This window comes from Pseudomonas quercus (assembly GCF_012033695.1).
In the GTDB taxonomy this organism is placed as follows: domain Bacteria; phylum Pseudomonadota; class Gammaproteobacteria; order Pseudomonadales; family Pseudomonadaceae; genus Aquipseudomonas; species Aquipseudomonas quercus.
In genome coordinates, this window is record NZ_JAAVJI010000012.1 from 55,827 (window position 1) to 110,722 (window position 54,896).

The 54,896-nt window shown below is 57.2% G+C and carries 55 protein-coding genes, 1 tRNA gene and 3 pseudogenes (1 of these 59 only partly in view); 25 read left to right on the top strand and 34 right to left on the bottom strand.

Annotated features, from left to right (window positions below; all coding sequences use genetic code 11):
- Positions 1-53: 53 nt before the first annotated feature.
- From HBH25_RS17725 to HBH25_RS17745, 5 genes are read right to left on the bottom strand one after another with little or no spacing between them, the layout of a single operon-like run.
- Positions 54-269, bottom strand: a complete 216-nt coding sequence (locus HBH25_RS17725; protein ID WP_168085268.1) for a TOBE domain-containing protein — start codon at positions 267-269, stop codon at positions 54-56.
- 18 nt (positions 270-287) lie between these two features.
- Complete coding sequence (gene ssuB, locus HBH25_RS17730) at positions 288-1,097, bottom strand: aliphatic sulfonates ABC transporter ATP-binding protein (protein ID WP_168085269.1); 810 nt, start codon at positions 1,095-1,097, stop codon at positions 288-290.
- The gene (gene ssuC, locus HBH25_RS17735; RefSeq protein ID WP_168085270.1) at positions 1,094-1,882 is read right to left on the bottom strand and encodes an aliphatic sulfonate ABC transporter permease SsuC; all 789 of its coding nucleotides are present in this window, start codon (positions 1,880-1,882) and stop codon (positions 1,094-1,096) included. The genes ssuB and ssuC overlap by 4 nt, the downstream gene beginning before the upstream one ends.
- Positions 1,883-1,891: 9 nt before the next feature.
- The gene (gene ssuD / locus HBH25_RS17740; RefSeq protein ID WP_168085271.1) at positions 1,892-3,040 is read right to left on the bottom strand and encodes an FMNH2-dependent alkanesulfonate monooxygenase; all 1,149 of its coding nucleotides are present in this window, start codon (positions 3,038-3,040) and stop codon (positions 1,892-1,894) included.
- A gap of 43 nt (positions 3,041-3,083) precedes the next feature.
- A complete protein-coding gene (locus HBH25_RS17745) occupies positions 3,084-4,046 on the bottom strand; it encodes a sulfonate ABC transporter substrate-binding protein (protein WP_168085272.1) in 963 nt (320 codons plus the stop codon).
- A gap of 289 nt (positions 4,047-4,335) precedes the next feature.
- On the opposite strand from HBH25_RS17745, the gene HBH25_RS17750 reads away from it, so the two are divergent.
- Positions 4,336-5,940, top strand: coding sequence for an inorganic phosphate transporter (locus HBH25_RS17750; protein WP_168085273.1), 1,605 nt, complete (start codon positions 4,336-4,338; stop codon positions 5,938-5,940).
- A 116-nt stretch (positions 5,941-6,056) separates the two neighbouring features.
- Here the strand turns inward: HBH25_RS17750 and HBH25_RS17755 are convergent, their stop codons facing one another.
- From HBH25_RS17755 to HBH25_RS17765, 3 genes and pseudogenes are all read right to left on the bottom strand, one after another.
- Positions 6,057-6,695 (bottom strand): peroxiredoxin, encoded by a 639-nt coding sequence (locus HBH25_RS17755; protein WP_168085274.1) that lies wholly within the window; start codon positions 6,693-6,695, stop codon positions 6,057-6,059.
- Between the two features lie 128 nt (positions 6,696-6,823).
- Positions 6,824-7,228: a helix-turn-helix domain-containing protein gene (locus HBH25_RS17760; RefSeq protein WP_168085275.1), complete on the bottom strand. Its 405-nt coding sequence runs from the start codon at positions 7,226-7,228 to the stop codon at positions 6,824-6,826.
- Positions 7,225-7,517, bottom strand: a pseudogene (locus HBH25_RS17765) (type II toxin-antitoxin system HigB family toxin). The gene HBH25_RS17760 and the pseudogene HBH25_RS17765 overlap by 4 nt, the downstream one beginning before the upstream one ends.
- Positions 7,518-7,685: 168 nt before the next feature.
- Here HBH25_RS17765 and tauA point away from each other — a divergent pair.
- The 6 genes from tauA to HBH25_RS17795 all read left to right on the top strand — a co-directional run bounded on the left by tauA (position 7,686) and on the right by HBH25_RS17795 (position 13,183).
- A complete protein-coding gene (tauA, locus tag HBH25_RS17770) occupies positions 7,686-8,669 on the top strand; it encodes a taurine ABC transporter substrate-binding protein (protein ID WP_168085276.1) in 984 nt (327 codons plus the stop codon).
- A gap of 27 nt (positions 8,670-8,696) precedes the next feature.
- Positions 8,697-9,485, top strand: a complete 789-nt coding sequence (tauB, locus tag HBH25_RS17775) for a taurine ABC transporter ATP-binding subunit (protein ID WP_168085277.1) — start codon at positions 8,697-8,699, stop codon at positions 9,483-9,485.
- Positions 9,482-10,312 (top strand): taurine ABC transporter permease TauC, encoded by an 831-nt coding sequence (gene tauC, locus HBH25_RS17780; RefSeq protein ID WP_168085278.1) that lies wholly within the window; start codon positions 9,482-9,484, stop codon positions 10,310-10,312. The genes tauB and tauC overlap by 4 nt, the downstream gene beginning before the upstream one ends.
- A 36-nt stretch (positions 10,313-10,348) precedes the next feature.
- Positions 10,349-11,182, top strand: a complete 834-nt coding sequence (gene tauD / locus HBH25_RS17785; protein WP_168085279.1) for a taurine dioxygenase — start codon at positions 10,349-10,351, stop codon at positions 11,180-11,182.
- A 53-nt stretch (positions 11,183-11,235) separates the two neighbouring features.
- Positions 11,236-12,225 carry an alpha/beta fold hydrolase gene (locus HBH25_RS17790; RefSeq protein WP_168085280.1) on the top strand — a complete coding sequence of 330 codons (990 nt, stop codon included), beginning with the start codon at positions 11,236-11,238 and terminating at the stop codon, positions 12,223-12,225.
- 217 nt (positions 12,226-12,442) lie between these two features.
- On the top strand, positions 12,443-13,183 hold the full coding sequence (locus HBH25_RS17795) for an SDR family oxidoreductase (RefSeq protein WP_168085281.1): 741 nt from the start codon (positions 12,443-12,445) through the stop codon (positions 13,181-13,183).
- Here the strand turns inward: HBH25_RS17795 and betT are convergent.
- Entirely contained in the window at positions 13,180-15,144 is a 1,965-nt protein-coding gene (gene betT, locus HBH25_RS17800; protein WP_168085345.1) for a choline transporter BetT, read from the bottom strand. The genes HBH25_RS17795 and betT overlap by 4 nt on opposite strands.
- Before the next feature lie 161 nt (positions 15,145-15,305).
- A complete protein-coding gene (gene epsC, locus HBH25_RS17805) occupies positions 15,306-16,235 on the bottom strand; it encodes a serine O-acetyltransferase EpsC (protein ID WP_168085282.1) in 930 nt (309 codons plus the stop codon).
- Positions 16,236-16,445: 210 nt separating this feature from the next.
- Between epsC and HBH25_RS17810 the strand changes: the two genes are divergently transcribed.
- The 7 genes and pseudogenes from HBH25_RS17810 (at position 16,446) to HBH25_RS17840 (ending at position 22,378) form a co-directional block, all read left to right on the top strand.
- A complete protein-coding gene (locus HBH25_RS17810; protein WP_168085283.1) occupies positions 16,446-17,444 on the top strand; it encodes a D-cysteine desulfhydrase in 999 nt (332 codons plus the stop codon).
- A 27-nt stretch (positions 17,445-17,471) separates the two neighbouring features.
- Positions 17,472-18,263 (top strand): cystine ABC transporter substrate-binding protein, encoded by a 792-nt coding sequence (gene tcyJ, locus HBH25_RS17815; protein WP_168085284.1) that lies wholly within the window; start codon positions 17,472-17,474, stop codon positions 18,261-18,263.
- A complete protein-coding gene (gene tcyL / locus HBH25_RS17820; RefSeq protein WP_168085285.1) occupies positions 18,260-18,934 on the top strand; it encodes a cystine ABC transporter permease in 675 nt (224 codons plus the stop codon). Before tcyJ ends, tcyL begins: the two co-directional genes overlap by 4 nt.
- Complete coding sequence (tcyN, locus tag HBH25_RS17825; protein WP_168085286.1) at positions 18,931-19,680, top strand: L-cystine ABC transporter ATP-binding protein TcyN; 750 nt, start codon at positions 18,931-18,933, stop codon at positions 19,678-19,680. The genes tcyL and tcyN overlap by 4 nt, the downstream gene beginning before the upstream one ends.
- Before the next feature lie 132 nt (positions 19,681-19,812).
- The gene (locus tag HBH25_RS17830) at positions 19,813-20,622 is read left to right on the top strand and encodes a MetQ/NlpA family ABC transporter substrate-binding protein (RefSeq protein WP_168085287.1); all 810 of its coding nucleotides are present in this window, start codon (positions 19,813-19,815) and stop codon (positions 20,620-20,622) included.
- Between the two features lie 93 nt (positions 20,623-20,715).
- Positions 20,716-21,744 (top strand): annotated as a pseudogene (locus HBH25_RS17835) (methionine ABC transporter ATP-binding protein); the annotation flags it as partial.
- Entirely contained in the window at positions 21,734-22,378 is a 645-nt protein-coding gene (locus tag HBH25_RS17840) for a methionine ABC transporter permease (protein WP_168085289.1), read from the top strand. The pseudogene HBH25_RS17835 and the gene HBH25_RS17840, both read left to right, overlap by 11 nt.
- Positions 22,379-22,452: 74 nt before the next feature.
- Here HBH25_RS17840 and HBH25_RS17845 read toward each other — a convergent pair whose 3' ends face one another.
- The 6 genes from HBH25_RS17845 to HBH25_RS17870 form a co-directional block, all read right to left on the bottom strand.
- Positions 22,453-25,494: an efflux RND transporter permease subunit gene (locus HBH25_RS17845; protein WP_168085290.1), complete on the bottom strand. Its 3,042-nt coding sequence runs from the start codon at positions 25,492-25,494 to the stop codon at positions 22,453-22,455.
- Entirely contained in the window at positions 25,491-26,555 is a 1,065-nt protein-coding gene (locus HBH25_RS17850) for an efflux RND transporter periplasmic adaptor subunit (RefSeq protein ID WP_168085291.1), read from the bottom strand. Before HBH25_RS17850 ends, HBH25_RS17845 begins: the two co-directional genes overlap by 4 nt.
- Positions 26,552-27,625 carry an efflux RND transporter periplasmic adaptor subunit gene (locus HBH25_RS17855; protein WP_168085292.1) on the bottom strand — a complete coding sequence of 358 codons (1,074 nt, stop codon included), beginning with the start codon at positions 27,623-27,625 and terminating at the stop codon, positions 26,552-26,554. The genes HBH25_RS17850 and HBH25_RS17855 overlap by 4 nt, the downstream gene beginning before the upstream one ends.
- Positions 27,626-27,775: 150 nt before the next feature.
- The gene (locus HBH25_RS17860) at positions 27,776-28,561 is read right to left on the bottom strand and encodes a MetQ/NlpA family ABC transporter substrate-binding protein (protein WP_168085293.1); all 786 of its coding nucleotides are present in this window, start codon (positions 28,559-28,561) and stop codon (positions 27,776-27,778) included.
- Between the two features lie 94 nt (positions 28,562-28,655).
- Positions 28,656-29,603 carry a sigma 54-interacting transcriptional regulator gene (locus tag HBH25_RS17865; RefSeq protein WP_168085294.1) on the bottom strand — a complete coding sequence of 316 codons (948 nt, stop codon included), beginning with the start codon at positions 29,601-29,603 and terminating at the stop codon, positions 28,656-28,658.
- A gap of 39 nt (positions 29,604-29,642) precedes the next feature.
- Positions 29,643-30,224 (bottom strand): alpha/beta hydrolase, encoded by a 582-nt coding sequence (locus HBH25_RS17870; RefSeq protein WP_168085295.1) that lies wholly within the window; start codon positions 30,222-30,224, stop codon positions 29,643-29,645.
- Between the two features lie 106 nt (positions 30,225-30,330).
- Between HBH25_RS17870 and HBH25_RS17875 the strand changes: the two genes are divergently transcribed.
- Positions 30,331-30,807: an Mpo1 family 2-hydroxy fatty acid dioxygenase gene (locus HBH25_RS17875; RefSeq protein ID WP_168085296.1), complete on the top strand. Its 477-nt coding sequence runs from the start codon at positions 30,331-30,333 to the stop codon at positions 30,805-30,807.
- A 7-nt stretch (positions 30,808-30,814) separates the two neighbouring features.
- On the opposite strand, the gene HBH25_RS17880 is transcribed toward HBH25_RS17875, so the two are convergent.
- From HBH25_RS17880 to oscA, 5 genes are all read right to left on the bottom strand, one after another.
- Positions 30,815-31,786, bottom strand: coding sequence for a sulfate/molybdate ABC transporter ATP-binding protein (locus tag HBH25_RS17880; RefSeq protein ID WP_168085297.1), 972 nt, complete (start codon positions 31,784-31,786; stop codon positions 30,815-30,817).
- A gap of 3 nt (positions 31,787-31,789) precedes the next feature.
- Positions 31,790-32,662, bottom strand: coding sequence for a sulfate ABC transporter permease subunit CysW (cysW, locus tag HBH25_RS17885; protein ID WP_168085298.1), 873 nt, complete (start codon positions 32,660-32,662; stop codon positions 31,790-31,792).
- A 10-nt stretch (positions 32,663-32,672) separates the two neighbouring features.
- Complete coding sequence (gene cysT / locus HBH25_RS17890) at positions 32,673-33,491, bottom strand: sulfate ABC transporter permease subunit CysT (protein ID WP_168085299.1); 819 nt, start codon at positions 33,489-33,491, stop codon at positions 32,673-32,675.
- A 68-nt stretch (positions 33,492-33,559) separates the two neighbouring features.
- On the bottom strand, positions 33,560-34,570 hold the full coding sequence (locus HBH25_RS17895; protein ID WP_168085300.1) for a sulfate ABC transporter substrate-binding protein: 1,011 nt from the start codon (positions 34,568-34,570) through the stop codon (positions 33,560-33,562).
- Positions 34,571-34,668: 98 nt separating this feature from the next.
- Positions 34,669-34,851, bottom strand: a complete 183-nt coding sequence (oscA, locus tag HBH25_RS17900; RefSeq protein WP_168085301.1) for a sulfur starvation response protein OscA — start codon at positions 34,849-34,851, stop codon at positions 34,669-34,671.
- Positions 34,852-35,124: 273 nt separating this feature from the next.
- On the opposite strand from oscA, the gene desA reads away from it, so the two are divergent.
- Together desA and HBH25_RS17910 are read left to right on the top strand one after the other, a co-directional pair.
- The gene (gene desA, locus HBH25_RS17905) at positions 35,125-36,309 is read left to right on the top strand and encodes a delta-9 fatty acid desaturase DesA (RefSeq protein WP_168085302.1); all 1,185 of its coding nucleotides are present in this window, start codon (positions 35,125-35,127) and stop codon (positions 36,307-36,309) included.
- Positions 36,310-36,467: 158 nt separating this feature from the next.
- The gene (locus HBH25_RS17910; RefSeq protein WP_324616909.1) at positions 36,468-37,457 is read left to right on the top strand and encodes a GGDEF domain-containing protein; all 990 of its coding nucleotides are present in this window, start codon (positions 36,468-36,470) and stop codon (positions 37,455-37,457) included.
- Positions 37,458-37,474: 17 nt separating this feature from the next.
- Here the strand turns inward: HBH25_RS17910 and HBH25_RS17915 are convergent, their stop codons facing one another.
- The 3 genes from HBH25_RS17915 to gabD all read right to left on the bottom strand — a co-directional run bounded on the left by HBH25_RS17915 (position 37,475) and on the right by gabD (position 41,668).
- Positions 37,475-38,701, bottom strand: a complete 1,227-nt coding sequence (locus tag HBH25_RS17915) for an HDOD domain-containing protein (protein ID WP_168085304.1) — start codon at positions 38,699-38,701, stop codon at positions 37,475-37,477.
- A 124-nt stretch (positions 38,702-38,825) separates the two neighbouring features.
- On the bottom strand, positions 38,826-40,103 hold the full coding sequence (gene gabT / locus HBH25_RS17920; RefSeq protein WP_168085305.1) for a 4-aminobutyrate--2-oxoglutarate transaminase: 1,278 nt from the start codon (positions 40,101-40,103) through the stop codon (positions 38,826-38,828).
- A gap of 122 nt (positions 40,104-40,225) precedes the next feature.
- The gene (gene gabD / locus HBH25_RS17925; protein WP_168085306.1) at positions 40,226-41,668 is read right to left on the bottom strand and encodes an NADP-dependent succinate-semialdehyde dehydrogenase; all 1,443 of its coding nucleotides are present in this window, start codon (positions 41,666-41,668) and stop codon (positions 40,226-40,228) included.
- 258 nt (positions 41,669-41,926) lie between these two features.
- On the opposite strand from gabD, the gene HBH25_RS17930 reads away from it, so the two are divergent.
- Together HBH25_RS17930 and HBH25_RS17935 are read left to right on the top strand one after the other, a co-directional pair.
- Positions 41,927-42,003, top strand: a tRNA-Arg gene (locus HBH25_RS17930).
- 140 nt (positions 42,004-42,143) lie between these two features.
- Positions 42,144-43,001, top strand: a complete 858-nt coding sequence (locus HBH25_RS17935) for a hypothetical protein (protein ID WP_168085307.1) — start codon at positions 42,144-42,146, stop codon at positions 42,999-43,001.
- Here HBH25_RS17935 and HBH25_RS17940 read toward each other — a convergent pair.
- Positions 42,961-43,590, bottom strand: a complete 630-nt coding sequence (locus HBH25_RS17940; RefSeq protein WP_168085308.1) for a recombinase family protein — start codon at positions 43,588-43,590, stop codon at positions 42,961-42,963. The genes HBH25_RS17935 and HBH25_RS17940 overlap by 41 nt on opposite strands.
- Positions 43,591-43,756: 166 nt before the next feature.
- On the opposite strand from HBH25_RS17940, the gene HBH25_RS17945 reads away from it, so the two are divergent.
- Complete coding sequence (locus HBH25_RS17945; protein WP_168085309.1) at positions 43,757-44,413, top strand: DUF4145 domain-containing protein; 657 nt, start codon at positions 43,757-43,759, stop codon at positions 44,411-44,413.
- Between the two features lie 43 nt (positions 44,414-44,456).
- Here HBH25_RS17945 and HBH25_RS17950 read toward each other — a convergent pair whose 3' ends face one another.
- Genes HBH25_RS17950 through HBH25_RS17960 form a run of 3 tightly spaced genes read right to left on the bottom strand, consistent with a single transcriptional unit; the run spans position 44,457 to position 45,790 of the window.
- Positions 44,457-44,714: a hypothetical protein gene (locus HBH25_RS17950; protein ID WP_168085310.1), complete on the bottom strand. Its 258-nt coding sequence runs from the start codon at positions 44,712-44,714 to the stop codon at positions 44,457-44,459.
- 12 nt (positions 44,715-44,726) lie between these two features.
- Positions 44,727-45,014, bottom strand: a complete 288-nt coding sequence (locus tag HBH25_RS17955; RefSeq protein WP_168085311.1) for a hypothetical protein — start codon at positions 45,012-45,014, stop codon at positions 44,727-44,729.
- Entirely contained in the window at positions 45,014-45,790 is a 777-nt protein-coding gene (locus tag HBH25_RS17960) for a phage tail tape measure protein (protein ID WP_168085312.1), read from the bottom strand. Before HBH25_RS17960 ends, HBH25_RS17955 begins: the two co-directional genes overlap by 1 nt.
- 36 nt (positions 45,791-45,826) lie before the next feature.
- Here HBH25_RS17960 and HBH25_RS17965 point away from each other — a divergent pair.
- The 3 genes and pseudogenes from HBH25_RS17965 to HBH25_RS17975 form a co-directional block, all read left to right on the top strand.
- Positions 45,827-45,994 (top strand): annotated as a pseudogene (locus tag HBH25_RS17965) (DDE-type integrase/transposase/recombinase); the annotation flags it as partial.
- A 174-nt stretch (positions 45,995-46,168) separates the two neighbouring features.
- Complete coding sequence (locus HBH25_RS17970) at positions 46,169-47,164, top strand: hypothetical protein (protein ID WP_168085313.1); 996 nt, start codon at positions 46,169-46,171, stop codon at positions 47,162-47,164.
- Complete coding sequence (locus HBH25_RS17975; protein WP_168085314.1) at positions 47,161-47,628, top strand: Panacea domain-containing protein; 468 nt, start codon at positions 47,161-47,163, stop codon at positions 47,626-47,628. The genes HBH25_RS17970 and HBH25_RS17975 overlap by 4 nt, the downstream gene beginning before the upstream one ends.
- 171 nt (positions 47,629-47,799) lie before the next feature.
- On the opposite strand, the gene HBH25_RS17980 is transcribed toward HBH25_RS17975, so the two are convergent.
- The 3 genes from HBH25_RS17980 to HBH25_RS17990 all read right to left on the bottom strand — a co-directional run bounded on the left by HBH25_RS17980 (position 47,800) and on the right by HBH25_RS17990 (position 51,182).
- Positions 47,800-48,690 carry an HNH endonuclease gene (locus HBH25_RS17980; protein ID WP_168085315.1) on the bottom strand — a complete coding sequence of 297 codons (891 nt, stop codon included), beginning with the start codon at positions 48,688-48,690 and terminating at the stop codon, positions 47,800-47,802.
- Entirely contained in the window at positions 48,690-50,231 is a 1,542-nt protein-coding gene (locus HBH25_RS23600) for an AAA family ATPase (protein ID WP_168085316.1), read from the bottom strand. The genes HBH25_RS17980 and HBH25_RS23600 overlap by 1 nt, the downstream gene beginning before the upstream one ends.
- A gap of 549 nt (positions 50,232-50,780) precedes the next feature.
- Positions 50,781-51,182, bottom strand: a complete 402-nt coding sequence (locus HBH25_RS17990) for a barstar family protein (protein ID WP_218585502.1) — start codon at positions 51,180-51,182, stop codon at positions 50,781-50,783.
- A 103-nt stretch (positions 51,183-51,285) separates the two neighbouring features.
- Between HBH25_RS17990 and HBH25_RS17995 the strand changes: the two genes are divergently transcribed.
- Together HBH25_RS17995 and HBH25_RS18000 are read left to right on the top strand one after the other, a co-directional pair.
- Entirely contained in the window at positions 51,286-51,600 is a 315-nt protein-coding gene (locus tag HBH25_RS17995) for a hypothetical protein (RefSeq protein ID WP_168085317.1), read from the top strand.
- Between the two features lie 335 nt (positions 51,601-51,935).
- Positions 51,936-52,697, top strand: coding sequence for a hypothetical protein (locus HBH25_RS18000; RefSeq protein ID WP_218585503.1), 762 nt, complete (start codon positions 51,936-51,938; stop codon positions 52,695-52,697).
- On the opposite strand, the gene HBH25_RS18005 is transcribed toward HBH25_RS18000, so the two are convergent.
- From HBH25_RS18005 to HBH25_RS18015, 3 genes are all read right to left on the bottom strand, one after another.
- Positions 52,657-53,130, bottom strand: a complete 474-nt coding sequence (locus tag HBH25_RS18005; protein WP_168085319.1) for a DUF488 domain-containing protein — start codon at positions 53,128-53,130, stop codon at positions 52,657-52,659. The genes HBH25_RS18000 and HBH25_RS18005 overlap by 41 nt on opposite strands.
- 80 nt (positions 53,131-53,210) lie before the next feature.
- A complete protein-coding gene (locus tag HBH25_RS18010; RefSeq protein ID WP_168085320.1) occupies positions 53,211-54,686 on the bottom strand; it encodes a YdgA family protein in 1,476 nt (491 codons plus the stop codon).
- Positions 54,687-54,806: 120 nt separating this feature from the next.
- Positions 54,807-54,896, bottom strand: the 3' portion of a protein-coding gene (locus tag HBH25_RS18015; RefSeq protein WP_168085321.1) for a beta family protein. Its footprint extends 996 nt past the window's final position; only the last 90 of its 1,086 coding nucleotides appear in the window; the start codon falls outside the window, past its right edge; it ends in the stop codon at positions 54,807-54,809.

Consider the following 54,896-nt stretch of genomic DNA (forward strand, 5'->3'; position numbering starts at 1 on the left):
CTGTCATGTGCAGCCGGCTGTCAGGCCCACCTTCGCCCGCTGCGCCCATGAAGTCACAGCTTGGCGATCGACACCTCAGTAGACTTCACAAAGGCGATCACTTCGCTGCCCACGCCCAGTTCCAACTCTTTTACCGAGCGCGTCGTGATAACAGACGTCACGATACCTGAAGCCGTCTGTACATCGATTTCCGACAGCACCGGCCCTTCGATGATTTCTTTCACGGTGCCTTTGAACTGGTTGCGAACGTTGATGGCTTTAATGGTCATGGCACTTTCCTCGTAACATCAGTAGGCCCAACGCAATTGCGTAGGCAGGGGCGTTTCGGGTGCTTGCGGTGCTTCCTGGCCGGGCAGCAACAGCACACGGTCCAGAATGCGGGTTTCAATGTCGGCCAAGGCATGCGAGCCCCGTTGGCGAGGCCGCGGCAGGCCTACTGCTACGTCCAGGCCAATGCGGCCTTCCTCGATCAGAATCACACGGTCCGCGACTGCCACAGCCTCAGACACGTCGTGGGTTACCAACACAACCGTAAAGCGGTGTTGGGCCCACAAGCGTTCGAGCAGCTGTTGCATTTCAATACGGGTGAGCGCATCCAGGGCCCCCAAGGGCTCATCGAGCAGCAGCACGCGAGGTTCATGAATCAGCGCGCGCGCCAAGGCAACACGTTGCTTCTGCCCACCGGACAGCGCTGCAGGCCACTCTTTGGCGCGGTCCGCCAAGCCCACGGCATTCAGGGCCTCCAACGCCTTGGGCCTCCAGTCGCCTTTCAACCCCAGGCCCACGTTTTCGATCACGGTTTTCCACGGCAGCAGGCGTGGTTCCTGGAACATCAGCCGCGTGCTGTCACGCACGGCATCCAGGCGGGCCTCCCCGCTGTCCAGCCGGCCACTGCTGGGCTTGTCCAGGCCGGCCAGCAAACGCAGCAAGGTACTTTTGCCACACCCGCTGCGCCCCACCACTGCTACGAACTGGCCTGCGGGAATGTGCAGGTCGATGCCTTGCAATACGTGGCGATCGCCAAAGGTCTTGGTGAGCTTGGCCACGTCCAGGCCAATGCCACGCAGGAAGTGAGGCGTTTCGTTCAGGATACTCATGCTCGGCCCCCCTTCGTTTGATAGGCCGGGTGCCAACGTAGCCATACGCGCTCCAGGCCACGAGCAGCCAGGTCTGCCAGCTTGCCCAGTACCGCGTACAGCACGATGGCCAGCACGACTACATCGGTTTGCAGGAATTCCCGTGCGTTCATGGCCAGGTAGCCGATACCGGAGCTGGCAGAGATGGTCTCGGCCACGATCAAGGTGAGCCACATAAAGCCCAGTGCAAACCGCACCCCAACCAGGATGGACGGCAGCGCGCCGGGCAGGATCACCTGCCAGAACAGCGCAAAGCCGGACAGCCCATAGCTGCGTGACATCTCCAGCAAGGCAGGGTCTACGTTGCGGATGCCGTGGTAGGTGTTCAGGTAGATGGGGAACAGCGTACCCAATGCGACCAGGAAGATTTTTGCCGACTCATCGATGCCGAACCACAGGATGACCAGTGGAATAAGCGCCAGGTGAGGGACGTTGCGAACCATCTGCACAGAGCTGTCCAGCAACCGTTCACCCCAGCGCGACAGCCCGGTGACAAAGCCCAGCGCAAGGCCTATGGCGCCGCCGATGGAAAAGCCCACTGCCGCACGCCAGCTGCTGATGGCCAGGTGCGTCCAGATTTCACCGGAACGTACCAGTTGCACACCGGCCTCCAGCACCGCGCTGGGCGCCGGCAGGATGCGCGTAGAAAGCCAGCCTGCGCTGACTGCTAGTTGCCAGGCCGCCAGCAGCAGAACGGGCAATGCCCACGGTGCCAGCCTGTCGGCGACCTTGTTTGAAATACTCATGCCACCCCCTCAGCTCTGTGCTGCTGCTTTGGGCAGAATGTCATTGGCCACCATTTCTCCGAACGGGCTGATATAGCCTTTGCCACCGGGTGCCTGCGGCTGCTGTATGTCCAGATGGGGGAACAGCAGTTCGGCGACGCGGTAGGACTCTTCCAGGTGCGGGTAGCCGGAGAAGATGAACGTGTCGATACCCAGGTCGGCGTACTCCTTCACGCGGGCCGCCACCGTGGGGCCATCGCCTACCAGAGCGGTACCTGCGCCGCCCCGTACCAGGCCTACGCCTGCCCACAGGTTGGGGCTGACTTCAAGGTTGTCGCGGCTACCGCCGTGCAGGGCCGCCATGCGCTGCTGGCCTACTGAATCGAAACGTGAGAACGCGGATTGCGCCTTGGCAATAGTCTCGTCGTCCAACTGCGCGATGAGCCGGTCGGCAGCGCTCCAGGCCTCTTCGTTGGTTTCGCGCACAATCACATGCAAACGAATACCGAAGCGCACCGTACGCCCCTGTGCGGCAGCCTTGGCACGTACCTGGGCAATTTTCTCGGCAACGGCGGCGGGTGGTTCGCCCCAGGTGAGGTACAGCTCTACCTGTTCGGCGGCCAGGTCCTGAGCGGCCTCTGAAGATCCCCCGAAATAGAGCGGGGGGCGTGGTTGCTGGATAGGCGGATACAGCAGTTTGGCGCCCTCGACCTGCAAGTGTTTGCCTTCATAGGTCACGGTTTCGCCTTCCAGCACCTTGCGCCAGATGCGGGTGAACTCCACCGAGGCTTCATAACGCTCTTCGTGGCTGAGGAACAGGCCGTCGCCGGCCAGTTCGTCCGGGTCGCCCCCAGTTACCAGGTTGAACAAGGCCCGGCCATTGGACAGGCGATCCAAGGTAGCTGCCTGGCGGGCGGCCACGGTGGGCGAAATGATGCCAGGGCGCAGGGCCACCAGAAATTTCAACCGCTGGGTAACTGGAATGAGTGACGCGGCCACCAACCAGGAATCCTCGCAGGAACGCCCGGTAGGGATCAGTACGCCACCAAAGCCCAGGCGGTCGGCCGCCTGGGCGATCTGCTGCAGGTAACCATGGTCGACAGCACGGGCGCCTTCAGAGGTGCCCAGGTAATGACCGTCACCGTGGGTAGGCAAAAACCAGAAAATGTTAAGGCTCATGGGCGTTGTCTCCAGAGTAGGGGCCGGACACGCCGGCGCAAAGTCATTTGGCCGCAACGTTAGCGGGCGGTGTCCAGATCACGTCCTTGATGCTCAGCGGCTTTGGAATCAGCTTGAGCTGATAGAAGGCGTCGGCGATTTTCTGTTGTGCGGCTACCACGTCGGGTGCCACATAGGTTGCTCTGAAGCCTTGACGCTTGACCGTGGTCACCACAATGGGCTCAGGCAGGCCCAGTAAGGGCGCAACTTGCTGGGTGACCTCTTCAGGGTTGGCCCGGGACCACTCGCCGGTCTTGCGCACCTCATCCACTAACGCAGCGACTACAGCCGGGTGGGCCTGCGCATAAGGGCGTGTGGCCAGGTAAAACTGGTTGTTGTCTACCAAGCCGCTACCGTCGCGCAGGGTGCGAGCCTTCAGTTGCTGCTCGGCCGCCGCTTGGTAGGGGTCCCAGATCACCCAGGCGTCTACACTGCCGCGCTCGAATGCTGCGCGGGCGTCGGCAGGTGGCAGGAACACTGCCTGGATGTCGCTGTACTTCAAGCCAGCATCTTCCAAGGCACGTACCAGCAGGTAATGAACGTTAGAGCCTTTGTTTAGCACCACCTTCTTGCCTTTGAGGTCTTTCACACTGGTAACAGGTGAGTCCTTGGGCACCAGGATGGCTTCACTGGTAGGTGCTGGTGGCTCATGGGCGACATACAGCAGGTCGGCACCAGCAGCCTGGGCAAACACCGGCGGCGTTTCACCCGTTACCCCAAAATCGATAGCGCCCACGTTCAAGCCCTCAAGCAATTGGGGGCCGCCGGGAAATTCAGTCCACTGCACGGTAACGCCCTGCTCGGCCAGGCGCTTTTCCAGCGTGCCCTTGGCCTTAAGCAGCACCAGCGTGCCGTACTTCTGGTAACCGATACGCAAGGTATCGGCCTGGGCATGGCTGAATACGCCAGCGGCTAGGGTGGCTACAAATACCGCAGCCAGCCGGCGACGCAAGGTCAGTGGGCGCATGGCGCTCTCCTTGAAACTCAATAAGGGATGTGGTGACCAGCTGCGCCTTTTCGGGGTGCCGCTTGAAGGGCGCTCAGGCCCTGCGGCGTGTTCGGTTCAAGGCCGCCGTATGAACATGAAGCGAGAGTACAGAGATCTTTTTATATCCATAAATCATATTTTTTTATTTGCTTATACTTAAAAAGAATTACCGCGCGTCTAATCGGTCCCCGTCCGTGCCATCTGGAAACTTTCTGTCACATTTTGCGAGGATCATAGGGCAGGTCCCCCATGGCCTGGAGCCTCCCCGATGACCACTCATACCTTCAACACAGGTGCTGCCAGAAAGGGCCCTGTGCTTGACCGTCGTGCATCTCCTTTGATCAAAACGGTGTTCTATGCAGTGCTGGCAGTCGGGCTGAGCTACATGTTTTTCAGCCTGAGAAGTGACCTGGATGACAGCAACGCTGCCACTACCACGTGGGCACCTTACATACTGCTAAGCGTGGCGCTGGTGATTGCCCTGGGTTTCGAGTTCGTGAATGGTTTCCATGACACAGCCAATGCCGTAGCGACCGTGATCTATACCCACTCGTTGCCTGCGCATGTGGCAGTGATGTGGTCCGGTGCCTTCAATTTCCTGGGTGTGCTGACTTCCAGTGGCGCGGTTGCTTTTGGGATCATCGCGCTGCTGCCTGTGGAGTTGATCCTTCAGGTCGGATCTTCAGCAGGCTTTGCCATGATCTTTGCGCTATTGATCGCGGCGATCATATGGAACCTGGCAACCTGGTCATTGGGCCTGCCCGCCTCCTCGTCCCATACCTTGATTGGCTCGATTATCGGCGTAGGTGTGGCCAATGCGTGGATGAGCGGCCGGGACAGTACCTCCGGCGTGGATTGGGGGCAGGCGGCCAAAGTGGGTTATGCACTGCTGCTGTCACCCTTGATCGGCTTCGTATGTGCGGCCCTGGTACTGCTGACACTGCGCCACCTCGTCAAAACCCGTGAGCTGTTCCAGGCACCGGAAGGCAATACACCGCCTCCCTTCTGGATTCGCGGGCTGCTGATCCTGACCTGCACTGGCGTGTCCTTTGCCCATGGTTCCAATGATGGGCAGAAAGGCATGGGCCTAATCATGCTGATTCTGATCGGCACCCTGCCCATGGCCTATGCACTGAACCGCGCCATCCCCGAGCAACAGACACAACAGTTCGTCGCCCTGGCCCAGGTCACCCAGCAAGCGCTGATAAAAGCCGAGCCCAAGGCGCCGACCGAAGACCCGCGCAAACACCTGGAGCGTTTCCTGATCGACCACAAGCCTATTCCGGCTTTAGTGCCTGCCCTGGCGGCTTTGGTAGGGGATATTGGCGAGCAGGTTAAAACCTATGGCTCGCTGGACCGTGTGCCCCCACGTGCCAGCTCCAACGTGCGTAACGACATGTACCTGGCGTCCGAAGCCATTCGGGTGATGGAAAAGGACAAGGTGGTGACCTTCGATGCCGATACCCGCGACAAGCTCAAAGCGTTTTCCGACTACATCAGCGAGGCCACGCGCTTTATTCCACCTTGGGTGAAGGTAGCGGTCGCCCTGGCATTGGGCCTGGGCACCCTGGTCGGCTGGAAGCGCATCGTCGTCACCGTAGGCGAGCGTATTGGCAAGGCCCACCTGACCTATGCCCAGGGCGCCAGTGCCGAAACCGTAGCCATGCTCACTATCGCCGCCGCAGACATGTACGGCCTGCCGGTATCGACTACCCATGTGCTGTCTTCGGGGGTCGCAGGCAGCATGGCGGCAAACGGCTCAGGCCTGCAAATGCGTACCGTACGTAACCTGATGCTTGCCTGGGTGCTTACGCTACCGGCAGCCATTGCACTGTCGGCAGGGCTGTATTGGTTATTCATGCAGTTTGTTTGAGGGCCACCCGTGCATCTTGAGTTTTTCCAAGGCTTTGCGCGGTTCCACAGACAAGCCCGCCGCGCATAAAAAAGGGGGCCATGCGAGTAGCCCCCAAGCCCTGCTAGGCAGACCTATCAGCGGTTAGGCTGTGGCGTCAAACGAAGGTAGGGTTTGACGGCACGGTAGCCTTTGGGGAACCGCTGAGCGATTTCGGTTTCATCCTTGAGCGACGGAACAATCACTACTTCGTCGCCGTCCTGCCAGTTGGCAGGTGTGGCTACCTTGTGGCTGTCGGTAAGCTGTAGCGAATCGATCACGCGAAGGATTTCATTGAAGTTACGGCCTGTGCTGGCCGGGTAGGTAATGGTCAGGCGCACCTTCTTGTTCGGATCGATCACAAACAGCGAACGCACGGTGAGCGTGTCATTGGCGTTGGGGTGGATCAGGTCGTACAGGTCCGACACCTTGCGGTCTTCGTCGGCCAAGATTGGGAAATTGACCTGGGTATTCTGGGTTTTATTGATGTCCTTGATCCACTCCACGTGAGAGTCCGCCGCGTCTACCGACAACGCAATGGCTTTCACGTCACGCTTATCGAACTCATCCTTGAGCTTGGCAGTAAAGCCCAGCTCCGTTGTGCATACAGGGGTGAAGTCTGCCGGGTGCGAGAACAGTACGCCCCAGCTGTTGCCCAGCCATTCGTGAAAGCGAATGCGGCCAATGCTGGAATCCTGTTCAAAATCAGGGGCGATGTCGCCAAGCTTGAGGCCCATGTTGTCAGCTCCGGTTGAGGTCCAGTTCAGGCCATGGTGCATGGCTGCCGCTGAACGTAAAAAGAATAAATAGTGCTTTAGCTATAACTTCTTACACGAAAAGCAGACACTGCGCAGTAACGTGCAGGCTAGCCCATGAACACTTGCGGGCTTACGCCGAATCGAGCGGCGGCTGCCTTTATCTGGCGTACGCTGAATTTACGCTTGCCCGCCAGTAACTGTGAGACAGTTGACTGACTTCCTAATTCAGGGAGCTCTCGCTGGCTGACCTTGTACTCTTCCATAAGTGACCGAAGCACGTCACCCGCCGAAGCATTACGGATCGGAAAGTGCTTCTGATCGTAGTCGCTGATCAGGTTTGCCAACGCCATCACTAACCCATCCAAGGGATGGTTTTGGTCGTAGCCGGTAATGTTCTGAAGCTCGTCCAAGGCGCTGGCCAGTACCTCGTATTGCTCATGGCTTTGCGGCGGACTAAGCAACGGAGCTACGTACACCCAATGATCAGCTGCATTTTGTACCAGTGCATTCATCGCTCACCCTTCCACTTGTCTTTGTCGTATTCCGCATGGCTAAGCACGTGCTTTATGAAGACTTGCTGGGTACTGTAAGACACGCCGGCAATAAGCCTGATCTTGTTCCCGCCAATATCAAACACATGCAGGGGCCTACTAGATCAACTGCAGGGAACAGAGATTTCATCTGAGAAAAATTTGCAGGGCTCTCCTTAACCATCCGTTTGTACCAAACCTCCAACGCTGTCGCAGTATGAGGCCATTGCAGTGATGCCTCTCTGATTCGCCGGTGTGTCACTACCCTCATCTGAATCCCGCGATTCGGTTTTGTAATAAAATCAGTTTAGGCAGAGGTTCAAGCGATTGCAAATCCGAATATTGCCTACGCCATAAGCTAATAACCACTGGGTATTTATCACAGTATTTTTATAACGATAATCTAGGTGCCATACGCTCCCTTCTCAAGGCACCTCCCATGGCACGCACCTTTGCCCTTCGCACGATCTTCACCGCCATCGCGCTCGCTGCTGCAACGCTGTCTGCCAATGCCGCAGACCTTACGGTGGGCTACCAGACCGGTATTGACCCTAGCAAAGTGCCTCAGGCCGACGGTGCCTACGAAAAAGCCATTGGCGAAAAGATCGACTGGCGCCGTTTCAACAGTGGACCTGAAGTGGTGACGGCGCTGGCTTCAGGCGGCGTTCAAATCGGCAACCTGGGCTCAAGCCCTTTGGCAGCTGCGGCCTCGCGCAAAGTGCCGATCGTGGCGTTCATTGTGTCGGCGCAGATCAATGCCTCCGAGCAACTGGTGGTGCGCAATGGCAGTGGCATCACCAAACCTGAGGACCTGGTTGGCAAAACCATCGCCACGCCATTCGTTTCCACCTCCCATTACAGCCTGCTGGGGGCGCTCAAGCATTGGGGCCTGGATACCACCAAGGTCAAGGTGGTGAACCTGCAACCCCTGGAAATTGCCGCGGCCTGGAAGCGTGGTGATATCGACGGTGCGTTCGTGTGGTCCCCGGCGTTGGGTGAAATTCGCAAGACGGGCACGGTGCTCACTGATGCAGCGCAGGTCGGCCAGTGGGGTGCACCGACCTTTGAAGTATGGGTAGCGCGCAAGGACTACGCCGAGAAACACCCAGACGTGATCGCCAAATTTGCCAAGGTCACCTTGGAGGCCTACGCCGACTATGCCGCCCATAAAAGCGAATGGACGGCTGACTCTGTGCCCGTCCAGAAAATCGCGAAGCTGACAGGCTCCAATGCCGCAGACGTGCCCGAACTGCTAGCCGGTTCCGCGTTCCCGGATGCTCAGGCCCAGGCCTCGGCGCAACTGCTCGAAGGCGGCACCGCCAAAGCCATCAGTGAAACCGCCCAGTTCCTCAAAGAACAAGGGAAGGTCGAAACGGTGCTACCGGACTACAGCCCCTACGTTAGCGCCAGCTATATCAAGTAACCCGCTACGCACGGCAGGAGACACACCATGGCGTATCTGGAACTCGACCATGTCAGCGCGCACTACCCCGGTGCTGCGTCGCCGGTGTTGCAGGACATTTCCTTACGGCTGGGGCCGAACCAGCTAACGGTAGCCCTGGGGCCTTCAGGTAGCGGTAAAACCTCACTGCTAAACCTGATTGCGGGGTTCGTATCCCCCAGTGCAGGGCGGATCAGCTTGGATAGCCAGCCTGTACAAGGGCCGGGTGCCGACCGTGGCGTGGTCTTTCAGGATGACGTGTTGCTGCCGTGGCAGAACGTGCAGCAGAACATTGCATTTGGCCTGGAACTGGCGGGCATTAGCCGCCCGGTACGCGAGGCCCGTGCTCAGGAATTACTGAGGTTGGTGGGCCTGGGCCAGTTCGGTGAGCGGCGCGTATGGGAACTGTCTGGCGGGCAAAAGCAGCGTGTTGGGCTCGCGCGGGCCTTGGCGGCCGACCCACGGGTGTTGCTGATGGATGAGCCCTTCGGTGCCTTGGATGCCTTTACGCGTGAACAGATGCAGGCCTTGCTGTTAAACGTGTGGAAGCGTACGGCAAAACCGGTGTTCCTGATTACCCATGACATAGAAGAAGCGGTGTTTCTGGCCACTGAGCTGCTACTGCTGGCGCCCAACCCTGGGCGTATTGTGGAGCGGCTGCCGCTTGAGTTCAGCCGCCGTTTTGCTGAAGGCGAGTCCGCGCGAGCGATCAAGTCCGACCCTGTGTTTATCGAAACCCGTGAACATGTACTGTCACGGGTGTTTTCCCAGCAGAACATGCTTGAGGTAGCCCTATGAGCAGCACACCGCTTGCCTGGCAGTCGGCCACTGCTCGTATCCCTAAGCAAACAGGTTGGCAGATCAGCACCCGTACCATCAGCCTGCTGACCGCTGCCAGCCTGCTACTGGCCTGGTGGGCTGTTACTTACTTCGGCCTGATTGACCCTCTCTTTCTGCCCGCACCGGCGGCCGTAGCTGAGAAAGGTTGGTTGCTCGCCACTACAGGCTATATGGATTCAACCCTCTGGGAGCATTTGGGCAGTAGCCTGCAGCGCATTGGTATTGCACTGGCGCTGGCTATCATCACCGCCATTCCTGTAGGTATTGCCATTGGGCGCAATCGCATCGCGCGTGGCATCTTCGATCCGCTAATCGAATTCTACCGGCCCATTCCGCCGCTGGCTTACCTGCCCTTGATCGTGATCTGGTGTGGTATTGGGGAGTTTTCCAAGGTCTTGCTGATTTACCTGGCCATCTTTGCGCCCATTGCCATTGCTACGGCGACCGGCGTTCGTACGGTAGACCCGGCACGCCTGCGGGCGGCACAAAGCCTGGGCGCTACCCGCTCGCAACTGATCAGGCACGTGATCCTGCCCAGTGCCCTGCCGGACATCCTTACCGGTGTACGCATCGGCTTGGGCGTGGGCTGGTCCACGCTGGTAGCCGCCGAGCTAATCGCCGCCACGCGTGGGCTGGGCTTTATGGTGCAGTCCGCTGCGCAATTCCTGGTTACTGATGTGGTGGTGCTGGGCATTCTGATTATTGCCGTAGTGGCTTTCGCCCTTGAACTGGGCCTGCGCGCACTGCAACGCAAGCTGGTTCCCTGGCATGGCCAAGGGCACTGACTCACCTTTCGTATTGGACCACCGAGCGAACTCCCTATGACACTGTCCATTACCCCGCTGAACCCCACCATTGGCGCGCGGGTTGAAGGTCTCGACCTGGCCAAGCCCCTTGATGAACAGCAGCAAGCAGCGCTGGAGCAGGCCCTGCTTGAACACCAGGTGCTGTTCTTCCGCAACCAGCCGCTGACCCCACGGCAGCAGGCGCGTCTGGCCATGGCCTTTGGCGAGTTGCACATCCACCCTATCTACCCAAACGTGCCCGATCAGCCAGAAGTGCTGATACTGGACACCGCCGTCACAGACGTGCGCGACAATGCCATCTGGCATACAGACGTGACCTTTCTGCCCACCCCCGCCATGGGTGCAGTGCTAGCGGCCAAACACGTGCCAGCCTATGGGGGTGATACCCTGTGGGCCAGCGGAATCGCCGCCTGGGAGGGTTTGTCTGCGCCGTTGCAGCGGCTGCTTGATGGGCTGACAGCCACTCATGATTTCAGCAAGTCCTTCCCACTGGAGCGCTTTGGCCATACCGCTGAAGGCCTTGCGCGCTGGGACGAAACCCGGCGACGCCACCCGCCTGTGAGCCACCCGGTAGTGCGTACCCATCCGGTTAGCGGACGCAAGGCTTTGTTCATCAGCGACGGGTTCACTACACGCATCAATGAAGTGTCCGAACACGAAAGCGCGGCACTACTGCCCATGTTGTTTGCGCACGCAACCCGGCCTGAGTTCACAGTCCGTTGGCAATGGCAGGCCGATGATGTGGCGTTCTGGGACAACCGTGTGACCCAACACTACGCTGTAGACGATTACCGCCCGGCACGCCGGGTAATGCACCGGGCGACCATACTGGGCGATATCCCACGTTGATGCCTATGCACTGAATAGTTCAAAATGAGGCCGCCCTAAAATGGAGTTTATGGATGTTGCCTCGTTACCTGCTGCCCCTCGCGTTTCTGCTCTGCCCTCTCCTTACTCACGCGCAGGCTGTGCAAACCGCACGCATCAATACGGCCTATGGCCTGGACGTTTTCGCCAATCAATCCGTAACGGCTCCTGGGCCAGCCGTGGAACAGGCCGTGATCATCCTGCATGGCGTGCGCCGCAATGCCGAGGATTACTTCCATATTGGCCAGCAACTGTTAGCGGCTGAGCACTGGTCGGACGACCATACGCTATTGTTGGCGCCTGGTTTCTTCACGGCCCGTGACACGCCACCCGGCACAGACATCCCCCTCTGGAACAGCCGCTGGATGCAAGGCCGGCCTTCGGTACAAGGCCAGGTAGGCATCACGCCTGTTCAAGCACTGGATGACCTGCTGGCCTGGGTAGGCGATGGCACGCGCTACCCCAAACTCAAACAGGTCACTTTGATTGGGCACTCTGCCGGCGCCCAGTTGCTTCAGCGCTACACCGTATTTGGAAGTGCCGAACAGCGCCTGGCAGCCAAGGGCATTCAGGTTCGCTATGTCATTTCCAGCCCGTCCAGCTACCTGTATTTCGATGACAGACGCCCTGAAGGAAGTGCATTCGGCCAAGACGCCGTGGCTCAATGCCCGGAAGTGAACTACTACCGCTATGGGCTGGAAGCCGTACCCGCCGCTTTGTCACCCCGGCAACCCATGCCACATGAGTTGTTCAAACGCTATGCCGCCCGCGATATCACCTACCTGGTTGGTGCAGAGGACAATAACCCTAACCACCCATTGCTGGACAAATCCTGTGCTGCCGAAGCCCAGGGTGAAAGCCGGCTGGCGCGCCAACGCTATTACCTGGCCTATGAGCGGCTGCTGGGAAAGGAATGGCATAGCTCTCTAAAGCGAGAGAACGCCGAGGTACCTGGTGTGGGGCACAGTGCCAATGAACTGTATGCCTCACCGGTGGCGGTGAAGTTGCTTAAGTTCGATGAGTGACGGTTTGGTCATTGTTGAGCCAATGAAAATGAATTCGTAAGAGGTAATCTTATTGGTGCCGCATCTCTTACCACCTTGGCCTTCCTACCAGCATGCAGTGATTCATAAGCACTTCCCTCACGCTTTACGTTCCAAGTATTGAGCCAGTTTCATTCAAGCCCACCCCTCAGGTGGGCTACGGTTTCCTCCCGGACCTACTCATTCAAAGGAGCGCCCCATGCCCAAGCCTTCCCCGAAAGTTGCCCTCATCACCGGTGCCTCGCGCGGAATAGGCGCGGCTCTTGCGTTGCGGCTGGTAGATGATGGTTTTGCCGTGGTGATCAACTATGCCAGCAGCGCAGGTGAAGCCAACGCACTGGCCAAGCGCATCGTCGACGAAGGCGGGCGGGCTGTGGCGATCAAGGCGGACGTGTCCAGCAGCGCGGATGTTCGTCGGCTGTTCGACGAGGCCGAAGCGGCCTTGGGCAAGGTAGATGTACTGGTCAACAACGCGGGCATCTTGAAGATGGTCTCGCTGGCCGACAGTACCGACGAGCTCTACGACGCTACCTTCAACATCAATACCCGCGGCACGTTCAATACCCTGCGCGAAGCGGCCACCCGCCTCAATGACGGTGGCCGCATCGTCAACTTCTCCAGCAGTACCGTGGGCATGAACCTGCCTAACTACTCGCTTTATATCGCTAGCAAGGCCGCCGTGGAGTCCCTGACCAAAGTGTTTGCCCAGGAGCTTCGAGGCCGAGGCATTACTGTGAATGCGGTGGCCCCAGGGCCTGTTGCCACCGACCTGTTCTTCGAAGGCAAGAGCGATGAGCAGGTGCAGGCCTTGGCGAAACGGCCGCCGCTGGAGCGGCTAGGCGAGCCTGGTGACATCACCGGGATAATCGCCTTCCTCGTAGGGCCGGAAGGCGGCTGGGTGAATGGCCAGGTCGTGAGGGCCAACGGCGGGATCGTTTAACGCACCAGGTGCAGGAACTGCATGTGCCGTTCGTACTGGTCGAGCATGTCGGTGATGATCTGGTCCTTGTTGTAGCCCACCAGGTCGTAGTCCTGGCTGCCTTCGGCCAGGTACACCTCGGCACGGTAGTAGCGGCGGTTCGTCAGCTCACGGTTGCCCATGCCACTACGGGCAAATGACGGCGTAAAGAACCCCCGCATCCGCACCTGATACACGAACGGCCGCTCCTCACCGTGGGTCACGATCAGGCTTTCGGCCCCGTGGCCCGTATCTTCCTCCACCCGAGCATTGAGCCCTTTGCCCACAAACTCGGCGCACAGGTCCTGCATGGCTGGGCGCACTGAGCCTTCCATGAACCGGTAGACCTCGTCTCGCGAGGGGTAATGCACGGCCTGGCTCAGGCGCTGGCGCCAGCCGCCGCGCCCTCTCGCCCGCCCCGCCAAGGTGGTAGGCGCCAACGAGTACAGTTGCGCGATTTTGCGTTGGGACTCCATGTAGAACGCCTTGTGCAGCCCCCACATCATCAGCAGCAGAATCAGCGAGAACGGCAACGATGTCAGTACCACAGCGCTCTTGAGCGAATCGATACTGCCCGCGAACAACAGGCCGCCTGTGACCATGGCCGTTGCGGCACCCCAGAACACACGTAACCACTTGGGGCCATCTTCGTCTGGGCTGCCGCCTTTGGCAGACAAGGTGGACAACACCACCGTGCCCGAATCGGCCGAGGTCACGAAGAACACAAAGCTTACGAACACAGTGACCCCAATGACCGTGCGGCTCCAGGGGTACTGCTGCAGCATCAGGTACAGGGTTTGCGAAGGGTCTGCCACGGCTGAGCTGGCAAGGTCCAACACCCCATTCAGTTGAAGGTCCAACGCGCTGTTGGCGAAGATGGACATCCAGGCCAAAGTAAAGCCCAACGGAATCAGCAGCACACCGAACACGAATTCACGGATGGTGCGACCCCGGGAAATACGGGCGATGAACAGGCCCACGAACGGCGCCCATGCAATCCACCAGGCCCAGTAGAACACGGTCCAGTCGCCCAGCCAGCTGCCGGAGTGGCCGTACGCATACAGGTCAAAGCTTTTCCCAGGCACCACTGACAAGTAATCACCGATGTTCTGCACCAGCGTATTGAGCAGATGCTGGGTAGGGCCTGCAAACAGCACAAACAGCAGCAAGCCACAGGCCAGGAGCATGTTCAGGTCTGACATCAGCCTCACGCCTTTGTCTACCCCGGACACTGCCACCAGAATGGCCGCCCCCATCATCAGCACAATCAGCCCCAGCTGTACCCACTGGTTGTGGGGCACACCGAACAGTTGGTCCAGGCCTGCGTTCAAATGCAGTACGCCAAAGCCCATGTCTGCCCCAAGGCCGAACACGGTGGCGATGATACCGAAGCCGTCCACGGCATACCCGATCGGGCCATTGATGCGTTTGCCGATGAGAGGGTAAAGCGCGGAGCGGAGCGCCAGCGGCAGGTTATGGCGGTAAGCGAAGTAGGCCAGCGCCATGCCAACGAACGCGAATACGCCCCAGCCATGCAGGCCCCAGTGCAGGAAGAGCAACTGCATGGCCTGACGTGCCGAGGCTGCAGTATTGCCCTCCCCTTGCGGCGGGTGGGCAAAATGGGTCAGCGGCTCGGATACGCAGAAGAAGAACAGCGTGATACTGATCCCGGCCGCAAAGAGCATACCCGCCCAAGACAGGTAACTGAACTCAGGCTCGTCATGGTCGGCCCCTAGCTTGATACGGCCATAACCGGATAACGCGGTGACCACTACGAACACCAGGTACAGCGTCATGGCCAGCAGGTAATACCAGCCTACGGTATTAGCAGCCCAGCTTTGAGCAGCAATCAGCCAGGCCCCGGCCTGGGTCGGGAAGGCCAGCACAACGGTAGCAAAGAGAAGGATGGCGCCAGCGGCAAAAGCGAATACTGGCGGGTTCATACGAACAGGTGCGGAAAGACTGCTCACGGACAGGTCGGGCCTCCGGATGAACGCAGCGTGCGAACATGTTTTAAGTTGAACGAGCGTTCAATTAAAACATGAAACGCCTTCTGCGCCAAACGGCGCCCTCCAGGCGGCCCTGCCTTAGGGTTTGTACGAGCTCAGCGAGCAGTGCCCTCATCCTGCTGCAACGTCGCCTGGGTCAAATTGCTCCCCGGAAGTACGCTGCGAGTGAGCCACACATTGCCGCCAATGACTGACCCCTTGCCGATCGTGATACGCCCTAGAATGGTAGCGCCGGCATAGATCACCACATCGTCCTCAACGATAGGGTGACGCGGTAAGCCCTTCTGCAGGCTACCGTCTTCGGTAGACGGGAAACGCTTCGCACCGAGGGTAACAGCTTGGTAGATGCGCACACGTTCGCCGATGATCGCAGTTTCACCTATGACTACACCTGTGCCATGGTCAATGAAGAAGCTGGGGCCGATCTGTGCGCCAGGGTGAATATCAATACCGGTGCTGGAGTGGGCCAGTTCGGAGGCAATACGGGCCAGTAGTGGCAGCCCAGCCCGATACAAATGATGCGCTAGGCGGTGGTGGATCACCGCCAGCACGCCGGGGTAGCACAGCAGCACTTCATCCACGCTACGGGCGGCTGGGTCGCCTTGGTAGGCAGCCAGTACGTCTGTGTCCAGCAAGCGGCGAATGCCGGGCAACGCAGCAGCAAAGCCCTGGGTAAGGGTCAACGCGGTGGCGTCCAATGCTTCGGCATTACATGGGCCATGACGCCCGGCGTACCTCAGCTCCAGCCGCGCTTGAGCCAGCAGAAGGGTGAGCGCAGCATCCAAGGTATGCCCTACATAGAAGTCTTCGCTTTCCTCGCGCAGGTCTACAGGCCCTAGCCGCATGGGAAAGAGGGCGCCGCACAGGTATTCGAGCAGTGTGGCCATGGCTTCGCGCGAGGGAAGCTCCCGGCCGCCCGTAGAACCACAGCTTCGGCCATTTTGCCGACGCCATTGCTCGCGTGCGGCGCGCAGTTCACCCACGATGCTGTTCAGGTGCCAATGGCCGCCGTTGTTCTGGTTCACGATCGTTTCTCCCAAGGTCCTGAAAGCGTGCGCATGCGCCGTTCCGACGCCTACTCTACGGGAAATTGCCCCGTTGAAAAAATAACCCTTTTCTCACGCCGCCTCACGGGTTGGAATATGTATTGGCCTGCGCACGATACGGAAGTGAACGTATTGCCTGGCCGGAGTGGCATTCCTATAGTCGCTGACCGGCCACCTCTCGGACCTTCCATGATTAGCCAGCAGCTTTCACGTTTTCCCCGCTTGAACCTGATGCCCAGCGCAACCCCACTGGACAAGCTCGAACGCCTGTCTGCCTGGCTGGAGCGGGACCTCTACATCAAGCGCGATGATCTTACGCCACTGGCACTGGGTGGTAACAAGCTGCGCAAACTCGAATACCTGGCCGCCGATGCCTTGGCGCAAGGTGCTGATACCCTCATAACCGCAGGCGCTATCCAGAGCAACCATGTACGCCAGACCGCCGCCCTGGCAGCTCGCCTGGGCCTGGCCTGCTTTGCGTTGCTGGAAAACCCTACCGGAACGGAACATCCGGATTACCTGAGCAACGGTAACCGCTTGCTGCTTGACCTCTTCGAGGCCCGCGTGGAGCTCGTGGAAAACCTGGACAACGCTCAAGCTTCCCTGGAAGCCTTGGCTGCCCGGTTGCGCACCGGCGGCAAGAAGCCCTACATCGTGCCGATTGGCGGCTCTAGCCCAGTCGGTACGTTGGGTTATGTACGCGCGGGGCTGGAACTGGCTGAACAGATCGATGCCAGCGGCGTCGAATTCTGCGCGGTCATGTTGGCCAGCGGCAGCGCAGGTACCCAGGCGGGGCTTGCACTGGCCCTGAGCGAACGCTTGCCGCAGCTGCCTGTCATTGGTGTGACGGTGTCCCGCGATGAAGACCAGCAACGGCCCAAGGTGCAGGCATTGGCTGAAGCCACGGCCAACCTGTTGGGCGTACCGTTGCCGGACGCGTTCAAGGTCCATTTGTGGGACGAGTACTACGGGCCTCGCTATGGTGAACCGAACGCAGGTGGGCTGGCGGCAATCAAATTGCTGGCCGCCCAGGAAGGTATTCTGCTGGACCCTGTCTACACCGGCAAAGCCATGGCCGGTTTGCTGGACGGCGTAGGCCGGCAGCGTTTGAACGATGGCCCCATTCTGTTTTTGCACACCGGTGGTGCTCCGGCGCTGTTTGCCTACACGGATGCCTGGTCTGCCTGACTTTTTCCACACAACAAGGATACCTTGATGCGCTTGAATGCCCTGCGACGCCACCTCGCCGTTACCGCCCTCGCCTTGGCCACTGCACTGGGTGCCCAAGCCCATGCCGGTGAGCAACTGCAACAGATCAAGGACCACGGCGCCCTGAAAGTGGGCCTTGAAGGCACCTACCCGCCGTTCAGCTTCGTAGATGAAAGCGGCAAGCTCACAGGCTTCGAAGTGGAACTGTCCCAAGCCCTGGCCAAGGAACTGGGCGTGAAGGCAGACATTCAACCCACCAAATGGGATGGCATTCTGGCCGCGCTGGAATCCAAGCGCCTGGATGTGGTGATCAATCAGGTCACCATTTCGGACGAGCGCAAGAAGAAGTACGACTTCTCTGTGCCGTACACGGTCTCCGGCATCCAGGCACTGACCCGCAAGGCAGATGCTGCATCTATTGCAAAGCCTGCTGATCTGGCTGGCAAGAAAGTAGGTGTAGGCCTGGGTACCAACTACGAGCAGTGGCTTAAGCAGAATGTGCCGCAAGCTGACGTACGTACCTATGAAGACGACCCGACCAAGTTCCAGGACCTGATGAACAAGCGCATCGATGTCATTCTGGTGGACCGCTTGGCAGCGCTGGATACCGTCAAGAAGACTGGCGACCGCCTGGGTGTGGCCGGAGAAGCGTTCTCCCGCCAGGAAGCCGGCGTTACCCTGCGCAAGGACGAACCTGAGCTGCTCAAGGCTGTGAACGATGCCTTGGCCAAGCTGCGCAAGGACGGCACGCTGGCTCAGCTGTCGCAGAAATGGTTTGGCGCTGACGTTACCCAATGAACCAGGACAGCCTGCGCATCGCCCTGGAGTCACTGCCCTTCCTGCTTCAGGGCGCCTGGTTCACGATTGTACTGAGCCTGGGGGGCATGTTCTTCGGGCTGCTGCTGGGTTTCGCGCTGGCGCTGATGCGCCTGTCGCAGCTGGCCGTTCTTCGGGGCGTATCGCGGGTGTACGTGTCGTTCTTTCGCGGCACGCCCTTGTTGGTGCAATTGTTCCTGATCTACTACGGGTTGCCGTCCATAGGGCTTGAGCTGAGCCCGCTGACGGCCGCTCTGATAGGTTTCTCGCTGAACATGGCTGCCTATGCGTGTGAAATCCTGCGGGCAGCTATTGGCTCTATCGATCGAGGCCAGTGGGAGGCAGCGGCCAGTATCGGCATGACACGGGCACAAACCCTGCGCCGAACCATTCTGCCCCAAGCGGCACGTACTGCATTGCCACCCCTGGGTAACAGCTTCATCTCGCTGGTGAAAGATACGGCGTTGGCGGCCACGATCCAGGTGCCGGAGCTGTTCAGGCAGGCACAGCTGGTTACAGCGCGCACGTTCGAGATCTTTGCCATGTACCTGTCTGCCGCCTTGATCTACTGGGTGCTGGCCAGCCTTCTTGCGTACGTCCAGAACCGCCTGGAGCGCCGCGTTAACCGCCACGACTTGGAGCCTAAGCAATGATTGTGGTGGAACACCTCACCAAACGTTTCAACGACACGCCAGTGCTGGACAACATCGACCTGACCGTCAGTGAAGGTGAAGTGGTAGCAGTGATTGGCCCCAGTGGCTCGGGCAAGACCACCTTCCTGCGCTGCCTCAACCTGCTGGAAACACCCAGCGCGGGGAGGATTCAAGTGGGGGGCGTAACCATCGATGCAAACCGCGCTATCGCCAAGCAACAAGTGCAGGTGCGCCAGTTACGCCAGCAGGTGGGTTTCGTCTTCCAGAATTTCAACCTGTTCCCTCACCGCACCGCACTGGAAAACGTGATTGAAGGGCCGGTAGTGGTGAAGAAGATGCCGGTTGCCCAAGCTCAGGCCCTGGGCCGTTCCCTGCTGGCCAAAGTAGGGCTGGCGGGCAAGGAAGACGCTTACCCGCGTCGGCTGTCCGGTGGCCAGCAGCAGCGGGTTGCCATTGCCCGGGCACTGGCCATGGAGCCACAGGTGATCCTGTTCGACGAACCTACCTCGGCACTGGACCCGGAGCTGGTCGGCGAAGTGCTGGCAACCATTCGCAGCCTGGCCGAAGAAAAGCGCACCATGGTCATCGTGACCCACGAAATGAGCTTCGCGCGAGATGTGGCTAACCGGGTGGTGTTCTTCGACAAGGGAAAGATCGTTGAACAAGGAGACCCAGCGGTCGTATTCGCAGCACCCCAACATGAGCGCACTCGCCAATTCCTGGGGAAATTCCTGGCGCAACCTTGATACGCCCGCTTCTATATCAATTGCCAAAGGTTATTTCAAATTCTCTTTAAGCTCCTCTAGGGTATAACCACCGGACCACCGGACCATCACAGACACACCGCTTGAGTGCGGTTTCTATTATGTGAGGACGGTATGGGTCGCGCTGCCTTGTTTACCCCATTGCGGGTGCTGCTATTGAGTGCCGGCCTGATCGCCGGCAATGCCTATGCGGCTGACGCGCCGCTGAAAGTCGGTACAACCGCCGCTTTTGCCATTCCTCTTGAGGCTGCCGTTGCCGAGGCTGACAGGCAGGGATTGAAAGTCGAGCTGGTGGAATACACCGACTGGATCGCCCCTAACGTGAGCTTGGCGGCTGGCGACATTGACGTTAATTATTTCCAGCACATCCCCTTCCTTGAAAACGCTAAACAGGCGGCGGGCTTTGATCTGGTGTCTTACGCCCCTGGCATCATCAATAACGTGGGCCTGTATTCCAAGCGTTACAAAACCTTCCAAGACCTGCCTGAGGGTGCTTCAGTGGCCATCGCCAACGACCCTATCAACAGTGGCCGCGGCCTGCAGCTGCTAGCCAAGGCTGGTTTGATCGAACTCAAGCCAGGCGTAGGCTACAAGGCCACTGAAGACGACATCGTCAGCAACCCCAAGAAGCTTAAGATCCTTCAGGTAGAAGCCGTTCAACTGGTACGGGCCTATGACGATGCCGACCTGGTGCAGGGCTATCCTGCCTATATCCGCTTGGCCAAGACGTTCGACCCGGAATCCGCCTTGCTCTTCGATGGCCTGGACCACCCTGAATACGTGATTCAGTTCGTAATTCAGCCAAAGAACAAAAACGATCCCCGCCTAGCAAAATTCATCGACATCTACCAGCACTCGCCTGTCGTCAAAGCAGCGCTGGACACGTCTTTGGGTACCCTCTATCAACCTGGCTGGAAGGGTTAAACCATGAGTGCTCCTTCGCTCAAGCTGGTCGCCCCCCGTTCTACCGCCATTGGCCAGCAGCCTGTTTCAGCACCTCAAAGCGCTACGCCGCTTATCCGCTTGCAGGGCATCAGCAAGGTGTACCAAGGTGCCCTGGGGCCGGTTCACGCGCTCAAGGGCATCGACCTGGAGATCCAGCGGGGCGAAGTGTTCGGCATTATCGGGCGCAGCGGGGCGGGTAAATCTTCACTGCTGCGTACCCTGAACCGGCTGGAGTCTCCCACTGAAGGCCAGGTGTGGGTTGACCACATTGACTTGAGCACACTGACCGAAGACCGGCTGGTCGAGGTACGCCGTGGCATCGGCATGATCTTCCAGCACTTCAACCTGATGTCTGCCAAGACCGTGGCGCAGAACGTTGAGCTGCCGCTGAAAGTGGCAGGTGTTTCCCGTGCCATTCGCCAGCGCAAAGTCAGTGAGTTGCTCTCGCTGGTGGGTCTGGAAGGCAAGCACGATGCTTACCCTGCCCAACTTTCCGGCGGGCAGAAGCAGCGCGTGGGCATCGCCCGCGCACTGGTACATGACCCTGCCCTACTGCTCTGTGACGAAGCCACCTCCGCGCTGGACCCGGAAACCACGGCCTCTATCCTGCAACTGCTGCGAGACATCAACCAGCGCCTTGGGCTGACCATTGTGCTGATCACTCACGAAATGGCCGTGATCCGCGACATCTGCCATCGCGTTGTAGTGCTGGAGCAAGGCTGTATCGTGGAACAAGGGCCTGTATGGCAAGTGTTTGGCAACCCGCAGCATGAGGTGAGCCGCACGCTGTTGGCGCCCCTGCAGCAGGGCTTGCCACCTGCCTTGGTAGCACGGCTGCACGCCATCCCACATAGCGGTTCAGCGCTGGTGCTTGCCTTGCGGTTCACAGGCGCTGGCACCGCCGAGCCTGACCTGTCCGGCCTGTTCCGCCTGTTGGGTGGGCACGTACGCCTGTTACATGGCGGGATTGATCAGATCCAGGGCCATACGCTGGGGCAGTTGACGGTGTCCGTCGCACAGTCCCCGCTGGAACCCGCGCAGTGCGTGGAGCGTGCTCGTCAGTGGGCTGAACAGGTAGAGGTGCTGGGCTATGTGGACTGAGCGTTTGTTGCAAGGCGCGTTGGATACCCTGTTGATGGTAGGGCTGAGTTCGCTGATCGCCTTACTGGCAGGCATTCCCATGGCGGTCATTCTGGTGACCAGCGATCGAGGCGGCATTTTCGAGGCACCGTTGGTCAATCGCCTGCTGGGCGGCTTTGTAAACCTGTTCCGCTCCATTCCGTTCCTGATTCTGATGGTGGCGCTGATCCCTTTCACGCGCTGGATCGTGGGCACTACTTATGGGGTGTGGGCAGCTGTAGTGCCGCTGACGCTGGCGGCCACGCCTTTCTTTGCACGCATTGCAGAGGTAAGCCTGCGCGAAGTCGACCATGGGTTGGTAGAGGCTGCCCAGGCCATGGGGTGCCGTCGCTGGCACATCATCTGGCATGTGCTGCTGCCTGAGGCCCGGCCAGGCATTGTGGGCGGGTTTACCATCACCTTGGTTACCATGATCAACAGCTCTGCCATGGCAGGCGCCGTGGGGGCCGGCGGCTTGGGGGATATCGCTTACCGGTATGGATACCAGCGGTTCGACACCCAGGTAATGCTGACCGTGATCGTGTTGCTGGTGCTGCTGGTGGCGGTGATTCAGTTGGGCGGGGACCGGTTGGCGCAGCGGCTCAACAAGCGTTGACCTGAGGCGTGTTCCCGGGTTCTGGCTTGGCTCCGTAGGGAGCAGGCCACAGCCCGGGTAGCACCGGACCGCCTCTACTCTTTTATCCGGTACCAGGCCACGTACAGTGCGGGCAGGAACAGCAGCGTCAGCAGCGTAGCGCTGATGATGCCGCCGATCATGGCATAGGCCATAGGCCCCCAGAACACCTCGCGGGCAATGGGGATCATGCCCAGGCTGGCGGCGGCCGCGGTCAGCAGGATAGGGCGACGGCGGTGCTGTGTCGCCTCCACCACCGCATCCCACGGCTTGTAGCCATCACGCTCGAAACTATCGATCTGGGTTACCAGGATTACCGAGTTGCGGATGATGATCCCGATCAGTGCCAGCACCCCAAGGATCGCCACAAAACCCAGCGGCGTACCAGTAGGCACCAGTGCGATGACCACACCGATCAGCCCCAAAGGAGCCACGCTGGCGACCAGGAACATCTTCTGTACGCTGTGCAGCTGGATCATCAGGAACGTGGCCATCAGGAAGATCATCAACGGTACCACTTGGGCAATCGGCCCTTGGGCCTTGCCGCTCTCCTCTACCGTGCCACCCGTAGCCACCTTGTAGCCGGCAGGCAGGTCAGCAGAAAAGCGGTCGATGTCCGGCTTAAGCTCGGTGACCAGGTCCGTAGGCTGCATATTGTCGCGCACCGCAGCCTTGAGGGTGACCGTGGGCAGCCGGTCCCGGCGCCATACCAGCGGTTGCTCAAGTTCATACCGCACAGTGGCGAACGACAACAGCGGAATGGACACGCCACTGGGGGTAACGATCTGCAGGTTCTGCAAGGTTTCGGGCGAGTTACGCTCGGCGTCTTCCGCGCGGCCAATCACATTTACCAAGTAAATATCATCGTTCACCTGGGTAATGGCCGCCCCACTGACAATAGTATTCATCAGCTTGGCCACGTCTTCGGACGACAGCCCCAACTGGCGCGCGCGGTCCTGGGCAATGTCGATACGCAGTACTTTGCCCGGCTCGTTCCAGTCGAAAATCATGTCGCCCACATGGGGGTTCTGGTCCAACAAGGTGGCCAGGTCGATGGCATGCCTGCGCACTTCATCAATGTCTTTGCCACTGACCCGGTACTGCAACGGCCGCCCCACAGGCGGGCCCATTTCCAGCGGCTGCACATAGGTACCGATACCCACGAAGTCTTTACGCAGCTTTTCACGTAGCCGCTCGGCCAAGGCTTCACGCTGCTCAAGCCCTTTGCTCACGATGACCAACTGGGCGTAGTAAGGGTTCTGCAATTGCTGGTCCAGAGGCAGATAGAACCGGATAGCGCCCTCACCGATGTAGGTACTCCACCGGGCAATATCCGGGTCGTCCTTGATCATGGCTTCCAGCTTGTCCACGGCTTTGGCGGTTTCGTGGATAGACGCGTTTTGCGGCAGGTTCAGGTCCACCAGCAACTCTGGGCGGTCCGACGACGGGAAGAACTGATTCTGCACAAAGCGCATGCAGAACAACGCCAACGCAAACAGTAGCAAGGTGCCAATGATGGTCAGCCAGCGGTGGCGCATACAGCCCACCAGCGCGCTATTGAAGGCCCGACCGATGCGGCCCGGCTCCTCGGACTGCTGTTTGGCAACCTTTTCACTGAGAATGTGCACACCGATTACCGGCGCGAAGAACACCGCCACCACCCACGACACCAGCATGGCAATGGCGATCACGGCGAACAAGGTGAAGGTGTACTCGCCGGCCGAGCTGGCATTCAAACCGATGGGCGTGAAGCCCGCGACCGTGACCAGCGTACCGGTGAGCATCGGAAAAGCCGTAGACGTATAGGCAAAGGTAGCGGCCTTCTTCCGGCTGTCCCCCAACTCCAGCCGAGTCACCATCATCTCCACGGTAATCATGGCATCGTCCACTAACAGGCCCAGGGCGATGATAAGTGCGCCGAGGGAAATCCGCTGCATGGTGATGCCGCTGTACTCCATGAATACGAAAACCATGGCCAGCACCAAGGGGATAGAGCAGGCCACTACCAACCCAGCCCTGATACCGAGGCTGACGAAGCTCACCACCATCACGATCACCACTGCCTCGAACAGCGCACTGGTGAACCCGCCTACGGCTTTTTCCACCACGGCTGCCTGGTCAGACACCGTGTGCACGCCTACCCCAACGGGCAACTCGGCCGTCAGCTCAGTCATGCGGCTGTGCAATGCCTTTCCGAAAGCCTGGATATTGCCGCCGTCGCGCATGGCCACGGCCAGGCCTACCGCAGGCTGGCCATTGAAGCGCAGCTGCGGCGTAGGCGGCTCGGCATAACCGCGTGTGATGTCGGCAACGTCGGCCAGCCGGTAGAAGCGATCATTGACCCGCAGGTTCAGTTCACGCAAGTCGGCTTCGGAGCGGAATTGCCCCGTGGTACGCACAGAGATGCGCTCCGGGCCGGCTTCGATCACACCCGCCGGTGTGACGGCGTTCTGGGCCTGCAAAGCCTGCACCACCTGGCGCTGGTCCAGCCCCAGGGCCGCCAGCTTGCGAGTGGAAAAGTTGAGGTAGATAACCTCATCCTGCTCGCCGATCATTTCGACCTTGCCCAGGTTGGGCACTTGTCGAATACCGGCGCGTACCTGCTCCACGTAGTCACGCAGCTGGCGCATGGTCAGGCCATCGGCGGTAAAGGCATAGATAGACCCGAACACGTCCCCAAACTCGTCATTGAAGGCAGGCCCTTGCAACCCTTGGGGGAAGTCGCCGCGAATGTCATCGATCTTTTTGCGGACTTCATACCAGATATGGGGAATCGCCCCGGCCTTGGTGGTATCACGCAGGTACACGAATACCGTGGACTCCCCAGGGCGGGTGTAGCTTTTGGTGTAATCCAGGGAATCCAGCTCTTCGAGTTTTTTCTCGATACGGTCAGTGACCTGCTTGAGGGTTTCTTCCTGGGTGGCGCCCGGCCACCGGGTCTGGATCACCATGGTCTTGATGGTGAAGGCAGGGTCTTCTTCGCGGCCCAGCTTCATATAGGAAAACACGCCCATCAGCAGTGCCACGAACATCAGGTACCACACGAACGACTGATGCCGCAGCGCCCAGTCCGAGAGGTTGAACTTGCTGCCGCTCATGGGGCCTTTCCTTGATCTGTTTTTATCTGCTGCCCCGGCGTGAGGCTGTTCAACCCGGCAATGGCCACACGCTCACCTGGGCGAACGCTGGCATCGATGATTGCGGTACTGTCTTTACGTTGCATGACCCGAACCGAGCGCGGTGACACGGTGTGGGCTTGCTCATCGATCACCCACACTTGAGTTTTACCGTCTTTTTCCTGCAACGCTTGCAGGGGTATCTCCCCTTGGGGTTCGACCTTGCGCGAGGCGCTCACGCTGATGGCCGTGCCCAGACGCAGGCCAGGGGGCGCGTCTGCCAGGCTAAGGCGTACCTGACGTGTACGTGTGGTGCTGTTGGCCTGGGGCTCGATTTCCCGCAAGGTGGCCTGAGTGGCCACGCTGGGGTCCAGCTGGGCCTGTACAGAGAAGTCCACCGCTGGGGATAGTTGCTCGACCAGCGCGGCAGGTAGGTCGATCACCGCCTCCTTGATGTCCGGGCGGGCAAGCGTGACCACTTCCTGGCCGGCCGTGACCACTTGCCCGGCTTCAGCACTCAAGGCTGTGACAACGGCGTCGTGGTCGGCTCGCAACTCGCTGTAGCCCACTTGGTCTTTGGCCTGGCTGGCAGCTGCACGGGCTTGCTCAAGGGAAGCCCGAGACGTTTTCAAATCCGCTGTTGCACGGTCCAGCAGTGCGGTTGAACCTACACCCCGGTCATACAACTCCTGCTGGCGACGGCTGTTGGCCTGGGCGTTGATCCATTGTGCCTCCACTCGGGCCAGATCGCCTTGGCGCGAGCGCAGTTGGTTCTGCTGGTCGGTAGGGTCCAGCACGGCGAGCAAATCACCTTTTTTGACCTCGCTGCCTACATCTACCAAGCGGCGAGCAATACGGCCACCCACCCGAAAGCCCAGCGTACTTTCATAGCGTGGCGCGATGTTGCCTGCAAACCGGCCCAATAGCTGCTGATCTACAGCGGTGACTGTGGCTGACAACACAGGCCGCACGGGCTCCGGCGGGGGAGCGTCTTCTCCACAGCCCGCCAGCATTACGAAAGGCAGCGCATACCAGAATTTCATTGCGCAGCCTCCTCAGCAACTTCCACTTGCATGTCCGGGTGCAGCAACTGCCCACCTGCCACCACCACCTTATCGCCTGCAGCCAGGCCCTCGGTGATCACGACCTTGCCGGTGAGGTAACGGCCTACGGCAACCTTGTGCAAGCTGACTTTGTTGTCCTTGAGCAGCCACACGGCGGGGTCGTGTATGTCCTTGGTGAGGGCCGACCACGGCAGCTCTATAGCCTGCCGAGAAGGGGCCATCAGCGTTCCGCTGACCACCGACCCCAGGTGCATGCGCGCGGGGAGCGCTTCGAGCGCGACTTTTACCTGCAAGGTGCCGGTCTGGGCTGAGACGGTAGGCGTGACTTCACGCACCTTGCCTTGAACAGTTACGGTCGGGTCTTCGAGCAGCCGCACCGTGATAGGCGCGTCGCTGGCAGGTTTCACGGGCAAGGCTTCGTAGACATTGAATACGGCATCGCGCTGGCCATCTCGCGCTAACCCGAACATGGGCTGTGTGGCCTGCACTACCTGGCCTACCTCAGCCTGCCGTGCAGTGATCACACCGGCTGCGTCTGCCACCAGTTCGGTATAACCCAGTTGCTCACGGGCATTGGCAAGTTCAGCACGGGCTGCCGCCAAGGCACTCTGGCTGCTTTTAAGTGCGGCTTGCGCGGAGTCGTATTCGCTGCGGCTGGTATAGCCCTTGGGTAACAGTTTGGCCTGGCGCTCGAACGCCAGGCTGGCCTGTGTGACCTGGGCTTGCTGGGCGCCTACAGCAGCCGTTGCCGACTCCACGTTGATCTGGAGGTCTTTAGGGTCCAGGCGGGCGAGCACCTGGCGAGGGCTTACCCTGTCCCCCACCTCCGCCGTGCGCTGGATGATCTTGCCGCCTACACGAAACGACAATTGGGTTTGCACACGTGCCTGCACATCACCCGACACCTCAACCTTGGGTGTGAAATCCACAGCCTTTACGGTCTGTACCTTCACCCGAGGCCGTTCGGGCTCAGGGGCGGGCTTTTCGCCACAGCCACACAGCACTGCCATCACCACCCAAGCGGTTATCCTGCCCCACGCGCGCGTCATGCACACTCCTTGCACGAGATTTTTGTGGTGCAACTGTAACCGATTGTGGAGGCGTGATTGTGGCTTTGCGCGAAGCATCATGCCTACAAGGCCTGTGCTATACGCACGGGCCCTGTAGGTGCCTGTAAAGTAGGCAGATAGAGAAGAAGCTTAGAAGGCGGGAAGTACCGCGCCGTTGTACTTTTTCTCGATGAAGGCTTTGACTTCAGGCGAGGTCAAGGCCTTGGCCAGCTTCTGGATGGCATCGCTGTTCTTGTTGTCCGGGCGGGCAACCAGGTAGTTCACGTAAGGCGAGTCGCTGCCTTCGATCACCAGCGCGTCCTTGGCAGGGTTCAGCCCGGCTTCCAGCGCATAGTTGGTGTTGATCATGTCCAGGTCAACTTCATTAAGCACGCGCGGCAGCATGGCCGATTCCAGCTCCTTGAACTTCAGGTTCTTGGTGTTGGTGGCGATGTCCTTGGGGGTAGCCAGGGCATTGCTAGGGTCTTTGAGGGTGATCAGGCCAGCCTTTTGCAGCAGCAGCAAGGCACGGCCACTGTTGCTGCCTTCGTTAGGAATGGCCACGGTAGCGCCATCCTTGAGGTCAGCCAGGCTTTTCACTTTCTTGGAGTAACCGCCGAAGGGCTCCACGTGAACGCCGACCACGGTTTCCAGGTGAGTGCCTTTGCCTTCATTGAAGCTGGTCAGGTAAGGCAGGGTCTGGAAATAGTTCGCGTCCAGGCGTTTCTGGTCAACCTGCACGTTAGGCTGCACATAGTCGGTGAACACCTTGATTTCCAGGTCCACACCTTCCTTGGCCAGCGTAGGTTTTACCAGCTCCAGAATTTCCGCGTGAGGAATAGGCGTAGCCGCTACGACTAGCTTCTCACCTGCATGGGTAAGACCTGCAACGGACAAAGCGGCAGCGAATGCGGAAAACAGTAAAGCCTTTTTCATGGAGGGTCCTTATTGGTCGAAGTGCCGTTAGGCTGGCATGACCACGACAATACGCAATTCCCTTATGCCATTGAAATATCTTTTTCATAGCTGCTTATGAATTATTCTCAAGCACAGCCGTATAGTGCTGCAGCAATGCCAATGCCGCTGCTTTTTCGCCCTTCGCTGACACCTTTATGCACTGTGCCAGATGATGTTCCAGGGCCGCCAAGTGGTTCCCTACCCCTGCCTGGTTAAGGTGATGGGGCAGAATGTCATCACCTTCACTGATCAGCAGTGCAAAGTGCACCACGTTCTCCAGTTCTCGTGTGTTGCCTGGCCAGGCATGGGCCAATAACAACTGCGCTGCGCCTTCGCTGAACGCTGGAACAGGCAGGCTGAGGCGGTGGCTGTACACGCCAAGAAAATAATCGGCAAGTGCCAGAATATCACCTGGCCGTTCACGCAAGGCAGGAAGCACAAGCCGGCCTTCATTCAGGTAGCGCCATAACTGCTCATTGAACTTGCCAGCCGCTACGGCACGGCTCAGGTCGATACTGGACGCTGCAACCAAGCGCACGTCCACAGGTGTGGGTTGCGCAGCTCCCAGGCGTATCACCTCATGGTTTTCCAGGGCGTCGAGCAAGGCCGCCTGGATGGTCAGTGGCAAGTCAGCAATTTCATCCAGGTAAAGGGTGCCGCCGTTGGCTGAACCAAACCAGCCCGCTCGGCTGGCGGCAGACCCCGGCGAGGCACCTGGGGCATGCCCGAACAGTTCGGCTTGCGCGTAAGCGGGGCTAAGGGCACCGCAATTAACCGATACAAACAGGCCGGTACGATCGCTGGCCTTGTGCAGATGCCGGGCGAGCAACTCTTTGCCTGTGCCGGTCTCGCCATGAATCAACACAGGCAGTGTGCTAGGTGCCAAGGCCTCCAGGCGCTCGCGTAAGGCTTTGGAGCGTGGGTCTACGAACACCAGCGCCTTGGCACGAATGCTCAAGGGGCTGCGGTCTGCATCCGGGAACGTTAGCAAGGGAAGGCCTGTAGCGGCGCTCAAACTCATGGGTTCACTCCTGCCCTGCCTGCTTGGCAAAGGGCGACATCATGCACGGCGGAGCGCGCTGCGTTGGGCGCGGTTTTGCAGGCGATACAGATAGGCAAAACCTTGCTCCCAGCGGCGATGGCCAGACTTCACGTTGATATGTCCTGCACCTGTCAGTACGCCTGCTTCGGCGCCCCAGTCTCTGGCCATGTCTAGCGCACGGGCGACTGTTACGGCAGGGTCATTGTCCGAAGCGACCACCTGGCTTGGGAAGGGCAGCAGGTTGCGCGGCACAGGAGCGAAGTTGGCCAATGCAGCAGGTCGGTTAGGCCGCTCCACATCTGCTGGCGCTACCAGTAGTGCGCCCCGTACACGTTGCAGCAAGTGGGCGGGAGCTTTCGCCGCCCAGTGCGCCACCGTGATGCAGCCCAGGCTATGAGCAATGATCACCGTAGGTTGGCTGCTTCGTTCAATGGCGTGGTGAAGTGCCGCTAACCAGTCGTCGCGATGGGGCGTCATCCAGTCGGCTTGTTCGAGCCAGTCGCTGTGAGGCAAGGTCACATGCCAGTGGTATTGCCAATGCTCCGACGACGACCCTTGCCAGCCGGGAACGATCAGGTATCGAATGGATTCAGTACGCATGATGGCATCTCCTGCCCCTGTCTGCTTTCATGAGACGAGTATAGGGATCCACCATATATACGTTAAGGAATAAGAAGCTATTTATTAATAACCAGGAATGCTAACAATGAAAACCCTGACACAGTACCTGGGGGACTACGCCGCTTATCACCGAGACCCCCGCAACGTTGCGACCCACTTTATCGGCATTCCATTTATCGTATTGGCGGTCGCGGTGCTGCTTTCCCGGCCTCATTGGCATGGCCTTTCTCCGGCTGTACTGGTGATGCTAGCCACTAGTGCGTTCTATATCCGGTTGGATAAGCCTTTGGGCTTTCTAATGGCGGCCATTCTCGGCCTTAGCCTGTGGTTCGGCCATGCCGTGGCCCTATTGTCCACCACACCCTGGCTGATCATCGGTATCGGGATGTTTGTGATTGGTTGGGCTATCCAGTTTCTGGGGCACCATTACGAAGGTCGAAAGCCTGCGTTTATCGATGACCTCAGCGGGCTGTTGATTGGCCCGCTGTTTGTGGTGGTGGAATTTGGCTTCCTGCTGGGGTTAGGCGCCGAACTCAAGGGGCAGATCGAACTGGCCGAGTAAGGCGCTGTTACCTGCTTTTAGGCTTGAAGAACAGCGTATCGCCTTTGTTCAGGCCTGAAAGGCTGTCGTGGTCCTTTACCACTTCGGCTTCGATCAGCTCATCCTGGCCTTCCATTTTCAGCGTGATCCGCGTGGTTGCGCCAAGCGGGCGAATATCGCGCACCTGGGCGGCATGGTGCGCGTCCAAGGCTGAACGCGACAACGCCACTTCATGGGGGCGAAACTGCATTGGCTGGTCCTGGCCCAGGTGCAAGCGGTTGGAGTCGCCCAGGAAGTGGTACACGAAATCGCTGGCCGGTTGTTCGTACACTTCGCCAGGCGAGCCGATCTGCTCGATCACGCCCTTGTTCATCACCACGATGCGATCCGCGACTTCCATGGCTTCTTCCTGGTCATGTGTCACAAACACAGACGTCAGGTTGATCTCCTCGTGCAAGCGGGCCAACCAGCGACGCAGCTCTTTACGTACCTTGGCATCCAGTGCGCCGAAGGGCTCATCCAGCAGCAGCACCTTGGGTTCCACCGCCAGGGCGCGGGCCAGGGCAATACGCTGCCGCTGGCCACCGGAAAGCTGCTCGGGGTAGCGGTCGGCTAGCCAATCCAGCTGCACCATGCTCAGTAACTCATGCACCTTTTCAGCAATCTTCGCCTCGCTTGGCCGCTCATGCTTGGCCTTCATCCGAAGGCCGAACGCTACGTTGTCGAACACGCTCATATGCCGGAACAAGGCGTAATGCTGAAACACGAAGCCCACATTGCGATCCCGCACATCATGGCCGGACACGTCTTCACCGTGGAACACGATGCTGCCTTGGTCCGGGGTTTCCAAGCCAGCAATGATGCGTAGGAGCGTGGTCTTGCCACACCCTGACGGCCCTAGCAGGGCGACCAGTTCGCCGCTGCGGATGTCCAGGTCGATACGGTCCAGGGCCTGGAACTGGTTGAAACGCTTGCTGACGTTACGTACTTCGATGGACATGGCTTATTCCTCCGCGGCGCTGTGGCGCAGGCGGTTAATACGGCTTTCGCTCCACTGCTTGAGCAGCAGAATGAACAGGGCGAGGGCCAGCAGAAGGCTGGCTACGGCGAAGGCAGCAACATGGTTGTATTCGTTGTAGAGAATTTCCACGTGCAGCGGCAAGGTGTTGGTCACCCCTCGAATATGGCCGGACACTACGGACACGGCGCCGAATTCACCCATGGCCCGTGCCGTGCACAGCACCACGCCATAGATCAGGCCCCAGCGGATGTTAGGCAGCGTGACATGCCAGAACATTTGCCAGCCATTGGCGCCCAGCAGGCGTGCAGCTTCTTCCTCCTGGGTACCCTGTTCCTGCATCAGCGGAATCAGCTCACGTGCGACGAAAGGCACGGTTACGAAAATGGTGGCCAGTACGATGCCTGGCAAGGCAAAGACAATCTGGATGTCGTGGTCTGACAGCCAGGGCCCCAGCACGCCACGGGCCCCAAACATCAGTATGTAAACCAAGCCGGCAATAACAGGCGATACCGAGAACGGCAAGTCGATCAGCGTGATCAGGAGGCTTTTGCCACGAAATTCATATTTGCTGGCACACCAGGCGGCGCTCACGCCGAATACCAGGTTCAGCGGTACCGAGATCGCGACGGCCAGTACGGTCAGTTTCAAGGCGCTGAGCGCATCAGGTTCCAGCATGGCGCTGAAAAAGGTACCCGCGCCTGCTTTAAGGGCCTGGGACACTACGATAAACAGTGGCAACAGCAAAAACAGTGCAAAAAACAACCAGGCCAGGGTGATAAGCACCCTTCTGGCTACAGGGCTGCCACGCCGGGCAGCATTGGCCGCCTGTGCGGCCGAAACGGTCGAACTGGACATGGGCCTTTCCTCAAGGAGTTTCGATACGGCGCTGAAGCAGGTTGATCAGCAGCAGCAGGATGAACGACACCACCAGCATCAGCACACCAATGGCGGTAGCGCCGGTGTAGTCGTACTGGTCCAGCTTGACCATGATCAGCAGCGGCAGAATCTCGGTTTTCATCGGCATGTTGCCCGCGATGAAAATCACTGAGCCGTACTCTCCTACTCCGCGTGCGAAGGCCAGTGCAAAGCCGGTGAGCCAGGCCGGGAACAAGGCAGGGGCCAGGATGTGGCGAAACACCTGCCAAGGTTTTGCACCCAGGCAGGCCGCTGCCTCTTCAACCTCCCTGGGAATATCGGCCAGCACGGGCTGTACCGTACGCACCACAAAGGGCAGCGTTACGAAGGTAAGCGCCAGGGTGATACCCAAGGGGGTGTAGGCAATCTTGAAGCCCAGGCCCGTAGCGAATTGGCCTACCAGGCCATTGGGGGCGTAGAGGGCTGTTAACGCGATACCGGCTACCGCCGTAGGCAGCGCAAAAGGCAGATCGATCATGGCATCGATGATGCGCCGGCCTGGAAAGCTGTAGCGTACCAGCACCCAAGCCAGCAGTGTGCCCATCACGCCGTTGAGTAGCGCAGCGTACAGGGCTGTTGCGAAGCTGAGCTTGAGCGCGGCGAGCACGCGAGGGGCGCTGACAATGGCCCAGAACTGGTCAAGGCTTAGTTGCGCAGCATTGACGAACATGGCCCCGAGGGGGATCAGCACAATCAAACTGAGGTACACCAAGGTGTAGCCCAGCGTCAGCCCGAAGCCGGGTATGACGGGAGAGATCCGACGCGACATAAAGGTCCTTGTGTTAAACGAACCGAGCCCGGGCTATACCCGGGCGCGTTCTTGCCAGTACCTGAAAACTACTGGGCCTGGTAGATCTGGTCGAAGATCCCGCCATCGTTGAAGAACTTTGGCTGGGCAGTTTTCCAGCCGCCGAAGTCTTTGTCGATCGTCACCAGGTTCAGTGCCGGGAACGTGGCCTCGTATTTTTTCGCCACTTCGGCGTTACGTGGGCGATAGAAGTTTTTCGCAGCAATTTCCTGCCCAGCTGGGCTATAGAGGTGCTCCAGGTAGGCCGTGGCAATGGCTGTATTGCCCTTTTTCTCTGCGTTCTTGTCTACAACGGCTACGGGAGGCTCGGCCAGTATCGACAGTGAAGGCGTTACGATGTCGAACTTGTCAGCCCCACCGTCCTCTTTCAACGCCAAGTGCGCTTCGTTTTCCCAGGCTAGCAGCACATCGCCTTGGCCATTGTTGACAAAGGTAATGGTCGAGCCGCGGGCACCGGTGTCCAGTACAGGTACGTGCTTGAACAGCTGCTGCACATAGGCCTTGGCCTTGGCTTCATCACCGTTGTTGGCCTTCAGGCCATAGGCGTAGGCGGCCAGGAAGTTCCAGCGCGCACCACCCGAGGTTTTAGGGTTAGGGGTAATGACCGATACGCCATCTTTTACCAGGTCGCCCCAGTCTTTGATGCCCTTGGGGTTGCCCTTGCGCACAAGGAATACAATGGTGGAGGTGTAGGGCGTGCTCGCCTCTGGCAGCCGCTTTTGCCAATCGGCAGGCAATTTCTTGCTCAGGTTGGCGATTTCATCGATATCGCCGGCCAGTGCCAGGGTTACCACATCGGCAGGCAAGCCATCGATCACCGACCTGCCCTGCTTGCCCGACCCGCCATGGGACTGCTGGATTTTTACAGCGTCATCCGGATGCTGCTGTTTCCAGTAGCTCACAAATTCCGCGTTGTATTCCTGGTACAGCTCCCGTGTGGGGTCGTAAGACACGTTCAGCAGTTCGTAATCCTTGGCAACAGCAGAGCCTGTGAACAGCGCAGCAGCCAAGGCGGCAAGCGCGTAACGGCGGGTGGACATGGTGATGCTCCTGATGGCAGCGCTTTATTAGGCTTTGTACGAAAAGTGGCTGCCAAAGGGCGGCGACTTCCGGTTGTCCGGTGGCCAGCGTTAAGCCTTTAGCTTGATTTAGGACCTGCCTGTTGCAGGCGGAATTTTTCCTTTCGCTCGATCTGTACGACCTGAGCGTTATGAACCGTGATCTCCACCGCGCCAAAACGCAGATCACGCAACGCGCTCTGAATTTCTCGAAGAATCGCGGTTTCGTCCTGCCCGTCGACGCTACGCAGTGGTGCGCTCATGGTTAGCTCCTGAAAAAAGAATGGCCTGGTGCGGTACCCGGCATAGGCGCACTATAAAAGCGTGACTTTATTCTTAAAAATAATATTTAAGAATTTTTATAGACTTAAAAGTAATAAAAAGACCTTATGCGAATGAGGTTTAACGCTAGGAAATATCTACTTACCAAAGAATCGGCTTATCCCCGACCCTTCACCCCGGGTGGCTGGTGATTGCCTGGTATTACCGATAGATTCAGCAGCGTTATTCAACACCTGACCGAGGCTTTTCCACCTATGTGGTACAACGGTTTGCTGGACCTGACCCCTTGGCAAGTGGTCGCTGCAACGCTGCTGCTTACGCATGTCACTATCGTTGGCGTGACGGTTTACCTGCACCGCTATTCGGCCCACCGCTCGTTGGAACTCAATGGCGGCCTGAAGCACTTCTTCCGTTTCTGGCTTTGGCTGACCACAGGCCAGAACACCCGCGAATGGACGGCTATCCACCGCAAGCACCATGCTAAATGCGATACCCCGGACGATCCTCACAGCCCCGTTATCAAAGGGTTGAGCACAATCTTGCGCACGGGCGCAGAGCTGTACCGTGAAGAAGCCAAGAATGCGGAAACCCTGCGCATCTATGGCAAGAATTGCCCTGATGACTGGATTGAGCGCAACCTGTACAGCCGCTTCACAATGGGTGGGATCGTGCTAATGGCGCTGATCGACCTGGCCTTGTTTGGCGTGATCGGCATCACAGTGTGGGCCGTGCAAATGATGTGGATTCCCGTATGGGCCGCGGGTGTCGTGAACGGGCTAGGCCACGCGGTGGGCTACCGCAATTTCGAATGCCGGGATGCAGCCACCAATCTGGTGCCGTGGGGCATCATCATTGGCGGGGAAGAACTGCACAATAACCATCACACCTACCCTAACTCCGCCAAGCTGTCGGTAAGAAAGTGGGAATTCGATATGGGCTGGCTGTGGATTCGCGTGTTCAGCGCACTGCGCCTTGCGAAGGTGAACCGGGTAGCGCCCATTGCTCATCGAATTCCTGGCAAGGGCTCCATGGACATGGACACGGCCATGGCTATCTTGAACAACCGTTTCCAGATCATGGCCCAGTACCGCAAACAGGTGATCGGCCCCTTGGTGAAACAGGAGCTGGCACGGGTGGACCATTCCGTTCGCCACCGCCTGCACAGGGCCAAACGGCTGCTGTCACGTGAGCCCAGCTTGCTGGACGACCAGCACCACGCGCGCATCAACAGCATGCTGGAGACCAGCCACGCACTGAAGGTGATCTATGAAAAACGCCTTGCCTTGCAGCTTATCTGGGCACGCACCAGTGCCAATGGCCATGACATGCTCGCCGCTATCAAGGAATGGGTTCAAGAAGCCGAGGCAAGCGGCATTCAGTCGTTGCATGAGTTCGCTGGCAACCTCAAAACGTATTCATTGCGCCCTGCCATGGCGTGATCCAATCGGAGCCGGAAGCCTGCCCAAGCCCAGATTCAGGGAACTTTGGGTCTGTTTTCCGCTCTGAGGAAGACCCTCGCTGGTTCGGCGGGCCTTATCATGGCCACCTGTCGGTGGGCTCACCCTCGACCTCGACGTGTTCCCAAGAAGCCGTGATGATGGCCAACACACCTGCTCCCTCCACATCGCTTGAGCAAATTCCGGAAGCTGCGGAAACCCTGCTTGCCCTTATGCATGCCCAGGGTGAAGTGGCGCGGCTAAAAGAGCGGGAAGAGCTGTTCAGTGCGCTGCTGGTCAGTGTGAATGCCGTGTTATGGGCATTCGATTGGGAAACCCAGCAAATGGTGTACGTAAGCCCTGCTTACGAGCGCATCTTCGGTCGCTCCGCCGGGCTGCTGTTGGCCGACTTCAACGAATGGCGGGACAGCATCTACCCGGATGATCTGGACTACGCCGAGCGCAGCCGTGCTGAAGTGCTGGAAAAGGGGGCTGTGGAAGACCGTGAATACCGGATCATTCGTGCTGACGGGCAAATTCGCTGGCTGAGCGACAAGTGCTTCATTAGCCATCGCCCTGAATCTGGCCAGCGGGTGATTGTGGTAGGCATCGCCGAAGACATCACCGAAAAGAAGCACCTGGAAGACGAACTCCAACGTCTTGCCACCACTGACGTGCTTACCCAGAGCAGCAACCGCCGGCACTTCTTCGAATGCGCCCACCGTGAGTTCGAGCAATCCAGGCTCAATGACACGCCCATGGCCTTCCTGCTGCTGGACATCGATGATTTCAAGATGATCAACGACACCTATGGCCACCAGGACGGTGACCTGGTGCTTCAGCGCATTGCTGAAAGTGGCAAGGGTGCCTTGCGCCGAGGCGACCTGTTCGGCCGCATTGGCGGTGAGGAGTTTGCAGCGGTGTTTCCAGGCTGTGCGCCGGATATGGCGCGGCAGATCGCCGAACGCCTGCAACGAGAAGTGCAACGCTTAAGCTTTAGCCGCAATGGCAAAAGCTATGGCGTAACCGTCAGCCAGGGCCTGACCAACCTCAAGGCCGATGATGAGGCCTTGGACAATCTCTATTCCCGTGCCGATGCGGCCATGTACCAGGCCAAACGCCAGGGCAAGAACCAAATCATCATGTCCTGAAACAGGTACCTGTGCGCTCAGGTGCCAGCGGCCACAATCCCTACGTTTTTGCGCAACGCCGTTAGCTCTGCTACCTCTACGCCCAATAGGCGCCCTGCCTTGCTGTTGGCCACAAGCTGGATGTCCGCTTGTGCAGGCAGGTTCACCAATTGGCCAGCCAGGTTCATCACCAGCGACGGCTTGCCGTAGACGCCCATTAGCGCATACACCGAGGCGATCAAGTCTCGCAGGTCGTGAGGCAGGCGCCAACGCGCACGCAGGGCCGAACCATAGTTGGGACCGAACCGATCAAGTGAAGCGCTGACTTGGGCTGCTTCCAGTGCACCCCCGGCCAGGGTCCACTCGTGCAACGTGCGCAATAGGGCCAGCTCACCCAGCCTGTGCAATAAACCCGCGCAATAGCACAGCTCGTGATCGACGCCTTGCTGGCGCGCTAGTGTACGGGCCAGCTCTGCGGTTTGCCGGGACAGCGTCCAGTACGCTTGGGCCTGCTCGGCCAGCAGGGGGTTATCCAGCCTTGCGCTGCGCTTTAGCGCCAACCCCAGAATAAGGTTCATGCTTTGGGTAGCACCTAACTGGCTCAGGGCCTGCAACAGTGTCGTAGCCGGGGCTTCACGCTGACGTGCAGCGCTGTTGGCCGCTGCCAACAGAACGGCCGTGATCTGCGGGTCACGTCGGATATCTTGCTCCAGCAACCGAAGGTTCAGGGTTCGGGCCTTTAGGCTGCGCACCACGGCATCATGCACTTCGCTCATTATGGGGGCGCCATCGGAGGCCTCCCGCCGCATGTCCAGAAAGCTGTTCAGGTCGATACCCGGCATCACGGGTGGAAGCTCACAGACGATGGCTTCGCCGTTGTCGAGGAGCAAGGCGCTGAGGCGTTCACGCAGGGCTTCAAAATTAAGGGGCTTGCTCAGGTAAGCGGTAGGCTGGAGCGGCACGACATCACGCACACTGGAGCTGTCACTACGGCTGCTCAGCAGAATGAATGGCAACCCCGGTACGGCCCCGCCACGGCGAACCTGCCGCAGCAACTCCAAGCCATCCGTACCTGATAGCTCCCGACTGGCGATGACAAGGTCCGGCAGGTTTTCCAGTGCCTGCAAAGCTTGCTTACCGTTTTCACACAGCTCGACCTTGGCATCGCAGCGCACGCTTAACAGCAGCTGCATGAGCAGGTCCCGGCTCCAGGGGTCTGACTCAGCGACCAGTATCCGTGGCACAGCAGTTGATAGCCCGATCATGGAGCCTCTCTGATGGCGGTAGTGCAGCATCCAGTCCTTAAAAAGGTATAGGCGGCTATGCCCAGTTCTCCAAATAAAAAACCCGCCTTCCGGCGGGTTCCTTGTGCTCAGGGAAACCGGTACATCACAGCTCGGCGAAGCAGGCTTCCAGAATAGCCAGGCCTTGGTCGAGTTGCTCAGTAGGCGCGGTAAGCGGCACCAGAATGCGCAGTACATTGCCGTAAGTACCGCAGGACAGCAGGATCAGGCCCTTTTCGCGAGCTTTGGCAACCACCTGTGCCACAGCAGCGGCATTGGGTTTATGGCTGTCGCCGCCTTCGAACAGCTCGATCGCAATCATGGCGCCCAGGCCACGTACGTCGCCGATCACCGGGTACTTAGCCTGAAGGCTGCGCAGGCGCGAGGTCAGGTGCTCGGCCACATCCTTGCAGCGTTGCAGCAGTTGCTCCTCCTCAAACACCTCCATCACCGCCAACGCAGCCGCGCAACCCAGCGGGCTACCTGCATAGGTGCCACCCAAGCCGCCGGGTGCGATAGCGTCCATGAGCTCGGCCTTGCCACACACGCCCGCCAACGGGAAACCGCCTGCGATGGATTTGGCAAAGGTAGTGAGGTCTGGCACTACACCCATCTGCTCCATGGCGAAGAAAGTTCCTGTACGGCCGGCGCCCGTTTGAACTTCATCGGCGATCAACAGAATGCCGTGCTGGTCACACAGGGCACGCAGGCGCTGCATAAAGGCCTTGGGCGGCACATAGAAGCCGCCTTCGCCCTGAACCGGCTCAATGATGATGGCCGCGATGTCACGTGGCTCAGCGTCGTTCTTGAAGATGCGCTCGATGCTGGCAATGGAGTCGTCGACGCTCACGCCATGCAGTTCACAGGGGAACAGGGCGCGGAATACGCTACCTGGCATCAGGCCCATGCCCGCCGAGTAAGGCACGACCTTGCCGGTCAGGCCCAGGGTCATCATGGTACGGCCATGGTAGGCGCCGGTGAAGGCAATCACGCCGGCACGGCCCGTTGCAGCACGGGCAATCTTCACGGCGTTCTCGACGGCTTCTGAGCCTGTGGTAACCAGCAGGGTCTTCTTGGCGAAGTCGCCGGGCACCTTTTCGTTTATTTTCTCGCACAGCTCCACGTAGGGCTCGTAAGCCAACACCTGGAAGCACGTGTGGGTCAGCTTGTGCAGCTGAGCTTCGACTGCGGCGATGATCTTCGGATGTACGTGGCCGGTATTCAATACGGCGATGCCACCCGCGAAATCGATAAATTCGCGGCCTTCCACGTCGGTCACGGTGGAGTTCTTCGCGTGGTCAGCAAAGATGGGGTGGATCTGGCCGACACCACGCGGTACAGCAGCCATACGCCGCTGCATCAGGGATTCGTTGGTCTTGCTCATGGAAGCTCCTCAATCGCCGCTCATCGTCGGCGCTGATCGGGATGAGGCACTTCGACGAAGCTGGGCAGCATGCGATGATCGACTGCCCAGCGGTACTCAGTGCCTGAAAGTAACTGCCGGCGTTAAACGCTCAGGCAGAGGTATTTGATTTCCAAGTAGTCTTCGATGCCGTACTTGGACCCTTCACGGCCCAGGCCGGAGGCCTTCACGCCACCGAAGGGCGCCACTTCGTTGGAGATCAGGCCGGTGTTGATCCCCACCATGCCGTACTCCAGCGCTTCGGCTACGCGGAACACACGGCTCAGGTCCCGGGCGTAGAAGTAGGACGCCAGGCCGAATTCGGTGTCGTTAGCAGCTGCAATCACTTCGGCTTCATCTTTGAAGCGGAACAGTGGTGCCAGCGGGCCAAAGGTTTCTTCCTTGGCCACAGCAGCGTTCGCAGGCACGTTCAACAGCACGGTAGGCTGGAAGAAGTTGCCCTCGATCTGCTCGCCGCCAAACAGCACGGTGGCGCCTTTGCCAACGGCGTCAGCAATGTGCTCCTTGACCTTGGCCACGGCCTTTTCATCGATCATTGGGCCTGTGGTAGTGCCCTCTTCAAGGCCATTACCGATTTTCAGTTTGGCCACGGCAGCTTTCAGTTTCTCGGCGAAAGCGTCGTACACGCCGTCCTGCACGTAGAGACGGTTGGCACACACACAGGTTTGGCCGTTGTTGCGGTACTTGGAAATCATGGCGCCTTCGACGGCCTTATCCAGGTCCGCGTCGTCGAACACGATAAAGGGCGCGTTGCCACCCAGCTCCAAAGACACTTTCTTGATGTCCTGGGCACATTCAGCCATCAGCTGGCGGCCGATATCGGTAGAGCCTGTGAACGACAGCTTGCGCACGATGGGGTTGCTGGTCAGCTCGCCGCCCACTTCACCGGCGCTGCCGGTCACAACGTTGAATACGCCTTTAGGGATGCCGGCACGCTCGGCCAGTTCGGCCAGGGCCAGGGCCGAGTACGGGGTTTGCGAAGCGGGCTTTAGCACCATGGTGCAGCCAGCGGCCAAGGCCGGGCCGGCTTTGCGGGTGATCATCGCTGCCGGGAAGTTCCAGGGCGTGATAGCCGCAGTAACACCGATAGGCTGCTTGATTACGATCAGGCGCTTGTCTGGCTGATGGCCAGGGATTACGTCGCCGTAAACGCGCTTGGCTTCCTCAGCGAACCACTCCAGGAAAGAAGCGGCGTAGGCGATTTCGCCCTTGGCTTCAGCCAGCGGCTTGCCCTGCTCCAGGGTCATGAGGCGGCCCAGGTCGTCCTGGTGCTCCAGCATCAGCTCATACCAGCGGCGCAGCTTGGCGGCGCGCTCCTTGGCAGTCAGGGCACGCCAGGCCGGCAGGGCGCGGTCGGCGGCTTCGATGGCCCGGCGGGTTTCAGCCTGGCCCATCTTCGGTACAGTACCCAGGGTTTCACCCGTGGCCGGGTTGGAGACGTTGAGCGTCTGGCCACTGTCGGCATCGGCCCAGGCGCCTTCTACATAGGCTTGCTGGCGGAACAATTGAGCATCTTTAAGCTGCATGTCGGCTCCCATGGCGGGCTTCGCCGTGGCGAAACCTGAAGTTGGCGGAGAATGGCCCAGGCATCGGGCGTTTGAAATCTCAAACGCATCCTAGGATCTGGGGTAAAAAAGGACAAGGGGTGTTCGAAAAAAAGAACATCCTGGTGAATAAGGGTGTTGGTTTTGCTTCTGTTTATAGGACCGTACAGTTTCTGAAACGATGCATAGCCTGAGAGGATGGACGGGCACCCCGTACATGGGTATCATGGCGCCCGCGTTGCACTCGTAGCTCAGCTGGATAGAGTACTGCCCTCCGAAGGCAGGGGTCATGGGTTCGAATCCCGTCGAGTGCGCCATAGAATTCAAAGAGTTAGCCTCACTTTGCTACACGCGCTCCCTTGCTATGGGTGCAGAGTGGGTGCAAACGAAAAATTAAGCCCCGTACAGTTCTCTGGCGGGGCTTTTTTGTATTCTTGAAGCCAGCCAGGGCCTGCCAATGGATTGGACCGATTTTCTCCTTAACACCCTTGTATCCGCATCTGCGGGCACGGTTCTAACCGGGTTGCTCGCCTTCCTGTTCAAAACGTGGATTACCGAACGCCTAACTAGCTCCATTAGACATGAGTACGACAGTAAGCTTGAGCAGCTAAAGTCTGATCTTAAAGCTCAAGCTGATGAAAATCTTGCTCTGCTCAAAGCGGAGCTTGATCTACAAGCTGAGCGGTTAAAAATTGCTTCGGCATCATTCTCAGACGTACAGAAAGCGACGATAGCCAAAAAGATTGAAGCGGTAGACCATATTTGGGGAGCAACGCGCAGAGCCCGGGGATTAGTACCCGGGGTCGTCACATTGCTAGATGTGCTTACCGATGAAGAGCTATCGAACCTCTCTGCATCTCCCCAGCTTAGAGATATGCTCGCCCTGATCCGAGCGGTCAAACCGATGCAGCTATTGCCAGAGATTTTTGGCGATGCTGACATTGCCCGACCTCATGTTGGTGAATATATCTGGGCGCTATTTTCTACTTATCATGGCCTTTTGAGTCGAATGATCCTTTTGGTCTGTGGAACCAGAGATGATAGTGATCGCCGCTGGTTTCGAGATCAAGGTGTTCTAAAGCTAGTCGGATCTGCGTTCGGCAATCAGAAACGCACGGAATTTTCTACACTGACTTCAGGCCAGTTCACCTGGTTGCAGATTGAATTTGAGCGAAGACTGTTTTCCGCATTTGATCGACTATTGACTGGCAAGGCATTTAGCGAGGCAGCTTTGAATCAGGCGGTTGAAATGGAGCAAATGTTAGCTCGCGTAATCAAGCCAGATGCGGATGGGTTAGTCCGCCCCGTATCCTAAGCACCGTAGTAGTCGAGCAGTTGGCGTGCCTGGCCGTAGCCCGGATGCCCATCCCCGCCTTGAGTAGTTCCTTCACCCGCTTGTGAAGATCTGGGTCTACGGGTCGGCCCTTGTACTTGCCCTCGGCCCTGGCCTTCTCGATACCTTGGGCCTGCCGCTCGCGCCGCTGCTCGTAATCCTTGCGCGCAATGGCCGCCATCATCTCCACCAGCATCGAGTTGATAGCCGCCAGCATTCGGCCGGTGAACTCATCCCCTTTCGTGCTCTGCATCCCTTGGTGGCTCGTAGGCAGATCCAGGGCAACGATGCGCAGGCCCTTCGAATCAATGGCCGCCTTGAGCTTTTGCCAGTCGTCCAGCGGCAGGCGTGACAGTCGGTCGATGGACTCCACCAGCAGCACATCGCCCTTGCGAGCATCTTTTAGCAAGCGCAGCAGCTCAGGACGGTTGGCAGCGGCGCCACTGGCGTTCTCCTGGTACACGCTGGCGATGCCCTGGCGGTGCTCGCCGGCGAATTGTTCAAGCGAATCGCGGGCCCGGCCGGCGTCCTGCTCATCGGTCGAGGCTCGAAGGTAGGCACGAATGAACATGAGGGGGTGCTCCGTATCAGTAAAGGTGTCTCACTAATACTGTTGCACTTTGAGTGTCACTTATCAAGCGAAAAGGTCACATTTGGCTCAATCTGGCTGTATCAGCTCAGGCATACCCTTAGGATCCATGTACCATGGAAGCAAACTCGCTTATCAAGGAAAGGTCATGGCAGCAAAAACTGTGGTCCCCACATTCAAAGGAAAAAGCTTTACCTGTATTCATTGCAGCACGCTTACCACAATGCGGTGGTGGCGACTCTTCTTTAATGAAAATGGGTATAACCAGCGTTCAGGGCTATTTCTATGCGAATGCTTCAATTGTGAGAAGCGAAGCATTTGGATTCCTGATGATGAGGAGGAGGAAACTGGACGGCTTGTCTTCCCAACTTCTATATCCTCTCCCCGCGCACACGATAAAATTCCTGAGAATTGTGCGAGCGATTTCGAAGAAGCCCGCTGCATCTGTGGAGATTCACCGAGAGGTGCCGCTGCTATTTTGCGATTATGCCTTCAAAAGCTCCTTGCTCATTTGGGCGGCGAAGGCGAGCACATAGATACGGATATAAAAAAGCTAGTGGCCAGCGGTCTTGACCCGCACATTCAAGAAGCTTTGGATGTGATTAGGGTTACTGGCAACAACGCGGTTCACCCGCTCGAAATGAACCTTGAAGACGATCAAGACAGCGTGCTCGTCCTCTTCGAGATGATCAATTTGATAGTAGAGGAAAGAATTGCAAGACCTCAGCGCATCCGAGAGCGCTTTGATAACCTGCCGGAGAAGGCCAAAGCAGCGATTGAAAAACGAGACAAGCCCAAGCAATAAGCAAAAAAAGGCCGGAGACCCCGGCCATAATGTCCACACCCCCTCAGGTGTTCATGACAACCGGCACCCTGGCCCGAACACGGTCGCTCTGGTTTGGCCAGGGTGCCGGGCTGTAGTCGGGATGCTCAGGCAGTGCGAGCTGGGCGCCAAACGTGCGCAGGGGCTGGCCGGTACCGCTGGAGTACAGCAGGCCCGAGGCCACGGCGTTGTCATAGGCGGCCAGGTCAAGGTATGCGGCACGCAGTGTATCGGCAGCGGCCGCGCGTTCGCTCTGAAGTTGGGTTAAGGGTTTTAGAGCCATTCGGTGCCTCCTTCATTTGCTGAGATTTTGGCCGGCTGCCCAGTGCTGACCTGGCCGTAACAGTTTGTCGGTGATGCGGCTAACTTCAGGCGCTGAATCACGCAGCGCCAAGGCCACTACCTGAGCGGGATGCTGCTCGAAGTACGGGTGCATAGCTGCTAGGCACAGGGTCGAGAAATATCCAGATTGCCGCATGAGCTCCCGCAGTTCAGCAGCGGTGCCCGTCTTCGCTTGGGCAAGGCAATAGTTGCTAAAGGCCTCAGCGATCACCCCGGCCAGCTCGGCGCGATTGACTTCCATCAGCGTCTCCCGTTGATTACAGTGCGGATGTTTCCACCTGGGGCCAGAGACCTTGCCTCAAACTTCTTCCAGCTAGCTTCAATCACCTTCCCTTGCTGACTAGCCCATTCATTGATCGCTGCATTGTCCGTGTTCGACGTGGCGCTTGCCGCCCCATCGCTAGTAATTTGAACCGTCACGTTGATGTCTCCGCCGCCCCTGCTGGGGGACCTGGAAGCTATCGGTAAAGGCGCTGTATCGACGTAGCCGCCATCGGCATATCCCTTTGCATTCAGCCCCTCCAGGTAGTTGCGCATCCCTGGCTGACTGACCACTTCCTTACGCAAGACGAACTCACCGCCGTGGACTACTCCGGCCGGGTCGTACTTGCCGCCGTCGCCGGTGTAACCGCCACTGGACATACCGTTGCCCAACCAACTGGAGAAGGCACTGCCGGTGTAACCTGCCGCCGTGCTACCGGCTGAGGCTGCCGCACCGCTCCCTATGCTTCCTACGGCCCCAGCCACGGTATTGAATATGCCCACCAATGCTTGCCGGGCAGCGATATGGGCCAGGTCGCTAATAACCGATTCAGCAAAACCGGAGAACGATGCCTTGCCGGTGGTTGCGAAGGTGGCCACCGCGTCTTCCATTCCCGAAAAGGCATCGGTTACTAGATTGCGGCTCTGCTCGGCCATGTTATTGGCTGTTTCGTAATAGTTGGCAACTGCTGACCTTGCACCCAGTGTCCAATCCTGCTGTGCCTGGTCTACCTGATGGTAGTAGTCCTCCTGCATTGCCAAGCGCCGCTCCAGGGCGCTTTGAAGGGCAACGGCAGGCCACAAGGCGTGCTATTTCACAGCGATCAAGGTAGCCAATATGCCAGCCGTAGTTTCCGTCAGCGGCTGTAGCGCTATCGGATAACTCAAAGCATGAGCCGACGGGGGAACTGCTATGACAACGCGCCCACGGAGCGGCTGTTTCGGAGCTTGAAAACAGAGCTTGCAGTAACCATCGTTTCACCGCCACACTTAAGCGCCCCACTAGCATCAATCGCATTGGGCTTTGACCACTGGTGTTTGGGACGGAGATCGCTATTTCACCTGTGATCAGCACAATTTAGACGTACCCTGTCCAATTAGGGTCGGTACTCAACGTTGAGGCAAGCAACCGTAATGTCTGAAACTGACGCTTATCCGCTTTTTGGGTTTTCGGGGCGAGCTAAAATATTTAGCCGCCTCGGAATAATCATAGATAATAGTTTTTATATAATCCTGACTACTATAGGCACTATTGCGCTGGGTTTCGGCGGTGGCCTCGTAGGGAACTATAAATACGATGATCTTATGAAGGCAGCAGTTACGACCACGGATCAGGCTTGGGTGTTAATTTGCTATCCTTTGATTTGGATGTTAGCTGGTGCTGTTTTGGTGTTATTAGGTGCGATTGGAACTTACAAAGATCAAAAAAAACTACAACAGCAAGCGGATAGCCTTGAATCCCAAGTCAGCATAATACCCGAATTGAATGATGCAATTAACAGCGCCCAAGAAACGATGGAAAGCTACAAATCCGACCTCCGCAAAATGCATTCGGAGCTAGTCGCGACCCACCTCAAATCGGCTTATAAGTCCTTGGGGCTCTCTACCAGCGACCGAATTTCCATTTACTACGAACATGCCAACGACTTCTACTTACTTGCACGCTACTCTCAGAATCCCGTCTTTGCTAAACCTCACCGACAAAAATTTGCTCTAAATCAAGGAGTCATTGGGAAGGCCTGGCAGAATCAAAAACACGTGGAAAGAGACTGCCCCAACTCTGAAGATCAGCCAGCATATCTGAAGTACCTATCCGAGCAGTACGGCTTTAAGCCAAGCCAGGCACTCAACTTTGCCATGAAAAGCTGCCGTTATGTAGCTGTGGCCATCTCGGATGCTGACTCCCACACGGGCGTAATCGTGTTTGAGAGCATTGCCCTTCCTTTTTTCGAAGGAAATGAGGGGCGACTGGAGGAAAATATTTATGCATTTTGTAAAGACTACCAGAGCATCCATTCCAAATTTCTAAGGGATGGGTTAGAATTGAATCGCGAAGCGAACGTCGCGAGCTCTACTAATTCATCTGTAGAGCAAGAATTTTTGAAACATTTTAGGGAGGTTAGTAAATGACAAGACTACAGAATATAGTAGCTTATCTTTGCGTAAACTACCCCTACAAGCTTGAACTTTCCAAGGCAAGGCTGACTAAATTAGTATACCTAGCAGATTGGTTTTCATCGTTAATAGATGAAAAGCAAATGACTGACGTTGATTGGTTATTCAACCACTACGGGCCTTATGTCGATGATATCGTCGAATCTGTGAGAAATAGCCGTGAGTTCTCGCTTTCTGCTCATGAGAATCATTACGGATCAACTAAAGTAGTTGTTGGGTATCAAGGCGATCCTAGTGGTGTCAAATTGAGCGAACAAGAAATGGCCATATTGGACGCTGTAATTGATAAAACTAAAGGCATGTACTTTAATGCATTTATTGATTACGTTTATTCAACTTACCCCGTCAAATCTAGTGACCGGTACGCGAAATTTGACTTGGTTTCACTCGCAAGAGAGTATAAAAGCGCCACACATTAATATTTCTATTCTCCGTAACGGCCCGCTACGACGGGCTTTTTGTGCCTGAAGTCAGTCATCTCATTCAGGTATTTTCCATTCAAAATCAATAGGCCACTAGGAACCAGTAGGTAGATTGATCGTTACTCAAAATACACTCTTGAAAATCTAGATCAGAACCGCCCCCCATTATTAAACACCAATTCTATAACGCGGAGAGGGAATATGGTGAACTTTATAACCATGCGAATGATACCAATCGCTTGCAGCCAAAGCCTCGTATAAAGCAGCCTTCCAAGTATTAGTCCTGTCTCGCCGCTCTACTAACGCGAACCGCTGCAAATGCTCTTTCCGTGAAGCGGGCGTTGCTAACTCCTCTAATATCGCTGCCATACTTGCAAGTTCGGCAGCAGCCTCAACTCCGAATCTTTTTTCCAGGTTGAGTTCCTTAAAATGATTTTCTGCTCTTGACTTCAGTGAGTCCGTCCAACCGCTTGGTAAATCAAGATAATAACGTACGCTCACCGGAATGGTTTGTATAACTTCGGCGTAGATCCACGGTTCGCATTCAAAACTTGAGCTTTCAAAATAAAGATGAGGCATCTGACTCGCTGCCGTCAGCGCAGAGGCCCCTTTACTTTTATTGCAGTCCGCGCATGCCGGTACTAAATTGCAGGGCAGAATTGAGTATGCTGGATACCTAGCTTTGGACAGGAAGTGGTCTAAGGTACTAGCTTGACCGAATCCGCACAGCGGGCACTTTCCCAGAGGCGCTAAAGTTAATAACTTATCATAGTACTTCCTGGCCTCCTTCCCTTTCTGAAGTAGCTGATTAGTATATATGGATACGAGTTCTCCTTTTTCGATATTCGAGAAAACGACCTGCTCCGGCTTTGCGCGCAAACTTGCAGGCAACAAATATAATTCATTACTCCACCCCTTCAACACATAGTCGGAAAAGAGCCCGAGCAATACTGGCCGTGCAGCAGTTAACTTTGCCGAAAGAGCAGGATCGTGAACGCCGCTGATGCAATCATCAAAGACTTCGGATGAGATAATATCTGGCAAATCTAAAAGGCGCATTACTCCAACCTCGCAGAGATCAACTTCTGCAATATTGCCTGAGCCTCAAATCCTAACTGCCCTTTGTAATCATCATATATTGACTCGAAGGTACCACCTTTATCTACAGCTGCTTGCAGAACAGCGTGGTACCCAGACTTAGATACCTCAAGCCCAAATATTTCACGGGTCAGTATCCCTGCATTCTCACCAAATGTTTCCCTTTCTGGTCGGTCGGATCTGCCCTCTGTCCGGTTTCTCGTGAGTTTCCATACACACAATCTTGGAACCTCCTGTACTACAACGGGGGAGTGGGTCGCGATGATCGCGACGCCATTCCTATTCTGCAACAAGTCTGATACCGCTCGCGTAAAGGCTGAAAGCAGCGGCGGGTGCAGGTGGCTTTCGGGTTCATCCATCAGTACGAGTGTTTTTTCCTCAACAGTGTCAACTAACTTGGTAGTTGTAAGTAGAACTATAGAGTGCCCAGAGCTCATCCTACCAAAAAGCAGTCCTGCTTTTACCAGCGCTTCATCTTCTGGCATGTCAGCCAACCGACCTAGGGTCATTTCCTCAAAGTTTGCATCTGACTCTAGGCGCTTAATTGCTTTAAGCCATCTATGGCGCTTAGTAGGCTGGCTCAAACATGATGACAGGCTGTCTATAAAATCAGTCTTTAGATCCCCTGGAGCTTTCGGTGGTCGATGCCCAGCACTATTTATTGTAGATTGCATTCCTACGTAAAAATAGGCGACACCTTTGCTTCTGTCTGGCTGATCTTCTGGAAAAAGAAAAGGATCAAAGGCGCTAAAAGAGACAGATACAATGCTGCTGAAATAATCCTCCGGCATAAGCCGCACTCCACTGAACGGGTGAGCAACGTAAAAGTTTCCGTTATGGGGGCGGCCAGTGGTTTTGCAAAGTAGCGTTTCCACCATATCGTTTAATATCGTAGTCTTTCCTACGCCATTCCGACCAATCAGGACATGCACATTACTAGTGGGCATTGAGCCTGGCATTACCTTAAAACTCAGCCTGACTGGAGCTCTCCGATCGTCCCCTTTATCTTCATATGCGAAATCAAATTCTGTAGACTCCGGCAAACCAGCCAATACTCGCCTGAACTGGTCTTCTATTACGGAGCGACTAACATTCCTCATCAAGGAGTTACGAAATACTGACTCATCCTTTACGGCATTAAATATTTTTTCATCGTAAATGACGTCTTTTAGAGAGGTAAGGAAACCTTCTGACTCTTCAATTGACAACTCGTCATGGATCTTCTTATAGAAATCTACGTCTTGACCGAGCGAGAAAAAATGGGAATCTAGACTTGTGAACTCATCTTTAAGATTCTCAGACGTCCATCCGTGCGGCTGATCTACGTAACCAATTTTAATTGATCCGAGGTCTACCTTTTTTCCATCGACTCCAAAAAAAACAACGCCAAATAACGTTTTAAAAGAATAGTCATCCCAATTGCTGGGACTAAATAACACAGTACTTTTGAGTGTCGGCGGTAGTGTCGTAGGTTTTTTTAGAACAATGAAAGTTAATTGCACGATATTTCCATCCCAGGATATTTTTGTGAACCTAGACCTCTGTAGGTAACAAATGGCTGGCGCTGCTTCCTTTTACCTGTTTTCCAGATGAAACGAAACCAGAATTAGATCTTCGTGACTGCCACGTATGAGCTTGCGTCGCTTCCCCCTACCACGGCAGGTCCGACTTCCTCAGGATCCGGACAAACGCCGGATTTCAGCGCCTTTTGCTACAGGAAAAGCCATGCCACAAACTTGCTACACATACCCCGCTAACCGGTGCGAAAACCCGATAACCCTAGCTAACACAACCCATTGATTTCCCAGCTAACACCCGCTAACGTACTGATTCCAAACGCCGACTTTTAGAACTCCGAAGGCAGGGGTCATGGGTTCGAATCCCGTCGAGTGCGCCATCTTTTTTCTTCCCTTGGCTCCAAGGGCTGACCCTCCCCGTCTCCAATCAGCATCATGCCGATCAAGCACCTCCTGGCTGATCAAAGCCTATCCTTCTAAAACCGTTTCAATGCCCAGGCCATTCTGGTTGCATCTTCCGCCCCTTCATAGCGCCTACTCCGCCACAACCTCAATAGTCGGATGTGCCGCAAAAATGTCCATCACGATCTCGAAATAGGTCTTTCCCACACCTCGCTCCAGCGCGTCCAACTGGGTACGAATGTGTGCCACGTTGAACACCTCAGGCTGCTTGAGCTTTTCGTTCAAAAACGTCCGAGTAGCACTTAAGCCAAGGCTCGCTCGGCTCTGCGCCAGGCCCTGCCACACAAGCCTTATGGGCTCTTTGCTGCGGATGGCACCGTAGCCGCCGTATAGCATGTCATCCAAGGCATCGAGGCTGTGCCCCAGCGCCCAGTCTTCGCCCGCCATGAACACGCGATTGATCTCGGCATAAAATGACGGAATGTCGTGGATGCTCGAGCCGAGAAGGGTCAGGGTTTTCGTCATATCAGCCATTGGATAAGAACCAGCGCGGCCAAACCGTTAGGGTTGGTTATGCTTTCATAGGATGCGTCGTTGAGCGACAGCGCAAGGCCCACCACCACGTTCAGGAGATTTTATGCGGGCTTCAACGATTGTAGGGACAGTTACCTTTGCTTGGCTGGCCATCGGTTCCGCCCATGCCTCAAGCGACCAAGCCTGGGCGGAGTTCGACACGCGGGTAACGCGCGCCTGCATAGCGGCCAGTGGCCTCAGCACGCCAATACCTTCAGCGATCGTTGGGTTTGACGATCGCGTTGGCATGGTTGCCATGCTGGTGAAGGACCGCACGCCCGGATCCTCCAAAGCTAAGCTATGCCTGTATGACAAGAAAGCCCAAAAGGCTTATGTGGACGATGCAGAGAAGTGGTCGGCGCCGTTGAAGCCGTTTTGAACTTAATAAGGTCTAGATTTTAGCTGCAATACTACAGTACGCCCTGCTGCCTCTAGATAACCATAACAAGAACAAACTGAAACTAAAAATAAAACATCAAGAATATAGAATATTTATATGTCTTTGAATAAAAAATACCAACTTGAAGCAAGCAATAACTTGAATTAAATTTTTTTACCAAAAATAATTACAAAACCAATTTTGAAAACTATACTACGCAAGACATTATCATAGCCTTCTATAAAATTTTAGAAAACAAGGGCAAAGGCCTTATGAGAAGGAAAGCTCGCATACTCATTCTTTGCAAAACCTACCCATCACCTAGTGCAGCATATATGGAAACATCGTGTGTTGCAGGCGTGGATACGGAAGGAAACTTAATTAGACTTTATCCAGTTCCTTTTCGGTTGATTACAGAAGGTCAGCAGTTTTCAAAGTGGCAGTGGATTGAGGCATCCATTGAGAAAACATCCAACGATCATCGACCGGAAAGCCATAAAATAGGCGTCGATACGATCCAGCCGCGTGAAATGATCCCGGCCAAAAATGATTGGAATCTGCGGCGAGCCGTATTGGAAAAGCTACCCATATACGAAAACTTTGCGGCGCTTGAACAAGCTCGCCTTGAATGTAACGTGACCTTGGGTTTGATACGACCTAGCCGCATTACAGCACTTGAGATAAAAAAGGCTTCTTCGGAAAGCTGGACCGATGAAGAGCTAGAAAAGCTGCAGAAGCTACAGATTCAACCGGGCCTATTCGAGCAAGATGACGTCAAGTCAAGCTTGAAGCGCCTTGAAAAAGTACCCTATGACTTCCACTACAGGTACGAGTGCACTTCGGGGAAAAATTCGGAAGCCAACCGGCATAAGATCGTAGACTGGGAGGCAAGTCAGCTCTACAGAAATCTTCTTCGAACTCACGGACCTGCAGGTTGGGAAACCCCTTTTCGTCAAAGACTTGAAGTGGAACTGCCAAGTAGAGATTTAATGCTATTGATGGGGACAATTCATCGCTTTCCCCACCAATGGCTGATCATTAGCCTGATCTACCCTCCTAAGCAACCAGAAGCAAGTCGGCAAATGTTTCTATTTTGAGAGGAAGGTGCCGAGTCTCTAAATCAGCATCCAGCTGCTGTGCCGCTTCCGCAATCAAGCTACGATGGCAGAAATTTGCGTCTGCCTCGTAGCAAACCATACAAATACGTTGCACCGAAGCCTGCGCAGCCAGGTCTAGTAGCACATCCGTTTGCGTTTGAACGTAGGCTCGGAAATTGCGAGCGTAATCCGCCCAATCACCTGTGAGTTTGTAACTTTTGCGAATGGGTTTGGGACAGCCCAGAGGCGGGCAGTGCTCGTAACTAATTCCTGCATCAGCCAGGCATTGAGCAAACGCTTTTTTGGAAAATCCTTTTTTCCTTGAAAGAGGGTATTCCCGAACATCCAGAACCTTGTCGATCCGGGCTTGTTTGAGGCGTGCGATGAAGGCGTCAATGCTCAGCCCTTCATAGCCTGCTGTATAAATTGCCATGCGTGTTTTCCTCCAGCAGCATCCTGCCACTGTTCTGCAAAATAGAGGCAGGACTATACCATTGCTTGTAGCAATGCACCTCACCCCCGCCCTACTGCCCCCATCAGAAACTGCGCAAACTGCTCCAGTGTGAGCTTCTGCCCGTTGAAGTCCACCATCCCATTTTCATAGTGCAGCGATGATACGAGCGCCTCGCCTTCCAGCTTCGCCAGCCCTTGCAGGGTGGCCAGGGTGACGGCAAGGTTGGCGGCGCCTTCGGCATTCTTAGCCAGGGCTGCGGGGTCGGTTGGGCCACCCAATTGGCCTTGCACCGTTGCCAGGTCGCGCAGTGTGCCCTTGGCCAGGGACAGGTTGGCGTCCAGGCGGGTGATCATCTGTTGCATCAGCAGCTCGGGCGGCAGGTTCGGCGCTGTAGGCTTGGCCAGGTCCAGGGCTACGCTCAGGTGGCTTTCGCCGTTGGCTGTTTTCAGCCCTACCGGTTGCAGTTCCATATGGGGGCGGCCCTCCAACAGTTTGTCCAGGTCGGCTTGTACCTGGGCCTGCTGCTGTGGTGTGAATTGCAGTTGCAAGGGCTGCTGCTCTAGAGTGATCTGCGCAGTTTGAGGCGCGACTACGTTCTGATAGAACACCGCCAGGTTGCGCATGGCCTCGATGTTCAAGTTGTCGAACAGCATGCGCAGTTGCAAGCTGCCGATGGGCAAGCCTGCAACGTTCATTTGTCCGACCTGGTAATCGACAGCGCCTTTGAGCTTGCCTTCAAGTTCCTCAAGCGAGCCCTGAGCCGTGAGCTTGGCTATCTCCAGCAGAGGGGCCGAGGCCTCACCAACCGTTAGGCGATCGGCCTGGAAAGCGCTGTTACCCAGATAGAAACCTGAGGCGCCCTTGATACCGCCGCTGTGCACGCTCACGCCTTTAAGGTTCAGCTGCACTTCGCCTTGTGGGCCCACGCCAGTGAATTCGGCACTGTCAACGCGCGCGTTGAAATCCATTTTTTCGCTGTCGAGTGTACCGGCCACTGTGCCGTCTACGGCGGACAGCATCAGCGTACCCTGGCTGCTCTGCCATTTGCTGGGCAGGATCTGGATATGGCTGTCCAGTGTGCGGCCGTACCCTACCGTGGCGTATGCCTGCAAAGGCGACTCACCAGTGGGCATGCCTAGCAACTGGGTCAATTCAGGGCTGCTTTGAGTGCGGTAATCCGCTGCCACCATCACAGGCAACAGCTTCAGCTGCTTGACCCGCAACCAAGGGAACGGGCCATGTTCGATGTCGGCGGTAGCTTCCATACGCAACGGCGCGCCGGCATTGAAACCAGCGCCTTGGGCGGTGGTGACGTAGTGGGCGGTGCTGCTGAACAGCCGCCGCTCGAAGCCTGTCAGCTCAAGCGTGACGGTAGCGGGGTACCCTGCCAGGGCTGACTTGAGTTGCGCGTTGGCCTCCACCACCTGCTGGCGCAGCAGGGGTTCAACCTGCGTACCGGTGTACCAGGCGACACCGGTAATGGCCGCGCCTGCGATAACGACAACACCAACGACAACGGGAAGAACTTTGCTCATGGATGGGCTCCTTGCTTTCAAGCTGCACAGCTTTTCATGAAAGCGCCTCAAAGGCACGAATGGTGTATGAAATCACATCAGGTTGCTGCCAGGGATCAATGGCCAATTTGGGCCATTCCCCTAACCGGCATGAAAATTGGCTAACTCCAGCACCACACGTGTGAGGTGGTGATTGTTACTTACGCAGGCCCAGGTCGAGCTGTCTCCTGC

Bases quoted from the DNA above. Each gene is read 5' to 3' on its own strand.
- HBH25_RS17810 (WP_168085283.1), top strand. From the start codon at position 16,446: ATGATTAGCCAGCAGCTTTCACGTTTTCCCCGCTTGAACCTGATGCCC.
- HBH25_RS17995 (WP_168085317.1), top strand. From the start codon at position 51,286: ATGCGGGCTTCAACGATTGTAGGGACAGTTACCTTTGCTTGGCTGGCC.
- ssuB (WP_168085269.1), bottom strand. From the start codon at position 1,097: ATGAGTATCCTGAACGAAACGCCTCACTTCCTGCGTGGCATTGGCCTG.
- HBH25_RS17940 (WP_168085308.1), bottom strand. From the start codon at position 43,590: ATGTTCATTCGTGCCTACCTTCGAGCCTCGACCGATGAGCAGGACGCC.
- gabT (WP_168085305.1), bottom strand. From the start codon at position 40,103: ATGAGCAAGACCAACGAATCCCTGATGCAGCGGCGTATGGCTGCTGTA.
- tauA (WP_168085276.1), top strand. From the start codon at position 7,686: ATGGCACGCACCTTTGCCCTTCGCACGATCTTCACCGCCATCGCGCTC.
- oscA (WP_168085301.1), bottom strand. From the start codon at position 34,851: ATGAGCGCACCACTGCGTAGCGTCGACGGGCAGGACGAAACCGCGATT.
- HBH25_RS17980 (WP_168085315.1), bottom strand. From the start codon at position 48,690: ATGCGCCTTTTAGATTTGCCAGATATTATCTCATCCGAAGTCTTTGAT.
- HBH25_RS17755 (WP_168085274.1), bottom strand. From the start codon at position 6,695: ATGGGCCTCAAGCTTGGCGACATCGCCCCTGATTTTGAACAGGATTCC.
- HBH25_RS17745 (WP_168085272.1), bottom strand. From the start codon at position 4,046: ATGCGCCCACTGACCTTGCGTCGCCGGCTGGCTGCGGTATTTGTAGCC.
- HBH25_RS17895 (WP_168085300.1), bottom strand. From the start codon at position 34,570: ATGTCCACCCGCCGTTACGCGCTTGCCGCCTTGGCTGCTGCGCTGTTC.
- HBH25_RS17975 (WP_168085314.1), top strand. From the start codon at position 47,161: ATGACAAGACTACAGAATATAGTAGCTTATCTTTGCGTAAACTACCCC.
- HBH25_RS17790 (WP_168085280.1), top strand. From the start codon at position 11,236: ATGTTGCCTCGTTACCTGCTGCCCCTCGCGTTTCTGCTCTGCCCTCTC.
- HBH25_RS17870 (WP_168085295.1), bottom strand. From the start codon at position 30,224: ATGCGTACTGAATCCATTCGATACCTGATCGTTCCCGGCTGGCAAGGG.
- HBH25_RS17750 (WP_168085273.1), top strand. From the start codon at position 4,336: ATGACCACTCATACCTTCAACACAGGTGCTGCCAGAAAGGGCCCTGTG.
- HBH25_RS17915 (WP_168085304.1), bottom strand. From the start codon at position 38,701: ATGATCGGGCTATCAACTGCTGTGCCACGGATACTGGTCGCTGAGTCA.
- HBH25_RS18005 (WP_168085319.1), bottom strand. From the start codon at position 53,130: ATGGCAATTTATACAGCAGGCTATGAAGGGCTGAGCATTGACGCCTTC.
- HBH25_RS17845 (WP_168085290.1), bottom strand. From the start codon at position 25,494: ATGAGCGGCAGCAAGTTCAACCTCTCGGACTGGGCGCTGCGGCATCAG.
- HBH25_RS17875 (WP_168085296.1), top strand. From the start codon at position 30,331: ATGAAAACCCTGACACAGTACCTGGGGGACTACGCCGCTTATCACCGA.
- tauB (WP_168085277.1), top strand. From the start codon at position 8,697: ATGGCGTATCTGGAACTCGACCATGTCAGCGCGCACTACCCCGGTGCT.
- desA (WP_168085302.1), top strand. From the start codon at position 35,125: ATGTGGTACAACGGTTTGCTGGACCTGACCCCTTGGCAAGTGGTCGCT.
- HBH25_RS17955 (WP_168085311.1), bottom strand. From the start codon at position 45,014: ATGGAAGTCAATCGCGCCGAGCTGGCCGGGGTGATCGCTGAGGCCTTT.
- HBH25_RS17830 (WP_168085287.1), top strand. From the start codon at position 19,813: ATGGGTCGCGCTGCCTTGTTTACCCCATTGCGGGTGCTGCTATTGAGT.
- ssuD (WP_168085271.1), bottom strand. From the start codon at position 3,040: ATGAGCCTTAACATTTTCTGGTTTTTGCCTACCCACGGTGACGGTCAT.
- tauD (WP_168085279.1), top strand. From the start codon at position 10,349: ATGACACTGTCCATTACCCCGCTGAACCCCACCATTGGCGCGCGGGTT.
- betT (WP_168085345.1), bottom strand. From the start codon at position 15,144: ATGAACCCGCCAGTATTCGCTTTTGCCGCTGGCGCCATCCTTCTCTTT.
- cysW (WP_168085298.1), bottom strand. From the start codon at position 32,662: ATGTCCAGTTCGACCGTTTCGGCCGCACAGGCGGCCAATGCTGCCCGG.
- tcyN (WP_168085286.1), top strand. From the start codon at position 18,931: ATGATTGTGGTGGAACACCTCACCAAACGTTTCAACGACACGCCAGTG.
- gabD (WP_168085306.1), bottom strand. From the start codon at position 41,668: ATGCAGCTTAAAGATGCTCAATTGTTCCGCCAGCAAGCCTATGTAGAA.
- HBH25_RS17855 (WP_168085292.1), bottom strand. From the start codon at position 27,625: ATGACGCGCGCGTGGGGCAGGATAACCGCTTGGGTGGTGATGGCAGTG.
- HBH25_RS17840 (WP_168085289.1), top strand. From the start codon at position 21,734: ATGTGGACTGAGCGTTTGTTGCAAGGCGCGTTGGATACCCTGTTGATG.
- cysT (WP_168085299.1), bottom strand. From the start codon at position 33,491: ATGTCGCGTCGGATCTCTCCCGTCATACCCGGCTTCGGGCTGACGCTG.
- HBH25_RS17860 (WP_168085293.1), bottom strand. From the start codon at position 28,561: ATGAAAAAGGCTTTACTGTTTTCCGCATTCGCTGCCGCTTTGTCCGTT.
- HBH25_RS17865 (WP_168085294.1), bottom strand. From the start codon at position 29,603: ATGAGTTTGAGCGCCGCTACAGGCCTTCCCTTGCTAACGTTCCCGGAT.
- HBH25_RS17945 (WP_168085309.1), top strand. From the start codon at position 43,757: ATGGCAGCAAAAACTGTGGTCCCCACATTCAAAGGAAAAAGCTTTACC.
- HBH25_RS17970 (WP_168085313.1), top strand. From the start codon at position 46,169: ATGTCTGAAACTGACGCTTATCCGCTTTTTGGGTTTTCGGGGCGAGCT.
- tauC (WP_168085278.1), top strand. From the start codon at position 9,482: ATGAGCAGCACACCGCTTGCCTGGCAGTCGGCCACTGCTCGTATCCCT.
- tcyJ (WP_168085284.1), top strand. From the start codon at position 17,472: ATGCGCTTGAATGCCCTGCGACGCCACCTCGCCGTTACCGCCCTCGCC.
- HBH25_RS18010 (WP_168085320.1), bottom strand. From the start codon at position 54,686: ATGAGCAAAGTTCTTCCCGTTGTCGTTGGTGTTGTCGTTATCGCAGGC.
- HBH25_RS17760 (WP_168085275.1), bottom strand. From the start codon at position 7,228: ATGAATGCACTGGTACAAAATGCAGCTGATCATTGGGTGTACGTAGCT.
- HBH25_RS17950 (WP_168085310.1), bottom strand. From the start codon at position 44,714: ATGGCTCTAAAACCCTTAACCCAACTTCAGAGCGAACGCGCGGCCGCT.
- HBH25_RS17850 (WP_168085291.1), bottom strand. From the start codon at position 26,555: ATGAAATTCTGGTATGCGCTGCCTTTCGTAATGCTGGCGGGCTGTGGA.
- HBH25_RS17725 (WP_168085268.1), bottom strand. From the start codon at position 269: ATGACCATTAAAGCCATCAACGTTCGCAACCAGTTCAAAGGCACCGTG.
- HBH25_RS17795 (WP_168085281.1), top strand. From the start codon at position 12,443: ATGCCCAAGCCTTCCCCGAAAGTTGCCCTCATCACCGGTGCCTCGCGC.
- HBH25_RS17910 (WP_324616909.1), top strand. From the start codon at position 36,468: ATGGCCAACACACCTGCTCCCTCCACATCGCTTGAGCAAATTCCGGAA.
- HBH25_RS17935 (WP_168085307.1), top strand. From the start codon at position 42,144: ATGGATTGGACCGATTTTCTCCTTAACACCCTTGTATCCGCATCTGCG.
- ssuC (WP_168085270.1), bottom strand. From the start codon at position 1,882: ATGAGTATTTCAAACAAGGTCGCCGACAGGCTGGCACCGTGGGCATTG.
- tcyL (WP_168085285.1), top strand. From the start codon at position 18,260: ATGAACCAGGACAGCCTGCGCATCGCCCTGGAGTCACTGCCCTTCCTG.
- HBH25_RS17990 (WP_218585502.1), bottom strand. From the start codon at position 51,182: ATGGCTGATATGACGAAAACCCTGACCCTTCTCGGCTCGAGCATCCAC.
- HBH25_RS18000 (WP_218585503.1), top strand. From the start codon at position 51,936: ATGGAAACATCGTGTGTTGCAGGCGTGGATACGGAAGGAAACTTAATT.
- HBH25_RS17880 (WP_168085297.1), bottom strand. From the start codon at position 31,786: ATGTCCATCGAAGTACGTAACGTCAGCAAGCGTTTCAACCAGTTCCAG.
- HBH25_RS17960 (WP_168085312.1), bottom strand. From the start codon at position 45,790: ATGCAGGAGGACTACTACCATCAGGTAGACCAGGCACAGCAGGATTGG.